The sequence below is a fragment of the Paraburkholderia sp. SECH4 genome (assembly GCF_030511745.1).
Lineage (GTDB): Bacteria > Pseudomonadota > Gammaproteobacteria > Burkholderiales > Burkholderiaceae > Paraburkholderia > Paraburkholderia madseniana.
Genome location: NZ_JALOCP010000001.1, coordinates 346030 through 403700 on the forward strand (window position 1 = coordinate 346030; position 57671 = coordinate 403700).

Below are 57671 nucleotides of genomic sequence, written 5' to 3' on the forward strand. Positions count from 1 at the left end.
CCTAGACGTGCGCTCTTTCCTGCGTAATCGGCGATCGTCACGGGGCCGGAAAGATTCTTGAGCGATGCCTCGCCAACAATCATCCGTCCGAACATGCGCACCGAATAAACAGCCAGATCCCACGTACGGCGTGCGCCCAGTTGCAGGCTTTCGACCGGCCCGTAACGCACGTCGATCGACGGCACCTGGGTGGCGAGCTCCGCACCGATACGGCCGATCTGCTGCCCCGTCGCGTCGTCCCGCTGCGACTGCGGGACGATGCGAACGTCTTCCAGCTTGCCCGCGGCTTGCCCACCACGCTCTACCTGCAGCGTCACGGGCGTGCCGGCGTGCGATTTTACATAAGCGATGAAGGCCGTGGCATTGTCGGTAGGGATACCGTTGATCGCGCGCAGACGGTCGCCCACCGCAAGGCCTGCCTTTTGCGCCGCGCTACCCGGCTGCACCCCGGCGACCGTCAGCTTGCCACCACCCGGCTCGAAACCGAGACGCGACATGAAGTCGTCGTCGACGTCTTTCTCGGTGATACCACGCAGATCCAGCTGGAAATCCGAGGTGCCGTGCGCGTCTTTCGCGCTCAGCACGACGCGCTTGTGATCGAATGCCGCGCCCAGCAGTTTCCAGCGCAGGTCGGACCACGAACGCACTCGCTCGGATTCGCCGGCGTTCTCCGCACGAACCGCCACAATCGTTTCGCCACCGTCGAAACCGGCCAGTGCTGCCGGCGTATTCGGCGCAGGCGCCGCCACCACAGCCGCCGGTTCCGTCACGCCCGTGGCGAACACAAGGGCGAACAGCACGATGGCAAGCAGGAAATTCGCGACCGGCCCGGCGACGACAATCGCGAAGCGGCGCCACACTGACTGCCGGTTGAACGCATGCGGCAAGGCTTCAACGGGAATCGGCGCCCCGCCGGTTTCGCGCTCGTCGAGCATCTTCACGTAGCCGCCGAGCGGCAGTGCGGCAATCGTCCATTCGGTGCCCGTCTTCGGGCTCACCCATTGGAACAGCGGCTTGCCGAAGCCGATCGAGAAACGCAGCACCTTGACGCCGCACAAACGCGCCACGCTGTAATGCCCGTACTCGTGGACGACCACGAGTACGCCAATCGCGACCGCGAAGGCAAGCAGTTCGATCAGCAGGTTCATAGGCGTCTCACTGGACGGCGCGTTCCGTGCGACGGGCGCTGACCGGCAGGCGCGCGATGAAGTCGGCAGCGGCGCGGCGCGCGGCCGCATCCGCTTCGATCACGTCTTCCAGCGCGTGCGCGCTGCGGTTCGGCAACGCGTTGAGTACGGCGTCGACTACCTGAGCGATCGTCATGAAACCGATCTGGCGCGACAGGAACGCTTCAACAGCGACTTCGTTCGCGGCATTGAGCGCCGCGCTCGCGAGGCCTCCCTCGGCCAGCGCTTTCACCGCGAGCGCGAGACACGGGAAGCGCGTGTAATCCGGTTTTTCGAACGACAGCGATGCGACCTGCAGCAGATCCAGTTGCGCCACGCCCGAATCGACGCGGTCCGGAAATGCCAGCGCATGCGCGATCGGCGTGCGCATGTCGGGATTGCCCAGTTGTGCGAGCACCGAGCCGTCGGCGTACGACACCATCGAATGGATCACGCTTTGCGGGTGAATCAGCACCTCGATGCGCTCGCCCGGCAGATCGAAGAGCCAGTGCGCCTCGATCACTTCAAGGCCTTTGTTCATCATCGTGGCCGAGTCGACCGAAATCTTGCGGCCCATGACCCAGTTCGGATGCTTGCATGCTTCGTCCGGCGTGACGTCGACCAGCGTGGCCGGTTCGCGCGTGCGGAACGGGCCGCCTGACGCGGTCAGGATGATCTTCGACACGCCGCCATGCTGTGCGGCTTCGCGCGGCAGACACTGGAAAATCGCGTTGTGTTCGCTGTCGACCGGCAGCAGCACGGCGCCGTTGTCACGCACCGCGTCCATGAAGATCGCGCCGGACATCACCAGCGCTTCCTTGTTGGCGAGCAGGATGCGCTTGCCGGCGCGCGCGGCAGCGAGACTCGGCGCGAGGCCTGCCGCGCCGACAATCGCCGCTACAACCGTATCGCAGCCGTCACTCTTCGACACGTCGACGAGCGCTTGCGGCCCATACGTGACTTCGGTCTTGCAGCCGGCTTCGCGCAACTTCGCCGCGACCTGCGCTGCGGTATCGGCATCGCCGACTACCGCGACTTCGGGCTGAAAGCGCAGGCATTGCTCGACGAGCTTGTCGCCGTTGCGATGCGCCGTGAGCGCGTACACCGAAAAGCGCTCGGGATGACGCGCGACGACGTCGAGCGTGCTGTCTCCAATCGAGCCCGTGGAACCGAGCAATGTCAGACGTTTTTGCATATCTCTTTCTCTAGCCGAGCAGCAGCATGGCAAGCGGCAGCACCGGCAACAATGCGTCGATGCGGTCGAGTACGCCACCGTGCCCAGGCAACAGGCCGCTTGAATCTTTCACTCCGGCCTGGCGTTTCATCATGGATTCGAACAGGTCGCCCACCACGCTGAATACCACCAGCAGGGTCAGGGCGAGCAGCGTACGGACGGCGCCCCATTGCGCCAGCAGCGCAGAATACAGGGTCGGCTCGAACGCGTGCAAAAAGACCGCCGCCGCCGCGACGATCATCACCACCAGCCAGCCGCCGATCGCGCCTTCCCAAGTCTTACCCGGGCTGATGGCAGGCGCCAGCTTGTGCTTTCCGAAAGCTTTTCCAGAGAAGTATGCGCCGATATCGGCCAGCCATACCAATAGGAGCAGCGACAGCACGAAGGCCACGCCCTGCATGCGCGCGGCGACGAGAGCATGCCAGCACGCGACGAATACCACAATGCCGGCAAGAAAGAGAAACGCGCGCCAGGCGCCTTGCGCGAGAGTCGGCTTGCGCAGGAGCACATACGGCCCCGCGATCACCCAGAAAATGGCGGCCGCCTGAAAGAGCGGCCGGGGCTCCTCGACGCCGGTGCCGAACCGCGTGCTCGCGACCAGCGCCACCGCAGCAACCAGCGCGTAAATGACCGGGCCCGCGCCGCCGAGCTTCAGCAGACGCGCCCACTCCCACGCGGCGAACACGACGACGAAGGCGATCAGCGCGCCGAACGCGCCCACCGGCGCGAACAGCGTGACCGGCAGGAAGATCGCCAGCAGGATGATCGCCGTGATGACACGGGTTTTTAGCATGGAAGCGAATCGACGTTCTGCGATTGCGGCTCGAGTTGAGCACTGGTGCGGCCGAAGCGGCGCTCACGCTCCGCGTAGGATGCGATGGCGTGGCCGAGCGCGTCGGCGTCGAAATCCGGCCAGAACGTGTCGGTGAAGTAGAACTCGGTGTAAGCGAGTTGCCACAGCAGGAAGTTGCTGACGCGGCGCTCGCCGCCGGTGCGGATAAAAAGGTCCGGCTCCGGCGCATAGGCCATCGACAGGTGTTCGGCGAACGAGTCCTCGTTCACCTCGACCGCCTTGCCCGCCAGCGCCGATTGTTCGGCGAGCTTGCGGGTGGCCTGCATGATGTCCCAGCGGCCGCCGTAGTTGGCGGCAATGGTGAGCGTGAGGCGGGTATTGCGCGCGGTTTTGGTTTCCGCGCGCCGGATCAGGTCGCGGATGCGCGTATCGAATCGGGACAGATCGCCAACCACGCGCAGACGGATGCCGTTCGCGTGCAGCTTGCCGATCTCGCGCTCCAGCGCGGTGACGAACAGGCGCATCAGGAACGACACTTCGTCGTTCGGGCGGCGCCAGTTTTCCGAGCTGAAGGCAAACAGCGTCAGATATTCGACGCCCTGCCGGGCGCAGGCCTCGACGGCCGCACGCACTGCGTCGACGCCGCGCGTATGGCCGGCCACGCGCGGCAGACGGCGCTGGGTCGCCCAACGGCCGTTGCCGTCCATGATGATCGCGATATGTCGCGGCACCGCGGCGACATCAGGCACGCGCACGGTTGAGCTGGTATAGGTCATGGCCGTCGGGACAGTGACTGCAAAAAAAGAAGTGGAGATCTTAAAGGTGCTGAGCCAACCGGCCTCAGACCGTCATGATCTCGGCTTCTTTGGTCACTACAAGCTTGTCGATTTCCGTGACGAACTTGTCCGTCAGTTTCTGAACGTCGTCACCTGCACGGCGCTCGTCATCTTCAGAAATTTCTTTGTCTTTCACGAGCTTCTTCAGTTGCTCGTTTGCATCACGGCGCAGGTTACGAACAGCGACCTTGGCCGTTTCCGCCTCGCTCTTGACCACTTTGGTCAGTTCGCGGCGGCGTTCTTCGGTCAGCGCGGGCATCGGCACGCGGATCACGTCGCCTTGCGTAGCCGGGTTCAGACCGAGGTCCGACTCGCGAATCGCCTTTTCGACGACCTGGACCATCTTCTTTTCCCACGGCTGCACGCCGATCGTGCGTGCGTCGATCAGCGTCAGATTCGCGACCTGCGAAATCGGCACCGGCGAACCGTAGTAATCGCACTGGATGTGATCGAGCAGGCCCGTGTGTGCACGGCCCGTGCGGATCTTCGACAGGTCGTTCTTGAACGCGTCGATGGAACGCTGCATCTTTTGTTCAGCGCCCTTCCTGATATCAGCCACAGACATTTTTAAACCTCCGAACCTTCAAAACGGTGCGAGCCGGCCAGCGCGCGCACTATGCGGCGGCCTGGGCCCGCGTTAAAGCCCACGTTATGTGAACGAGAGTTTACACGTGGACGAGGGTGCCCTCGTCCTCGCCTAGTACGATGCGCTTGAGCGCACCCGGCTTGACGATCGAAAACACCCGGATCGGCAGCTTCTGATCGCGGCACAGCGCGAATGCCGTGGCGTCCATCACCTGCAGATTGCGGCCGATGGCTTCGTCGAAGCTGATCGTGGTGTAACGAGTCGCGCTCGGGTCTTTCTTGGGGTCGGCTGAATAAACGCCGTCCACCTTGGTGGCTTTCAGCACGACTTCCGCGCCGATTTCCGAACCTCGCAGTGCGGCGGCCGTGTCGGTCGTGAAGAACGGGTTGCCGGTGCCGGCCGCGAAAATGACGACTTTGCCTTCTTCGAGCTGGCGAATCGCACGCGGGCGGATGTAAGGCTCGACCACCTGGTCCATACGCAGCGCGGATTGCACGCGCGCTTCGATACCGGCGTGGCGCATTGCGTCCTGCAGCGCCAGCGCGTTCATCATGGTGGCCAGCATACCCATGTAGTCAGCCGTGGCGCGATCCATACCGGCCGCGCCGCCCGCGACGCCGCGGAAAATATTACCGCCGCCGATCACCACGGCCAGCTGCGTTCCGAGACGGACCACTTCGGCCACGTCCGCTACCATTCGTTCGATGGTCGCGCGATTGATGCCGAAGGCATCGTCGCCCATCAGAGCTTCACCGGAGAGTTTGAGCAGGACGCGTTTATAGGCAGTGGGCATAGAGGTATCCAGATCGCGCAGAACAGGGCAACAACAAGGGACTAATGTAGGGGTGAAATGCTGATTCGGGCAAGCGTCGCCAAATTGACGAACCCTGGGGTCCGCCAGCGGCGTGCGCCACGAGGGTCACCCGCGTGCAGCCTTGCGGCGCTGCCGACCGCGGCAGAGTCTTGCTCCGCCGCGGGTCCAACGGTACTAACTGAAGCTTAAGCGATACTTATTGTTGCTTTGCAGCAGCGACTTGAGCGGCCACTTCGGCTGCGAAGTCGTCCTGCTTCTTCTCGATGCCTTCGCCGACCACGAACAGCGCGAACTTCTGCACGCTCGCGTTGCCAGCCTTCAGCATCTGTTCGATCGTCTGCTTGTCGTTCTTAACGAACGTCTGGTTCAGCAGCGACACTTCCTTCAGGTACTTCTGCACGCTGCCGTCGACCATCTTGGCGACGATTTCAGCCGGCTTGCCCGATTCAGCAGCCTTCTGCTCAGCAATGCTACGTTCCTTCGCGATCAGATCGGCCGGGACGTCGTCCGACGACAGCGAGACCGGCTTCATGGCGGCGATGTGCATTGCCACGTCCTTGCCGACCTGCTCGTCCGCGCCGGTGTACTCGACCAGCACGCCGATACGCGTGCCGTGCAGGTATGCTGCCAGCTTGTTCGAGGTTTCGAAACGCACGAAACGGCGGATCGACAGGTTTTCACCGATCTTGCCAACCAGTGCGAGGCGCACTGCGTCGACCGTCGAGCCGTCCAACGGCAGTGCCGACAGGGCAGCGACGTCAGCCGGGTTTTGCGTAGCGACCAGTTCAGCGACCGTCTTCGAGAATGCCAGGAAGTCGTCGTTCTTCGAAACGAAGTCGGTTTCGCAGTTCAGTTCGACCAGCGAACCAGCGTTGCCGCCGATGAACGATGCGACCACGCCTTCAGCCGTCACGCGCGACGCTGCCTTGCTGGCCTTGTTGCCCAGCTTCACGCGCAGCAGCTCTTCAGCGCGCGCCATGTCGCCTTCGGCTTCCGTCAGCGCCTTCTTGCATTCCATCATCGGCGCGTCGGTCTTTGCGCGCAGTTCTGCAACCATGCTTGCGGTAATTGCCGCCATCATTTGCTCCTTGAGTTCCGTCTGTCACACGCCGCCCGGACTTCGATACCGGCGGCAAGAATTCGTTTCAACGTCGCACGTATTTTTTACGGGCTATGTTTCAGCACTACTCACAGCACACCACTACTTTGTCGCGGCTTAAAAAAAGGGGGCCTGTAGAAAGCCCCCTTTTTTGCCGGACACGGGGCAGCTTTACGCTTCCGGGTTGACCTCGACGAACTCGTCGCCATCACCACCGCGAGCAGCTTGCACCACTTCGTTAACCGCGTTAGCACGGCCTTCGACGATTGCGTCAGCCACGCCAGCCGTGTACAGAGCGACAGCCTTCGAAGCGTCGTCGTTACCCGGGATCACGTAGTCGATGCCTTCCGGCGAGTGGTTCGTATCGACCACGGCGATGACCGGAATACCGAGCTTGTTCGCTTCGGTCACGGCAATCTTGTGGTAGCCGACGTCGACCACGAAGATCGCGTCCGGAATGCCGCCCATGTCTTTCACGCCGCCGATCGACTTTTGCAGCTTGGCCATTTCGCGTTCGAACAGGAGCGCTTCCTTCTTGCTCATGCGTTCGGTTTCGCCAGCTTCCAGCGATGCTTCCATGTCCTTCAGGCGCTTGATCGAGACCTTCAGCGTCTTGAAGTTGGTCAGCATGCCGCCGAGCCAGCGTGCGTTGACGTAAGGCATGCCAGCGCGCTGTGCTTCTTCAGCGATCGTGTCGCGCGATTGACGCTTCGTGCCGACGAACAGGATCGTGCCGCGATTCGCTGCCAGTTGACGCGCGTACTTCAGCGCGTCGTTGTACATCGGCAGCGTCTTTTCGAGGTTGATGATGTGAATCTTGTTGCGATGGCCGAAAATGAAGGGGGCCATCTTCGGGTTCCAGAAGCGCGTTTGGTGACCGAAGTGGACACCGGCTTCCAGCATTTGACGCATGGTAACTGCCATGAAAATCTCCGCGAGGGTTGGGTCTTAAGCCGGCTGCCGTATCTGCCGCGCTGCCTTTTTTGGCTGAACGCGACGGACACCCTGGGTGCGCCGGCTTGCGAGTCTGCTGCCTTGGCACTGCCTGACCTGTAGCGCAGGCAACTATCGCTACGAGGCGCCTTTCCTGCCAGTTTGCGCTTATCAGAGTGACTAATAGAGCAACAAAATAAGACAGAGATCGACTTAGCCAAAGATTATAGCACGTGACTATCGGCCGACTCAACCTGCGCGGTAGCTCCCGTTTGCCGCAGGCGGGTTGCACCTGCGCTCCCACCACCTTATTGCAAAACCGTGGCAAAACCCTGCGGCAGCGGGAATATGGTGCGATAATCTTGCAATAAATCGCATTTCAGGCCCGACTCATGGCTATTACGCTCAAAAACGAACACGATATCGCGCAGATGCGCGTCGCCTGCAAGCTCGCTAGCGAAGTGCTCGACTACATCACGCCGTTCGTCACGGCCGGCATCACGACCGGCGAACTCGACCGGCTGTGTCACGAATACATGCTCCAGGTGCAAGGCACGGTTCCGGCGCCGCTGAATTATCAGCCGCCCGGCTATCCGCCTTACCCGAAAGCCACCTGCATTTCCGTGAACGACGTGATCTGTCACGGTATTCCGGGCGACAAGACGCTGAAAAACGGCGACGCACTGAATATCGACGTCACGGTGATCAAGGAAGGCTATTTCGGCGACACCAGCCGGATGTTCATCGTCGGCGAAGGCTCGATCATGGCCAAGCGCCTCGTGCAGACCACCTTCGAATGCATGTGGCTCGGCATCGATCAGGTGCGCCCGGGCGCCCATCTCGGCGACATCGGCTACGCCATCCAGAAGCATGCTGAAGGGCAAGGCTACAGCGTGGTGCGCGAATATTGCGGCCACGGCATCGGCACGGTGTTTCACGAGGACCCGCAGATTTTGCACTACGGCCGTCCCGGCACCGGGCTCGAGCTGCAGACCGGCATGATCTTTACGATCGAACCGATGATCAACGCCGGTCGGCGCGACATCCGCACCATGCCGGATCAGTGGACCGTCAAAACCAAGGACCGCAGCCTGTCGGCACAGTGGGAACACACCGTGCTCGTCACCGAAACCGGTTACGACGTGCTGACTATCTCGGCCGGCACGCCCGCGCGTCCGCCGGTTGTCGCGGCCACGGCCTGAACGACTTCCGCCCCCAACCCGCCCGCCTGCCAATGAGTAGTGTTCCAGCCGTCGCCCAATCCCATGCCACGTCGCTCAAGGCGGACTACAAAGTGGCCAAAGCCCAGTTGCTGGAACGCTTCAAGACCGCCTCCAACGTCGACTCGCTGATGGCCGCGCTGGCGCGCGCCACGGACGAGTCGCTGCGCGCCGCCTGGAATACCTGTGAGCTGCCGCCCGAGCTGGCGCTGCTCGCGGTCGGCGGCTACGGGCGGGGCGAACTCGCGCCGCACTCCGACATCGACATTCTGGTCCTGCTGCCCGACGCGCCGATCGCGCATCTCGAAGCGCGCATCGAACGTTTTATCAGCCTCGCGTGGGATTTGGGGCTCGAACTCGGCAGCAGCGTGCGCAGCGTGGTGCAGTGTGTCGAAGAAGCCGCCAACGACGTCACCGTGCGCACCTCGCTGCTCGAAGCGCGACGCATTACGGGCAGCACCCTGCTCTTCGACGACTTTGCGAAGCGCTACCGCGAAACGCTCGACCCGCGCGCGTTCTTCCAGGCCAAAGTACTGGAAATGCGCCAGCGGCACGCCAAGTTTCAGGACACGCCGTATGCGCTCGAGCCGAACATCAAGGAAAGCCCGGGCGGCCTGCGCGATCTGCAACTGATTCTGTGGATTACCCAGGCGGCCGGCTTCGGCAGCAGTTGGCGCGAGCTCGAAGCACGCGGCCTGATCACCGAGCGCGAAGCGCGCGAACTGCGCCGCAACGAAGGCTTCCTGAAAACGCTGCGTGCCCGCTTGCATGTGATCGCCGGCCGCCGCCAGGACATTCTGGTGTTCGACCTGCAAACGCCGGTGGCCGAAAGCTTCGGCTATAAACCGACGGCCACGAAGCGCGCCAGCGAACAACTGATGCGCCGCTATTACTGGTCCGCCAAAGCCGTTACGCAGCTCGCCACCATCCTGATCCAGAACATCGAAGCGCAGCTCTTCCCGAACACAAGCGGCATCACGCGCGTGCTGTCGGACCGTTTCGTCGAGAAGCAGGGCATGCTGGAGATCGCCAGCGATGACGTCTTCCAGCGCGAGCCGAACGCGATCCTCGAAGCCTTCCTGCTCTACGAACAGACGCCGGGCGTGAAGGGTTTGTCGGCGCGTACCCTACGCGCGATCTACAACGCCCGCGACGTGATGGACCAGCATTGGCGGCGAGATCCGGAAAACGGGCGCCTGTTCATGGACATCCTGAAGCAGCCGGCCGGCATCACGCACGCGCTGCGGCTGATGAACCAGACCAGCGTGCTCGGGCGCTATCTGCTGAACTTCCGGCGCATCGTCGGGCAGATGCAGCACGACCTGTATCACGTCTATACGGTCGATCAGCACATCCTCATGGTGCTGCGCAATCTGCGCCGCTTCGCGGTCGCCGAGCACGCGCACGAATATCCGTTCTGCAGCCAGTTGATCGCCAATTTCGACCGGCCGTGGGTGCTGTACGTGGCGGCGCTGTTTCACGACATCGCCAAGGGCCGCGGCGGCGACCATTCCACGCTCGGCATGGCCGACGCGCGGCGCTTCTGCCGCAACCATGGCATCGAAGGCGAGGATGGCGAATTGGTCGTCTGGCTGGTTCAGCAGCATCTGACCATGAGCCAGGTCGCGCAGAAGCAGGATACGAGCGACCCCGAAGTCATCAAGCGCTTTGCCGAACTGGTCGGCAACGAGCGCCGGCTCACCGCGCTTTACCTGTTGACCGTGGCCGACATTCGCGGCACCAGCCCGAAAGTCTGGAACACGTGGAAAGGCAAGCTGCTCGAGGACCTCTACCGCGCAACGTTGGCGGTGCTCGGCGGCGCACGGCCTGACGCGCATTCGGAACTGAAATCGCGCCAGGAAGAGGCGCTTGCGCTGCTGCGCCTCGAAACCGTGCCGGAAGGCTCGCAAAAGGCGCTATGGGACAAGCTGGATATCGGCTATTTCCTGCGCCACGACGCCGCGGATATCGCGTGGCAGACCCGTGTGCTGTACCGGCACGTCGAAACCGCGACGCCGATCGTGCGGGCGCGTCCTTCGCCGATCGGCGAGGCGCTTCAGGTGCTGGTGTATGTGAAAGACCAGCCCGATCTGTTCGCCGGCATTTGTGCGTATTTCGACCGCAATGGCTTGTCGGTGCTCGATGCGCGGGTCAGCACGACCCGCCACGGGTACGCGCTCGATAATTTCCTCGTCGCGCATACCGAAGAAGACGTGCATTATCGCGATATTGCCAATCTGGTCGAACAGGAACTGACCGCACGCCTGACCGGTGACGGCACCCTGCTTCCGGGACCGTCGAAAGGCCGTTTGTCACGGCTGTCGCGGACCTTCCCTGTTACGCCGCGCGTCGATCTTCGGGCCGACGAGCGCGGCCAATATTACATCCTGTCCGTGTCTGCGAACGACCGGCCAGGCCTTCTTTATTCAATCGCGCGCGTGCTGGCCGAGCACCGGGTCGGCGTTGCGTCGGCGCGGATCAATACGCTCGGCGAACGTGTCGAAGACGTGTTCCTGCTGGATGGACACGGTCTGTCGGACAACCGCCTGCAAATTCAGGTCGAGACCGAACTGCTGCGCGCGATTGCAGTGTGAGATTTCATGCGAGTCAAATTAACAGCCAAGCACCCGCGGCCGGCTTCGTCCGAACGCGCCCCTGTCCGTACCGGAAGCAATTCGGCGCGTAAGCCGACGCGCCCGACCGGGCCGAGGCCGTCTACGCCGACGGCCGGGTTTAACGGGGCGCGGGGTGAAGGCGCTGGCGCAGCGGGTGGTGGCAAGCGGCCGGCGGGTGCGGGCAAGCCGGCAGGCGCCGGGGCGCGTGCGCCACGGGCTGAAGGATCGTTTTCCCGCGAGCGGGATGCTGGCGCTGCGCGCCGGGCGCCGTCGGATCGGCCGCCGCGGCGTGAAGGGGCCGGTGGTGCGCCACGTCGCTTCGAAGGCAGCAGTGATCGCGCTCCGCATCGGGACGATGGTGAACGTGCGCCACGTCGGTTTGAAGGTGGTGGCGATCGTAGCGAACGTGCTCCGCGCCGCGCTGACGGCGAACGTAGTCAAGGCGCTCCACGCCGATTTGAAGGCGGCGGCGATCGTGCGCCGCGTCGGGACGAGGGCGTTCGTGCGCCCCGTAAGTTTGAAGGTGGTGCTGATCGTAGCGAACGCGCGCCGCGCCGTGCTGACGGCGAACGTAGCCAAGGCGCTCCGCGCCGGTTTGAAGGCGGCGGCGATCGTGCGCCGCGTCGGGACGAGGGCGCTCGTGCACCCCGTAAGTTTGAAGGTGGCGCTGATCGCAGCGAACGCGCTCCGCGCCGTGCTGACGGCGAACGTAGCCAAAGCGCTCCGCGTCGATTTGAGGGCAACGACCGTCCGCCGCGTCGGGACGATAGTGAGCGTGCACCTCGCAAGTTTGAAGGCGGTGGTGATCGCAGTGAACGTGCTCCGCGTCGCGCTGACGGTGAACGCAGCCAAGGCGCCCCGCGCCGGTTTGAAGGTACTGGCGATCGCGGCGAACGCGCACCCCGCCGCTTCGAAGGCAGCACAGATCGCAGCGAACGCGCACCGCGCAGTTTCGAAGGCAACCGCGCCCCGCGCCGCGACGAAGGCGAACGCCGCTCGTTCAGCGGTCCGCGTCCGGGTGCAGGCCGTCCGTCGGAAGGTGGACCGCGTGGCGAGCGTCCGGCACGCGACGCCTTGGATCGGCCCCGCTTCGGCAGCGACCGTGGCGCCCCTCAGGAGCGCCGTACTGGCGAGCGCGGTCCGCGCAGCGACAGTGCAGCACCGCGCCGTTTTGAAGGCGAACGTGGCGCCTCCGAGCGTGGCGAGCGCACTTTCGCGAAGCCCGTCAAAGGCGGCTACGGTGACCGCACGGACCGTCCGGCGCGCGCACCGCGCGACGACCGCGGCGAACGCGCCCCAGCCAAACGTGAATTCGGCGATCGTCCGCCGCGTGCAGGCGAACGTAACGAACGTAGTGACCGGGGCGAACGCCCTGCCCGCAGCTTCGACAAGGCGCTGCCGGCTGCCGGCCGCCGCTTTGGCGACGACAACCGCCCCGCCCGTGCCGACAAACCGCGTGGCCCGGCGCCCGCAGCCCGAGCCGAACGCGACGATGACGCCGATGCCGCTCCGCGCACACCGCGCCGCGATTACGAAGACGCGCCGGGCACCCTGCGCCTGTCCAAGCTGATGTCGGAACTCGGCCTGTGCTCACGCCGCGAAGCCGACGAGTGGATTGAAAAAGGCTGGGTGCTGGTCGACGGCGAGCGGATCGACACGCTCGGCACCAAGGTTCGTCCGGACCAGCGCATCGAGATCGACCCCGCCGCCGAAGCTGCGCAAGCGAGCCAGGTGACCGTCCTGATCCACAAGCCCGTGGGCCTCGTATCGGGCCAGGCGGAAGACGGCTATCAACCGGCGATCACGCTGGTTACGCCGGAAAATCGCTGGGAAGGTGACAGTTCGGACATTCGCTTCTCGGTCTCGCATCTGCGCCAACTCGCGCCCGCCGGGCGCCTCGACATCGATTCGACGGGCTTGCTGGTGCTGACGCAGGACGGCCGCATTGCCAAGCAGCTGATTGGCGGCCATTCGGAGATCGACAAGGAGTATCTGGTGCGCGTGGCGTTCGGCGAGCACACCACCGACGTCGAAAGCCACTTCCCGCCGGAAAGCCTTGCGCTCTTGTGCCACGGCCTCTCGCTGGACGATGTGCCGCTGAAACCCGCACAGGTCAATTGGCAAAACGGCGAGCAACTTCGCTTCGTACTGCGCGAAGGCAAGAAACGCCAGATCCGCCGGATGTGTGAACTGGTCGGCCTCGAAGTGATCGGCCTGAAGCGTGTACGGATGGGTCAAGTGATGCTGGGCGCACTGCCGCCGGGTCAATGGCGCTATCTGTCGGCGGACGAGTCGTTCTGATGCCGGGAGCTTGACGCTTAAATAGCTAGAGACTCAGGGTGCCCGCGCACCGTGACGCTCGCCCAACAAAAAGCCCACGTAAAAACGTGGGCTTTTTTTATGCCGGCGGCGCAGGCGTCAATTCGTCCGCCGCAGGCCAGAATACAGCGACGTCAGTCGTCGCTATTCGGGTCCATATCCGGAAACAGGACTTCCGTAAAGCCGAACTTCGCGAAATCGTTGATCCGCATCGGGTACAGCTTGCCGATCAGATGATCGCACTCATGCTGCACGACACGCGCGTGAAAGCCCTCGGCGACGCGGTCGATCGGCTTGCCGTATTGGTCGAAGCCGTGATACTTGATCATCGAAAACCGGCTCACCGCGCCGCGCAGGCCCGGCACCGACAGGCAGCCTTCCCAGCCCTCTTCCATATCCAGCGACACCGGCGTGATGGTCGGGTTGATCAGCACCGTCTCCGGCACCGACGGCGCATCCGGATAGCGTTCGTTGTGCCCGAAGCCGAAAATCACCACCTGCAGATTGACGCCGACCTGCGGCGCGGCGAGCCCCGCGCCATTCGCATCGTGCATGGTCTCGAACATGTCCTTGATGAGCTCATGCAGTTCGGGGGTGTCGAAGTGATCGACCGGATCGGCAATTTGCAAAAGGCGCGGATCGCCCATCTTGAGAATTTCGCGGATCATAACTGCCCCTCCAGGAGCTTGCGCATACCATCTTCGTCGAGTACGGGGACGCCGAGTTCCTCGGCCTTCGCCAACTTGCTGCCTGCTTCGGCTCCGGCCACCACGAAGTCCGTTTTCTTTGACACCGATCCGGCCACTTTCGCGCCGGCCGCTTCGAGCATTTCTTTCGCCTCTTCGCGGGCGAGCGTCGGCAAGGTGCCGGTCAGGACGACCGTCTTGCCGGCCAGCACGCCTTGCGGCGCCTTCGGCGCGGGCGGTCCTTCCGGCCAGGTGACCTTGCCCGGTGCGCGTAGTTGCTCGATCACCGTGCGGTTGTGCTCTTCGGCGAAAAACTGATGAATCGACTCGGCCACCACAGGACCCACGTCGTTCACCTCCAGCAATTCTTCGACCGAGGCATCCATGATCGGATTCAGCGAGCCGAAATGCTTGGCAAGATCTTTCGCCGTCGATTCGCCCACATGCCGGATACCGAGCGCGTAAATAAAGCGCGCCAGCGTGGTGTGCTTGGCCTTTTCGAGCGAATCGAGCAGATTCTGCGCGGACTTTTCAGCGAAGCGGTCGAGTTCAGCCAGTGTTGCAAAGCCGACGTTGAACAGATCGGCCGGCGTGCGTACCAAGTTCTGCTCGACGAGCTGATCGATGATCTTTTCGCCGAGCCCATCGATATCCAGCGCTCGCCGCTGCGCGAAGTGCCACAGCGCCTGCTTGCGCTGCGCCGGGCAGAACAGGCCACCCGTGCAGCGCGCAATCGCCTCGTCCGGCAGCCGTTCGATGCTCGAGCCGCACACCGGGCACTGCGTGGGCATGACGAACTCGCGGGCGTCGTCCGGACGGCGGTCGAGCAGCGCACTCACCACTTCGGGAATCACGTCGCCGGCGCGCCGCACGATCACCGTGTCGCCGATGCGGATATCCTTGCGGCGCACTTCGTCTTCGTTGTGTAACGTTGCGTTCGTGACCGTCGCACCGCCGACGAACACCGGCTCCAGCCGCGCAACCGGCGTGATCGCGCCGGTGCGGCCGACCTGCACGTCGATCGCGACGAGTCTGGTCAGCGCTTCCTGCGCGGGAAATTTGTGCGCCAGGGCGAAACGCGGCGCGCGCGAGACAAAGCCGAGCGCGTCCTGCTCATCGCGCCGGTTGACCTTGTAGACGACGCCATCGATATCGTAAGGCAGCGTATCGCGCTTTTCGCCTACCGTGTGAAAGAACCCCAGCAAGCCTTCGGCGCCCTGCACCACCGCGCGCTCGCCATTCACCGGCAAGCCGAGTTCCTTGTACCAGTCGAGCAATTCGCTATGGGTGGCCGGCATTTCGATGCCTTCGACCACGCCGATTCCATAAGCGAAGAACGACAGCGGCCGCTGCGCAGTGATCTTCGAATCGAGTTGCCGCAAACTGCCCGCCGCAGCGTTACGGGGATTAGCGAATTCCTTCTGCTCAGCAGCACGCTGGCGCTCGTTCAGGCGTTCAAAATCGCGCTTGAACATGAGCACTTCGCCACGCACGTCGAGCACATGCGGCACGCGTTTGCCCTTGAGCTTGAGCGGAATGGAACGGATCGTGCGCACGTTTTCGGTGACGTTCTCGCCAGTGGCGCCGTCGCCGCGCGTGGACGCCTGGACGAACGTGCCGTCGACGTAGCGCAGCGAGATGGCGAGGCCATCGAACTTCAGTTCAGCGGCGTAATCCACCGGCACCGGCGGTTCGCTCGCGTTCTTGCCAAGCGCGTCGCCGACGCGCTTGTCGAACGCAACAATGTCTTCGTCGGCGAAGCCATTGTTCAGCGAAAGCATGGGCTGATCGTGCACGACCGGCTCGAAGCCGCTCGACGCCTCGCCGCCCACACGCTGCGTGGGCGAATCCGGCACTACCAGGTCCGGGTGCTCCGTCTCGATTCGCTCCAGTTCCTTGAAGAGCTTGTCGTACTCCGCGTCCGGCAAGTCCGGCTGATCGAGTACGTAGTACGCGTAATTGGCGCGTTCGAGTTCCGCGCGCAGCCACGCGGCCCGCTCTGCCGGAGCGCTGGTTGCAGGGTTTGAGACGGAGGTTCGGGCCATGCTGTCGGAAGGTTCTTCAGTGAAATTCAGACATTGGATTATCGCAGGAAGCGTGCCCCTTTACATCGGCCGAATGGCCAGTTTCGTGCGTTCGTTATTCCGCCCCAAACGCCAACGGCCGCACAGTGTGCGGCCGTCGAATACTGCGCAATTGCGAAGCCGTTACTGGCTGAACAGACGCCGCGTGGCCGGCGAACCAGCCGGAATACCCGCCTGCTCGAGCTTCGCGTAAAGCGTCATCAACTGCTTTTCGATCGCCAGCAGCGCGGTTTCCGGCAGCGGACGGCGCCCGTCGTCGACCACCCGGCCGCCAATACGCTCAGCCAACGATTTCGCGTAGTCGCACATCAGGCGGAACGGCAGGATGTCTTCGTCCGCGACCGGCACATCCAGCACCAGCGTGATCATCTGGCCGCCCTTGTAGGTCAGGTCGTCGCGCAGGAAATTGGTGTCGCCGAATTGCAGCATGAAGACCGGGCTCTGCTTCGCGTCGAGCTTGACGAAGCGCGTACCGTCGCGCGAGAGCAGCAAGCCGTCCTGCGACGCGACGGCCTGGACATAATTGGCCGACCACGGCGCCCCGTCGGAAAGCACGTTGATCGACAGTTGCGCATCGCACTGCGCGGCGAAGCCGTCGAGCTCGCGCGCCATCGCGACCGTTTCGAGCATGTCGGGAAATTCCGGCGACGCGTCGAGCGCGTCGGCAAACTGCTGCACGCCGGTCACGAACTCGGAGAACTCCAGTTCGTTGAGCGCGCCACTCCGATTGGCCAGTTGCGCGGCCGCGCGGAGCTCTTCATAGCGCGCGCCGTTTTGCAGCAATTCCCACGCGCCGCCTTCGAGCTTGCCTTCGATATGCACCGGCTTGCTGCCGGCACGGCGCAGGCGCTGCGCGAGCGGAATCACCTTGTCGCCGGCCACGGGGCCATTCAAACGGATCGGCACGATGCAGTCGATGCGGCGATCGACGATAGCCGGCGGCGCCGAAGAAATCGTTGTGGCAGCGGGCAGGATCGGCTCATCGGCCGTCGCGGCATGGCCGGCCTCGGCTTCAGCAATGCCTTCCGCTTCCGGATAGCCGTTCGGCGTAGTCGTCTCGGCCTGAATATCGGCCGGCGTATCGGCCGGCGCGGCTGTCGCGCCGAAAGTCGGTTCGACACGTGCCGCCGAGGTTTCCGCCGCCTGCTCCGAACCCACTACGGGCTCGCGCCGCGTGGTCGGCCGGGCCGGTTCGATGAACGGGCTCTGCTCCTCCTGATCGTCCCGCGCGTAACTTTCGGTGGTATCGGCCGGCATTGGACGCGGCATCTTGCGGCGCACCTTCGCGCCTTGCCATGCGTTGTACACGACCACGCCCCCGACCACCACGGCACCCGCGCCGATCAAACCGAGTGTCAACTCGTCCATGCATGCTCCATCAGCAATTCTTCTGTCTGCGCGGCTTTGCGCCCGCCCCACGTGTCGCGCGGCCGATGGCCGCTGCGCTGAATGCGGGCGCCCGCGATGATCAACCTAAACGAAAACTTAAACGATATTCTGGGCGAAACCCGCCGCCGTTTCCATGTCGACCGCGACGATCCGCGATACGCCCTGCTCCTGCATGGTCACGCCGATCAGTTGCTGCGCCATTTCCATCGCGATCTTGTTGTGCGAAATGAACAGGAACTGCGTCTTGTCCGACATCGCGCGCACGAGGTTCGCGAAACGTTCCGTGTTGGCGTCGTCGAGCGGCGCGTCCACTTCGTCGAGCAGACAGAACGGCGCGGGATTCAACTGGAACATCGCGAACACCAGCGCGGTGGCGGTCAAGGCCTTCTCGCCGCCCGACAGCAGGTGAATCGTCGAATTCTTCTTGCCCGGCGGCTGCGCCATCACCTGCACGCCGGCGTCGAGAATCTCGTCGCCAGTCATGATCAGCTTGGCCTGGCCACCGCCAAAGAGACGCGGGAACAGCTCGCCGAAATGACGGTTCACTTCGTCGAAGGTGCCTTGCAGCAGCGTGCGCGTTTCGCCGTCGATCTTGCGGATCGCGTCTTCCAGCGTTTCGATCGCGTTGTTCAGGTCGGCCGACTGCGAATCGAGGAACGTCTTGCGCTCGGTCGCCGCCTTCAGTTCGTCGAGCGCGGCCATGTTGACCGGACCGAGCGCGGTGATCGCGTTGTTGATCCGCGTGACTTCGCCTTGCAGGTAGGACGGCTTCATGTCCGGCGTGAGCTTGGCCTGCAATTCCGCCTCATCGACGCCGGCTGCCGCCAGTTGCTCGATGAACTGCTCGCCGTTCAGGCGCGCGGCCTGTTCCTTCAACTGCAATTCGTTGATGCGGTCGCGCAGCGGTTGCAGCGCACGCTCGGCGGTCAGACGGGTTTCGTCGGCAGCACGCAGCTTGGCCGTCAGGTCGTCCAGTTCCAGACGCGCGGCGTGCAGCGCTTCTTCCTTGACCGCGCGGATATCGAGTGCGTCCTGCAAGCCGGTATGCGCGGTTTGCTCGTTGATCGTTTCCAGCTCGGCGCGCGCGTCTTCCAGCGACGCGGCGACGCGCTCGCTCTGCTCGTGCGAGACCTGGATGCTGCGCTTCAATTCGTCGATGCGGTTCGCCATGTTGCGCGCGGCGAAGCGCGCGTCAGTGGCGGCCCGATCGAGATCGCGCGATTGGGCGCGCGCGGCGGTAAGCGATTCGTCGAGCGCTTCGAAGGCCATCTGGTGATCTTCGAAACGCGCCTGCAATTCGGCGAGCTCGGAGTCGTGACGCTCGAAGTTCGCTTCCGATTCACCACGCAAAGCGCGCTGCTCTTCGATCTGCGCGGTGATTTCTTCGAGCTCTTCGCGAATTTGCGTGCTGCGCTGCGTGTAACGTTCATGCGCTTGCGCGAGTTTGAGCACGTCCATCTGCAAGGCGTGCACGCGTTGGGTTGCGCGCTCCGACTGTTGACGGACATCGGTCAACGCTTGCGCGGCTTGCGTGTGCGCGGCTTCGGCGCGGATCGCGGCGGCCTTCGCCTCATCTGCGAGCAAGGCTTGCGCGCGCACCTGACGGCCCAGGTTTTCGATTTCCTGCTGACGGGCCAGCATGCCGGCCTGTTCCGAATCGGCCGCATACAGCTGGACGCCGACTCGCGTCACGACGTGGCCGGCCTTGACGACGAACGAGCCGCCTTCCGGCAATTGCGCGCGCATGGCGAGCGCCTGCTGCAGATCGTCAGCGACGAAGGCGAGGCCGAGCCAGTCATTGAGCACGGCGCGAATGCCTGCGTCGTCGATACGAACCAGCGACAGCAACGGACGCAAGCCCGCCGGCGCAGCAACCGGCTGACCGGCTGCGGGCGGCGCGTAGAACGCGAGCTTGGCGGGCGGCGCGTCCGTGGCAAATGCCTTGACCCAGTCCAGGTTCGACACTTCGAGGGCGGCGAGCCGCTCACGCAGCACCGCTTCGAGCGCGGCTTCCCAACCGGCTTCGACATGCAGCTTCTTCCACAGACGCGGCAAGCCGCTCAGCTCGTGCTTTTCGAGCCACGGCTGGATCTTGCCTTCGGTCTGAACGTTTTCCTGCAGTTGCTTGAGCGCGGCAAGGCGTGCGTCGAGCTGATGAATCTGTGCGCTTTCCGACTGCACGCGTTCCTGGGCCACACGCCGTTCGCCGTCGAGACGCGGCAGCGTTTCCTGCGCGTCGGCAAGACGGGCCTGCGCGTCGTGCAGGATTTCTTCGTGCTCGGCGAGCTGCGCGCGCATGTCTTCGAGCTGCGCTTCGTCTGGGGCATCCAGACCGCCCGCTTCCGACTTCAGCCGTTCGTGACGCTGCTGCAACTGCTGCAATTGCTGATCGGCATTGCGCTGATGCGCGGCTTCGAGCTTGAGTGCCTGTTCGGTCTGCGCGATACCGCCGCGCTCGGCGTTCAGTTCGGTCTGCGCATCGCGCCAGCGCGCTTCGAGTGCCGGCATCGCGTCATGCTTGGCGGCGGCCTCGTCTTCAGCCAGCGCGGCCTTTTCGTCGGCGACGGCCAGTTGTTCTTCAGCGTCGGCCAGATCGTCTTGCGCCTTCTGCGCTTGCGACTGCCACTGCTCGCGCTGCGCGGTCAGCGCGGCAATCTGCGCCTGCGTGCGGTTACGCGATTCGACGATGAACTTGATCTCGGCCTCGAGGCGGCTGACCTCGGCATTCGCCTCGTACAACGCGCCTTGCGCGCCCTGCATCGCGTCGCTGGCGGAGTAATGCGCCACGCGCAGCGTTTCGAGTTGCGCTTCGACTTCGCGCAGCTTCGCGGTTTGCGCTTCGAGGTCGATCTGCGCCTGTTCGATCGCGCGTTGCTGGCGTTCCTGCTCGCCGCCGGCTTCGTTCTTGCGCAGCAGCCACAACAGACGCTGCTTCTCTTCGCCGTCGGCCTGCAAATCCTTGTACTTGGTCGCGACGATTGCCTGCGCCTCGAGCTTCTCGAGGTTGGCACTAAGTTCGCGGACGATGTCTTCGACGCGGATCAGATTCTCGCGCGTGTCGTGCAGACGGTTCTCCGTCTCGCGGCGGCGTTCCTTGTACTTCGACACGCCCGCGGCCTCTTCAAGGAACACCCGCAGCTCTTCCGGCTTCGCCTCGATCAGGCGCGCGATCATGCCCTGCCCAATGATCGCGTACGCACGCGGCCCGAGGCCGGTGCCGAGGAAGATGTCCTGAATGTCGCGGCGGCGCGCCGGCAGGTTGTTGATGTAGTAGCTCGAGGTGCCGTCGCGCGTCAGCACGCGCTTGACGGCGATTTCGGCATACTGCCCCCACTGCCCGGCGGCGCGGCCGTCGGCGTTGTCGAACACGAGTTCGACGCTGGCGCGGCTACCCGGCTTGCGCGCGGTCGAGCCATTGAAGATCACGTCCTGCATCGACTCGCCGCGCAACTCGGAAGCGCGCGATTCGCCGAGCACCCAGCGCACGGCGTCGATGATGTTGGACTTGCCGCACCCATTCGGTCCGACCACGCCGACAAGCTGGCCCGGGACCTGGAAATGCGTGGGATCGACGAATGACTTGAAGCCAGCGAGTTTGATCGAGGTCAGACGCACGGCGATTTCGCTGTTTGAAAAGGGAAAATAAAAGGTGGCTCGTGAAGGCCGCGCCAGCCGTTCGCCGATGCAGCGAAACGGCCCGCGAACCCCCGCGACACGGGCGCCGACTGCACGCTATGAAGCATGCACCGGCTAATGAGGGGCAATCATACCATCGCGCGCGAGCGGTTCTTAGCGTCCTTACGGTCCGCACCGAGGTCGGCATCTCGGTCGGCATCAAGACCCGCATCCTGATTGGCCGGATCAGGCGGTAAAGCCTTTGTCCGGTGCACCCAGCTGGATAATGCCGACGCCAGCACGATGCACGCGCCGCCTGCCCATTCGCGCGGGCCCGGCGACTCGCCGGCGAACAGCCATGCGGACAAGGCCGTCACCACGATCTCGAACAGCATGATGATCGAGGCCCGATTGGCCGGCACGCGCGCGAGTCCGTACTGCACGAGCATATTGTTCGACGCCAGCAGAAAACCGAGGCCGAGCACTAGTAACGCGGCTGTGCCGAGATGCGCGCCGGTGGGCGGTGCGGGCATTGCCTCGAACAGCGATGCACAGGCGCTGAAAATCGCCGCGCCGCCGAAGATCGTCGCGGTGCGCATTTCGGGCTTCATCTCGGGCAGCACGCGGCTCGTCTTGAGGATCAGAACGTTGCTCATCGCGAAACCCATGCCGCCCGCGAGCCCTGCCCATTCGGCGAGGTTGCCGGGCACCGGAAGGCCCAGTTGCGGCGACCACAGCATGGTCATCGCGCCGGCCAGCGACAGCGCGGCAAGGCCTGCGCCCGACCAGGTCAGGCGTTCGTGCAGGATGAAGTGCGCAAAGAGCGCGGTCCACGCGGGGGTGAGATAGAACAGCAGCAATACGCGCATCACCTCGCCGTGGATCGAGCCCCACACGAAACCGAGATTGGTAATGCCGGCGGCCAGCGCAAGCGCCGGCAGCAGCCAGTGCCAGCGCACCGTCTTAAGCGCACGATGGCGCACCAGCAGAACGAACAGGCAACCGGCGGCGCTCGTCAGTGCGCTTGCCGCCGTGCCGGTCACGCCGAGCGCATTCAGCATGCGCAGCGGGTACCAGATCATCCCCCACACCGAGGCGCCCAGCATGATCGCGAGCGTCGGCCAGCCATTGCGAAGCCAGTTGGTCATGATGTAAGGCTCCCGCGACGGTTGCTGGTCCTGCGGGCGATGTTGCTGACTTTGCCGACGGCGGCGTTCTTGCGCCCGCTTCGTCCGAATAGTGCGGATGTCTCCGTTGCTGCTACATACATTGCTGCTCCTGCTTCTTTTTTGCGCGAACCGTCTGCGGTTCGCGTCGTTCCCGCTGCGTCGCATTGCCTGCGCCGCCTGGCGGGTTGCGCCGCGCCTTACACGCGAGGCGCCGCCATGAATTTCCCGTGCGCGCCGCCACGCTATAATCATTCGCTCGCCGCCGCTGCCGCCCTTTTCGCGTGTTTCACGCGTTTTACGGTCCGCATGCGTGCCAGCATTCCTCTGCGCCCATCTTCGATCAGGCTCGATCCGCCCAGTGAACCCGCTACTCGACTCCCTCCAGCCCTATCCGTTCGAAAAGCTGCGTGCACTTTTCAAGGACGTCACGCCGCCGGCCGGCCTCGCGCACATCAGCTTCGGCATCGGCGAACCGAAACATCCCACGCCCTCGCTGATTCGCGACGCGGTGATCGCCTCGCTTGGCGGTTTGTCGGCGTATCCGGCCACCATCGGTTCGCCGGCACTGCGCGAGTCGATTGCGAAATGGGCGACGCAGCGCTACAACCTGCCCCCGGTCGATCCGGCCACCCAGGTGCTGCCTGTGGCGGGCTCGCGCGAGGCGCTGTTTGCGCTCGCACAAACGGTCATCGACCCCAAGCGAAACGCTGACGGCGAGCCTGCGATCGTACTCTGTCCGAACCCGTTCTACCAAATCTATGAAGGCGCCGCGCTTCTCGCCGGCGCGCAACCGTACTTCGTAAATAGCGACCCGGCGCGCAACTTCGCCTGCGACTATTCGGCGGTGCCGGCCGACATCTGGGCGCGCACGCAGCTACTGTACGTGTGCTCGCCCGGCAATCCCACCGGCGCCGTGCTCACGCTCGACGACTGGCGCGAGCTGTTCGCGCTGTCGGACCGTTACGGCTTCGTGATCGCCTCGGACGAGTGCTACTCGGAAATCTACTTCGACGAAGCCAATCCGCCGCTCGGCGGCCTGGAAGCGGCCCACAAGCTCGGCCGCGGCTTCGAGCGCCTCGTGATGCTCTCCAGCCTGTCCAAGCGGTCGAACGTGCCGGGCATGCGCTCGGGCTTTGTGGCCGGCGACGCGGCGATCCTGAAAGACTTCCTGCTATACCGGACATACCACGGCACGGCCTTGTCGACGGTGTTCCAGAGTGCCAGCATCGCGGCCTGGAATGACGAAACGCACGTGCGCGAGAACCGCGCGAAGTACGTGCAGAAGTTTTCCACCGTGACGCCGATGCTCGCCGAGGTGCTCGACGTACGCCTGCCGGACGCCGCGTTCTACCTGTGGGCGGACGTTTCGCGCACGGGCCTGTCGGACACCGAGTTCGCCCAGCGCCTCTACGCCGACTATAATGTGACGGTTCTGCCGGGCTCGTTCCTCGCGCGCACCGCGCACGGCGTGAACCCCGGCCGCAATTTCGTGCGCATGGCGCTCGTCGCCGATGTCGACGAATGCACTCAGGGCGCACAACGAATCGTCGATTTTTGCCGCGCGCTCGCGGGTTGAGTTTTCGCGAATTTTCATATTCGGCAACCCCGCGCACCGCACTCCCTTCTTCAGACTTCAACTCTTCAGAAAAGCACGCATATGTCGCAACAACTTCAGCAGATCATTGATACCGCCTGGGAAAACCGCGCCGAACTGTCGCCGAAGGCCGCGCCGGCCGACGTGCGCGAAGCCGTCGCCCACGCCATCGAGCAACTGGACAAGGGCGCGCTGCGCGTGGCCGAAAAGAAGGACGGCGACTGGGTCGTCAATCAATGGCTGAAGAAAGCCGTGCTGCTGTCGTTCCGCCTGGAAGACAACGTGGTGCAGCCGGCTGGCGGCTACTCGCAGTTCTACGATAAGGTGCCGTCGAAGTTCGCCAACTACACCGCTGAAGACTTCGCCGCCGGCGGCTTCCGCGTGGTGCCGCCCGCCATCGCGCGCCGTGGCTCGTTCATCGCGAAGAACGTCGTGCTGATGCCGTCGTACACCAACATCGGCGCCTATGTCGACGAAGGCACGATGGTCGACACGTGGGCGACCGTCGGCTCGTGCGCGCAGATCGGCAAGAACGTCCACCTGTCGGGTGGCGTGGGTATCGGCGGCGTGCTGGAGCCGCTGCAGGCCAACCCGGTCATCATTGAAGACAACTGCTTCGTCGGCGCGCGTTCGGAAGTGGTGGAAGGCGTGATCGTCGAAGAAAACTCGGTGATTTCGATGGGCGTGTACCTCGGCCAGAGCACCAAGATTTACGACCGCGAAACCGGCGAAGTCACGTACGGCCGCATTCCGGCGGGTTCGGTGGTGGTGGCGGGCAACCTGCCGTCGAAGGACGGCTCGCACAGCCTCTACTGCGCCGTGATCGTCAAGAAGGTCGACGCCAAGACGCGTGCGAAGGTCGGCCTGAACGAGCTGCTGCGAGGCGATTGATGGCACGCGGCACCAAGACCGTCGTCTACGGCATCCCGAACTGCGACACCGTGAAGAAGGCCCGTGTGTGGCTCGAAGAGCACGGCGTCGAGTTCGAGTTCCACGACTTCAAGAAACACGGCGTGACCGAGCCGCTGGTTCAGGACTGGCTGAAAGACGTGAAGCTCGACGCATTGCTGAATCGTCGCGGCACGACCTGGCGCGGCCTGTCCGACGACATGAAGGCGGCGGCGGACACGCAGTCGGGCGCGATCGCGTTGATGATTCACAAGCCGTCGGTGATCAAGCGGCCTGTGCTGGTGGTCAACGGGAAGGTCAAGTCGCTCGGTTTTTCCGTGGACGAATATACGGCGCTGTTTGCCTGACGCTGTTTGCCTGACGCTGTTTGCCTGACGCTGTTTGTCCCGGCGTACGCTGTTTGCCGACGCGCACTCCCGCTCGCGTGGCTCGACGCACGGGACTGAACGCCAGGCTCAGCGCCACGATCGAGCGCAACGGGTAGTAAAACGTGGCCTCGCCGCGTTGCTTAAAAGCTGTTGCCGGCTGCGGTGCCCAACCGCCCGCCGGCATTTTTTCATTTCAAAGTGGCTTGTACTGAATCCATGTCCGGCACCCTCGCCCTTACCGAACAACTGATCGCGCGCGCGTCCGTCACGCCCGACGACCAGCATTGCCAGCGCCTCCTGATCGAGCGCCTGTCCGCGCTCGGCTTCGAGCACGAGACGATCGAATCGAACGGCGTGACCAACCTGTGGGCCGTCAAACGCGGCGTCGAAGGCACGCGCGGCAAGCTGCTCGCGTTCGCCGGCCACACGGACGTCGTGCCGACCGGCCCGCTCGAACAATGGCACTCGGCGCCGTTCGAGCCGACCCATCGTGACGGCAAGCTCTACGGCCGCGGCGCGGCGGACATGAAGTCGTCGATCGCCGGCTTCGTAGTGGCAAGCGAGGAGTTCGTCGCGGCGCACCCCGCGCATCGTGGCTCGATCGCCTTCCTGATTACGAGCGACGAAGAAGGCCCCGCTACCGACGGCACCGTCAAGGTCGTCGAGGCGCTGCAGGCACGCGGCGAGCGCATGGACTACTGCATCGTCGGCGAACCGACCTCGAGCGCGCAGTTCGGCGACATGGTGAAGAATGGCCGGCGCGGTTCCATGTCGGGCAAGCTGATCGTCAAGGGCGTGCAAGGCCATATCGCCTATCCGCATCTGGCGAAAAATCCGGTGCATCTGCTCGCGCCCGCGCTGGCCGAGCTGGTCGCCGAACGCTGGGACGACGGCAACGAGTACTTCCCGCCCACCACCTGGCAGGTGTCGAACATCCATAGCGGCACCGGCGCGACCAACGTGATTCCGGGCCACGCGGACGTGATGTTCAACTTCCGCTTCTCGACGGCGAGCACGGTGGAAGGCTTGCAGGCTCGCGTCCATGCGATCCTCGACAAACACAATCTCGAATACGACCTGCAATGGACCGTGAGCGGCCTGCCGTTCCTCACGCCGCGCGGCGATCTGTCGAACGCGCTGGCTAAAGCCATCAAGGACGAAACCGGCGTGACGACCGAACTGTCGACCACCGGCGGCACCTCGGATGGCCGCTTCATCGCCCGCATCTGCGAGCAGGTGATCGAATTCGGCCCGCTGAACGCCAGCATCCACAAGATCGACGAACATATCGAAGTCGCACACATCGAGCCGCTGAAGAACGTGTATCGCCGCGTGCTCGAACAACTGATCGCCTGACCAAGGAATTTCTGCGATGACGCTCCCGTTTTCCACTGTCCGCGACCTGCTGCGTTTCGCGGTGTCGCGCTTCAACCAGGCCGAGTTGTCGTTCGGCCACGGCTCGGCCAACGCCTACGACGAAGCTGCTTACCTGATACTGCACACGCTGCATCTGCCGCTCGATCTGCTGGAGCCGTTCCTCGACGCGCGTCTCTCCCCGGCCGAGGTCGACGCCGTGCTGAACGTGATCGAGCGCCGCGCCGGCCAACGGGTTCCGGCGGCGTACATCACGCAGGAAGCGTGGATGCACGGCTTTCGCTTCCACGTGGACGAACGCGTGATCGTGCCGCGCTCGTTCATCGGCGAGTTGCTGCAGGACGGTCTGCAGCCTTACGTCGAAGATCCCGAACAGGTCAGCGCCGTGCTGGAACTCTGCACCGGCTCCGGCTGCCTTGCGATCCTCGCGGCGCACGCCTTCCCGAACGCGGATATCGACGCCGTCGATCTCTCCGCCCCCGCTCTCGAAGTCGCCACCCGCAACGTGACGGACTACCGGCTCGACGACCGCGTCGCCCTCTTCCAGGGCGACCTGTACGCGCCGCTCGCCGAGCGCCGCTACGACGTGATCATCAGCAATCCGCCGTATGTGAACGCCGCTTCCATGCAGGAACTGCCCGCCGAGTACAAGCACGAGCCGGACATGGCTTTGGCTGGCGGCACGGACGGCATGGACATCGTGCGCCGGATCATCGCCGAAGCGCGCAACTGGTTGACCGAAGACGGCGTGCTGGTGGTCGAGATCGGCAACGAGCGCGCGAACGTCGAAGCGGCCTTCGGCGGCCTCGATCTGGTCTGGCTGTCGACGAGCGCCGGCGACGACAACGTGTTCCTGATTCAGGCCGCGGATCTGCCGGTATAACGTTCTATCGCCGGATCGCCGGTTGCCAGATCGCTGGTTGCCGGACCACCGGACCGCTTTATTGCGTGACACGCGCGGCAGAAGTTCATGCCTGCCGCGCGTGTGACAGCTCATAGCGCAGACGCCAGCACCGCCCGTCTCTCACCGCCCGCACACGCCAGCCCCCCCCCCGTCTCTCCTCCGCCCGCACACCCCGCATTCGCGGAATCCCCGAAGAAGCTGGACCGCCACACCACCCCAACGCACGCACGTTCGGTAAGATGGGCGCGGTTAGCTGCACGCTGCGCCATCAGGCAGCAGTGGCGGCGCCTTGCCAACCCTTCGCCCGCCTATGGAATTCGACCTGCTTCACGTCGGCCCGCTAGTCGCCCTCGCCCATATTCTCGGCGTGATTGCGGCGTGCCACGCGATTCTGAACACCCGCACGTCGCAAGGCGCGATCGCATGGGCCGTGTCGCTGGTCGCCATGCCATATCTGACGGTGGTGCCGTACCTGTTCCTCGGCCGCAGCAAATTCCAGGGTTACGCGGACGCTCGCCGCATCGAAAACGAATTGCTGCGCACGCGCGCGCATCCTCAGATATGGGATACGCAAGCCTCCTCCGCAGGGCTGCCTACCAAGGAACTTGGCACGAGGCTCGTGCATTCGCTTACGCGCCTGGGTGGCATGCCGTTCCTGCCGGGCAATTCCGTGCGCACGCTGGTAAACGGTGCCGCCACTTTCGAGGCGATCTTCGAAGCGATCGAAGGTGCACACAATTACGTGATCGTGCAGTTCTTCATCGTACGTGACGACGCGCTCGGCGAGCTGCTTAAAGACGCATTGATCGCGAAAGCGCAGCAAGGCGTGCGCGTCTATTTCCTGTACGACAGCATCGGCAGTTTCGATCTGCCCCACCGCTACGTGGCGGCGCTGCGCGCGGCCGGCGTGGAGACGCACCCGTTCGCCACCAATCGCCGCTTCGTGAACCGCTTGCAGTTGAACTTCCGCAATCACCGCAAGATCGTCTCGGTAGACGGTGAGCGCGCGTTTGTCGGCGGACACAACGTCGGTGTCGAATATCTCGGCAGCAAGCCGCCGTTGTCGCCGTGGCGCGATACGCATATCGAAGTGCGCGGCCCGGCTGTCGCCAGCATCCAGTTCGTGTTCACCGAGGACTGGCACTGGGCGACCCAGCAGTTGCCCGAGTTCGCCATGCCGGCTTTCCAGCCAGCCGACGAGGGCATGCACTGCCTCGTCGTGCCGAGCGGTCCCGCCGACAAACAGGAGACCTGCTCGCTCTTCTTCGTCGAGGCGATCAATGCGGCACGCGAGCGGATCTGGATCACCACGCCTTATCTCATCCCCGACGAAGCCGTATTCTCAGCGTTGCGACTGGCCGTGCTACGCGGTGTGGATGTGCGCATTCTGATTCCGTGCCGGCGCGATCACCGCGTGGTGTTCGCCGCCTCGAAACTGTATGCGTACGACTCGCTGCGCGCGGGCATCCGCATCTTCCGCTACCAGCCAGGCTTCCTGCATCAGAAGGTCGTGCTGATCGACAGCGCGGCGGCGGCCATCGGCAGCGCCAATCTCGACAACCGCTCGTTCCGGTTGAACTTCGAGATCATGGTGCTGACCGTGGACCGCGGCTTCGCGAGAGATGTCGAAGCAATGCTGCTCAAAGACTTCGCGGAATCGCTCGAAATCGACCGCACCGAGTACCGCAACGCGAGCGCGCTGCGGCGCGTGTTGATGCACGTGGCGCGGTTGTTCTCGCCGATCCTGTAGAGCCCCTGCTGCTGCGTCACTGAGACTGGCACCGGCATCGACATCAGCTCGGGTTCGAGCGCCGGCTCGTGCCCAATTCGAACTCTCGGCGCGTGCCGAACCTCCGGCTGCGCCGCGCGCTACAACTGCTTTTCGATATCCTCGACAATCGCCTCGGGCTTGGTCAGCGGCGCATAGCGCTTCACCACGTTGCCGTCGCGGCCGATCAGGAACTTGGTGAAGTTCCATTTGATCGCTTCGAGCCCCAGCAAGCCCGGCGCCTCGCCCGTCAGATAGCGGAACAGCGGATGCGCGTTGGCGCCGTTCACATCGATCTTGTCGAACATCGGAAAGGTCACGCCGTAATTCTTTTCGCAGAAACTGCCGATCTGCGTAGCATCACCCGGTTCCTGCTTGCCGAACTGATTGCATGGAAAACCGAGCACCGCGAGGCCGCGCGCCGCGTAAGTGTCATAAACCTTTTGCAGACCCGCGTACTGCGGCGTGAATCCGCATTCGCTCGCCGTATTGACAATCAGCAGGACCTTGCCCTGATAGCGCTCGAGGCTGACTTCCTCGCCGCCAAGCGTACGTGCGGAAAACGAATAAATCGATGTCATGTGCTCTCCCCGTAAAAACCGTCAGTCTATGCCAAAAGCCGCGCCGGTACAGTCGGCCGAATGGCCGATCCTGGCTCTCCGCCCGGTGACAGCCCCGGCAGTCTAAAATAGCGTTTTTCTTCAGTCGGCCTCTTCGTGATCCGCTTTAACCAGTTCAGCCTCGCGCGCGGCACCAAGCCGCTCTTTGAAAACACCACGTTCACCCTCAACCCCGGCGAGAAAGCCGGCCTGGTGGGGGCGAACGGCGCGGGCAAGTCGACGCTGTTTGCCGTTCTGCTCGGCGAACTGCACGCCGACGGCGGCGATTTCTCGATCCCGCCGAACTGGCAGATCGCCCACGTGGCGCAGGAAACGCCCGCCGCGGACAAGACCGCCCTCGCCTACACGCTCGACGGCGACGCTGCCCTGCGTGCGATTGAAGCGTGCATCGCCGAAGCCTCGGCCGCGCATGACGGCGCAGCGGAAGGCGAAGCGCACGCCGCGTTCGCCGACGCCGACGGCTACACCGCGCCCGCCCGCGCCGAGGCATTGCTGCTCGGCCTCGGCTTCACGCTCGAACAAACGCGCGAACCGGTCAGCAGCTTTTCCGGCGGCTGGCGCATGCGGCTGAATCTGGCGCAGGCGCTGATGTGCCGCTCCGACCTGCTGCTGCTCGACGAACCGACCAATCACCTGGATCTCGACGCGATCGTCTGGCTCGAAGACTGGCTGCACCGTTATCCGGGCACGCTGATCGTGATCTCGCACGACCGCGAATTTCTCGATTCAGTCTGCAACGTCACGCTGCATCTGGAGCATCAGCAGATCAAGCGTTACGGCGGCAACTACTCGCAGTTCGAAATCCTGCGCGCGCAACAGATCGCCTTGCAGCAAAGCGCGTATGAGAAGCAGCAGCGCACGGTCGAACATCTGCAGAGCTACATCAACCGTTTCAAGGCGCAGGCCACCAAGGCACGGCAGGCGCAAAGCCGCGTGAAGGCGCTCGAAAAGATGGAGATGATCGCGCCGGCGCATGCGTCCTCGCCATTCACGTTCGAATTCCGCACGCCGGATTCCGCACCGAATCCGATGATGGTGATGGAAGACGTGCGCTGCGGCTACCGCGGTGAAGACGGCGAAATTCCCATCGTCGACCATGTGATGCTGTCGATCCAGAACGGTCAGCGCATCGGCCTGCTCGGCGCGAACGGTCAGGGCAAATCGACGCTGATCAAGACGCTAGCCGGCACGCTCGAAGCGCTCGGCGGCCATGTGCGCGAAGGCAAGGGCCTGCGCATCGGCTACTTTGCGCAGCATCAGCTCGAAACGCTGCGTCCGGACGACACGCCGCTGCAGCATCTGGCGCGTCTCGCACCGGATACGCGTGAACAGGAATTGCGCGACTTCCTCGGCAGTTTCAACTTTTCCGGCGAGATGGCCACCGCGAAGATCGCACCCTTCTCGGGCGGCGAAAAAGCCCGTTTGGCGCTCGCGCTGATCATCTGGCAAAAGCCGAATCTGCTGCTGCTCGACGAGCCGACCAACCACCTGGATCTCGAAACGCGTCACGCGCTGACCATGGCGCTCGCGCAATTCGAGGGCACGCTGATTCTGGTGTCGCACGACCGGCATCTGCTGCGCGCCACCACTGACGTGTTCATGCTGGTCGCGAAGCATCGTCTGCAGGAGTTCGACGGCGATCTCGACGACTACCGCGACTGGCTGCTGCAACATGCCGCCGACCAGCGCGCGGCGCTCAAGGCGGGCACGGCATCGAACGGTGCGGATAGCGCCGACGGCGGCGTCAATCGCAAGGAGCAACGCCGTCTCGAAGCGGAAACGCGTCAGAAGCTCGCGCACCTGAAAAAGCCGCTGCAAAGCCGCATCACGAAGATCGAAAAGGAAATGGACGCGCTCAACGCGGAAAAGGCGAAGCTCGATGCATTCGTCGTCGATCCGGCCAGTTACGAGCCCGAGCAGAAGAGCAAACTGACGGAGGCGATCCGCCGTCAGGCAGATGTGAACGCGCGCCTCGAAACGCTCGAAGCCGAATGGCTAGAGACTCACGAGGAACTCGAACAAATCGGCTAGCGGCAGGCTGTTCGCGGTCCGCGCCGGCATCGATCGGAGGTAGCCCTTGTCACCCGTGAGCTCGTCTGCGTCCTCATCTGCGTCCTCAACTGAGTCGTCATCTGCAGCTTCAACCGCACCATCGGTTGCGCCGTCATCCGCGGCAGCACCTGCTCCGCTGCAAGGGCTGCGCGTGCTGGACCTGACGCGCCTGCTACCGGGTCCGGTCGCCGCCTTGCGGCTTGCGGAACTCGGCGCCGACGTGCTGAAGATCGAAGCGCCCGGCGCAGGCGACCCCACCCGCACGATGATGCAGTCGTCCGGCGACCGCGTGGCAGGCCGCCCCGGCGCGTTTTACCGACTGGTGAATCGCGGCAAGCGCGAGACGCGCCTCGACCTCAAATCGGATGCGGGACGCAATGTCTTGCGCGCGCTGGCGGCCGAAGCGGATGTCCTGATCGAAAGTTTCCGGCCCGGCGTGATGGAGCGCCTCGGCGTCGGCTACGAAACCCTGCACGCGCTCAATCCGAGGCTGGTGTACTGCGCGATCAGCGGTTACGGCGCCAGCGGTCCGTTTGTCGACCATGCCGGTCACGATCTGAACTACATCGGCTACGCGGGCGTGCTCGATCAGTTGGCGAGCCGCGACGGCACGCCGATTCTGCCGAATTTCCAGATTGCCGACCTGCTTGGCGGCGCGTTGAGCGCGGTGACGCAGATTCTCGCCGCGCTATGGCATGTGTCGCGTGGCGGCGAAGGCCGCTTCGTCGACGTATCGATGACGCACGCCACCTATGCGCACAACGTCGTCGCGCAAGTGGCGCTCGCCAATGAGGGCGCTGCGCCCGTGGCCGGCGCCAGTCTGCTGAACGGCGGCGTGCCCTGCTACAACCTGTATCGGACGCTCGACAATCGCTGGCTCGCGGTCGGCGCGCTCGAACTGAAGTTCTGGGAAACGCTGTGCATGGCGCTGGACCGGCCCGAATGGGCGACGCGGCACTGGAGCCTCGGCCAGGCAATCGGCGGCCCGGACGCCGCCGCGCTGACGCAGGAGTTGGCCGAGCTGATCGTCAAGCGGCCGCTGGAGGAATGGGTGTTGCTGCTGGAATCGCTGGACTGCTGCGTCTCGCCGGTGCTGACGCCGGCGGAAGCCGCGCAGCATCCGCTGTTCAACCGCGAGGCGTACGCGGCGATGACCGAAGGCCAGACCGGAAACGATGCTGGCGACGATGATCGCCAGAGCGGTTAAGCGCTACCAAGGCTAAACGACGACCAGGCTAAGACTTGCCCAGACAGTCTGGGTGCGGAATCTGCGGCCCGCACTGATTAACTCTCCATCCAGGCAACCGGGCCACACTCCCGCCGTGCAAAACCTCAGCGCCGCACCGCCGTTTGACGCGGCAAAACCTGGCGCGGCGTTTTTTCGTCGTCGTACAGGACATGCTTGCGGCCTTCCACGTGACGGTTGATCGTTGCGCGCACTTCGGCGGCGGTAACATCTTCGGCCACCACCCGGCGCGAAATCTGCCCGGTCGTGTCGATCCACTCGACAATCCGGCAGGCACCACCCCAAGGCTGGCGAATCGGCTCGGAGACGCGGCAGCCGCGCACCTGCATGGGCCGCTCGGCCGCGGTTTCGTATGACTGTTTCAAGGCGCGATCCTTTTTCGGGCATCAGAAGGGATGCAATACCCTGCCAGCTTAGGAAAAAGGAATGTCGGGTAGGTTACAGCCAATATGGAGATATTTACTGGCCATTACGGACGGACAGGCGCCCGCAGGCGCCGGAACCCCATCTAGTCAAGCGTGCGGACCCGATCGATGGCCTGTTCGATCCGTTCCACCGCAACAACTTGTAAGCCTTCAATCGGCTGTTTCGGTGCATTGGCCTTCGGAATGACCGCGACCGAAAAGCCCAGTTTGGCCGCTTCCTTAAGACGATCCTGACCGCGCGGCGACGGCCGGATTTCGCCGGCGAGGCCCACTTCGCCGAATACGACCAACCCCTTGGGCAGCGGCTTGTTGCGCATCGAAGAATGAATCGCGAGCAGCACGGCGAGGTCGGCCGCGGGCTCGGTGATCTTCACGCCGCCCACCGCGTTCAGGAACACGTCCTGGTCGAAACAGGCGATGCCGGCGTGCCGGTGCAGCACCGCCAGCAGCATCGCGAGGCGATTCTGTTCCAGCCCCACGGCAAGGCGCCGCGGATTCGGCGCGTTGGCCGCATCCACCAGCGCCTGCACTTCGACCAGCAGCGGCCGCGTGCCTTCCTGCGTCACCAGCACGCACGACCCCGGCACGGATTGCTCGTGCTGCGACAGAAACAACGCCGACGGATTGGCGACGCCGCGCAAACCGCGCTCGGTCATCGCGAACACGCCGAGCTCGTTGACCGCGCCGAAGCGGTTCTTGATCGCCCGCACCAACCGGAACGACGAATGCGTGTCGCCCTCGAAGTACAGCACCGTATCGACGATGTGCTCGAGCACGCGCGGCCCGGCGAGCGCACCTTCCTTGGTCACGTGGCCGACCATGATGATCGTGGTGCCCGACTGTTTGGCGATGCGCGTCAATTGCGCCGCGCACTCGCGCACCTGCGCGACCGAACCCGGCGCTGAGGTCAGCGCGTCGGAATAAACGGTTTGAATCGAGTCGATCACCGCGACGTCCGGCCGCTGCTCGGCGATGGTTGCCTGAATTTTCTCGAGCTGGATTTCCGCCAGCAGTTGCAGCTCGCTCGCCTTCGAGCCGGGCTCCAGCAACGAAAGTCGTTGCGCACGCAACGCAATCTGCGCGGCCGATTCTTCGCCGCTGATATAAAGCGCGCGTTTGTCCGCGGCAATTTCCGCGAGCGACTGCAGCAGCAGCGTCGATTTGCCGATACCCGGATCGCCGCCGATCAGCACCACGCCGCCCGGCACGAGACCGCCGCCCAGCACACGGTCGAACTCGCTGACGCCGGTCGAAAAGCGCGGCACGTCGGACGCGTCGATATCGGCGAGACGCCGCACCGGCGCGCTCTTCGCGAGCGACTGGAAGCGATGCGTGGACGGCGCCTCCGCGACCGATTCCACCAGCGTGTTCCACGCATTGCATGACGGGCACTGCCCGGCCCACTTCGGCGACTGGCCGCCACATTCACTGCAGATGTACAACGTCTTCTGTTTAGCCACGCGCCCTTGCCTGTGTTGCTGTTCTTTGGATTGATGCGCTCGCTGGGGTCCTCGCTGAGCAACTCCAGCTCGCCGGGGACCTCACTGCGACCGTCTTTGGGATTGTCTTTGCACCGTCATTGAGACCGCCAGCACGGCGACCAGCATGCCAGCACGGCGCCCCGCACGTCAGTGCCGCGCCTTACTCCGCGCGCACCGGCACGCGCGGCGCAACCGCGCACATCAGCTCGTAGCCGATCGTGCCGCACGCCTGCGCGACGTCGTCGATCGGCAGGGACGTGCCCCACAGCTCGACGCGCGAGCCGACGTTGGCGGTCGGAATCGGCGTCAGGTCGACGGTCAACATGTCCATCGACACCCGTCCGACGATCCGCGTACGCACGCCGTCGACGATCACCGGCGTGCCTTCCGGCGCGACCCGCGGATAACCGTCCGCGTAACCGCAGGCCACCACACCGATGCGCATCGCGCCGCGCGCCTTGAACGCCGAACCATAACCGACCGTATGACCTTCGGCGAGCGTCTGCACGGCGATCAGTTCGGAGGCGAGCGTCATGGCCGGTTGCAGGCCAGTGCCGGCGATCGCGGCCGTCACGCCCGAGGGCGACGCGCCGTACATGATGATGCCCGGGCGGACCCAGTCGAAGTGGGCCTCGGGATGCCACAACGTGGCCGCCGAATTCGACAGGCTGCGCGCGCCGGCTATGCCTTGCGCGCCGCGCTCGAACGCTTCGAGCTGATGGGCGACGCCGCGTTCGCCGTCCGCGTCCGAGAAATGGGTCATCAACGTGATCTGGCCGACGCCCTGGCAGGCCCGCGCGCGCTCCCACGCGGAGCGGAATTTTTCCACCGTGTAACCGAGGCGGTTCATGCCGGTGTTCATCTTCAGCTGGATATTGACGGGCTTGGACAGCCGCGCCATTTCGAGCATGCGTAGCTGTTCGTCCGAGTGCAGCGCCGTGGTCAGGCTGTAGCGGTCGATCACGTCGATATCGGTCGGACGAAAAAAGCCTTCGAGCAGCAGAATCGGGCCGGCCCAGCCCAATTCACGCAACTTCACCGCTTCTTCGAGGTCGAGAAGACCAAAGCCGTCGGTTGCGCGCAAGCCGGGAAAAGCACGCGCGAGGCCGTGCCCATAGGCGTTTGCCTTAACCACGGCCCAGATCTTGGATTTTGGTGCGTAGCGCCGGGCGACGGCGAGGTTATTGGCGAGTGCGGCAGTGTGAATCGTGGCTGAGAGGGGGCGCGGCATGGGTAATTTTCGTAAAGACGCTTGCGAATCAGGAGCTTACAGGGCGTTTTCAGTGCTCGGCAGCCCGCTGGGCGGTGCGATCAAGGATTCTGCTAGTCCGAATCCAGCTATTTTCATGATATAAAGCCGTGCGCACAACCCATTTCGAACGGTATAAGCCCGGACGCTTTGCACACGGCCGGGGCGGACAGACCGCAGCGAGGACAGCATCGCATCAGATGAAAAAAGGTTTTTACACCATCATGGCCGCGCAGTTTTTTTCGTCGCTGGCCGACAATGCGCTTCTGATCGCTGCTATCGCACTGCTGAAAGATCTTCACGCCCCGAACTGGATGACGCCGCTGCTCAAGTTGTTCTTTGTGCTGTCGTACGTCGTTCTGGCCGCCTTCGTGGGTGCCTTCGCCGACTCCCGTCCAAAGGGACAGGTGATGTTCGTCACCAATACCATCAAAGTAGTCGGTTGCATCACGATGCTGGTGGGCGCGCATCCGTTGCTCGCCTATGGCATCGTCGGCTTTGGCGCGGCGGCCTACTCGCCGGCCAAGTACGGCATTCTCACCGAGCTGCTGCCGCCTGAGCGGCTGGTCGCCGCGAACGGCTGGATCGAAGGCACCACGGTCGGTTCGATCATTCTCGGCACCGTGCTTGGCGGCGCGCTCATCAGCCCGCACATTGCCGCACCGATCCTCAGGCACCACATCCCCACGGTCAACACGCCCGCTGAAGCGGCGATGCTGGTGATCATGGCCATCTACGTGATCGCGGCGCTCTTCAATCTGCGCATTCCCGACACCGGCGCGCGCTATCCGAAACAGGAACGCGGGCCGATCAAGCTGGTCACCGATTTCGCCGACTGCTTTCTCGTGCTGTGGCGCGACAAGCTCGGCCAGATCTCGCTCGCCGTCACCACGCTTTTTTGGGGCGCCGGCGCGACGCTGCAATTCATCGTGCTGAAGTGGGCCGAGGTGTCGCTGAACATGTCGCTTTCGGAAGCCGCGATTCTGCAGGCGGTGGTTGCAGTGGGTGTGGCGGTCGGTGCGATTTACGCAGCCTCGCGCGTGCCGTTGAGGAAGTCGCTGTCGGTGCTTCCGGTCGGCATCATGATGGGCATCGCTGTCATGCTGATGGCCTTCTATACACGCGATCTCTTCCCCACGCATTGGGGCCTGTATTTCGGCCGCGTGCATGTGCCGGGCTATCTGATAGTCGCGTATATCTTCCTGATGGTCGTCGGCGGCCTGTCGGGCTTTTTCGTCGTACCGATGAATGCGTTGCTCCAGCATCGTGGCCACGTGCTGCTGTCGGCGGGGCACTCGATCGCCGTGCAGAACTTCAACGAAAATCTCTCGGTGCTCGTGATGCTGTGCCTGTACGCCGTGCTGGTGTGGCTCGACGTGCCGGTCACGGCGGTGATCGTGCTATTCGGCACCTTCGTCTGCGTGATGATGTGGTTCGTGATGCGCCGCCACCAGGCGAATCAGCGCGCGTTCGACTCGGTCGCGCTGATCGGCGAGGTCAAGCACTGACCCGCGGCGGGCACTGTTCTTAGTAGTGCCCGCGCCTTCCCCCTTTTCTCGCTTTGCCATGACTCAACTCATTCCCAATGTGCTGACGATCGCCGGTTCCGATTCCGGCGGCGGCGCCGGCATTCAAGCCGATCTGAAGGCTTTCTCGGCGCTCGGCGCTTACGGCGCAAGCGTGATCACCGCGCTCACCGCGCAGAACACGCGTGGCGTCACGGCGATTCATGCGCCGGAGCCCGCCTTCATTACCGCGCAACTCGATGCGGTGTTCGACGACATCCGTATCGATGCCGTGAAGATCGGCATGCTGGCGAATGCAGGCATCGCGCGTGCGGTCGCCGATGCGTTGCGGCGGCACAAGCCGAAGCACGTCGTGCTCGACACGGTGATGATCTCGAAGAGCAATCACGCGCTGCTGCTGCCGGATGCGGTCGCTGCGGTGCGCGACGAGTTGCTGCCGCTCGCCGATCTGTTGACGCCGAATCTGCCGGAAGCCGCGGCTTTGTTGGGCGTGCAAGCTGCCGCTGACGAAGCCGGTATGGTCGAACAAGGCGAAGCGTTGCGTGCGCTTGGCGCACGGGCGGTGCTGATGAAGGGCGGCCATTTGAGCGCGGCGGACAGTCCCGACTGGCTCGTACAGGAAAGCGGCACGCTGCGTTTGGGCGGCCCGCGCGTGCCGGTGAAGAATACGCACGGGACGGGCTGCACGCTGTCGTCGGCGATTGCGGCACTGATTCCGCAGCGCACCGATCTGGCGAGCGCTGTCGCCGACGCCAAGCTCTATCTGACCGGCGCGTTGCAGGCGAGCGACCGGCTGGACGTCGGCAGCGGCGTCGGGCCGGTGCATCATTTTTATCGGTGGTGGTGAGGGGCTGAGACAGGGGGGCGCATGGCTATGCTACTTCCGCGCGTAGATCTGCGCCTGTTCTGGCCAATCGTCCGGCACGATGAAGCCGCGCGAAAGTTCTGCAACAGTACCCACGCCGTCGCTGGCGAACGCCGCGACCATCGTTGGTCCATGCTGATGTGATGTCTGTTCAGCAAGCATCTGTTGATCGACGAAAGCAAATCCTGCGGCCTGGGCTTCACCCTCTTTATGCCGCCGCGGCGCAAGCCATTCCAACCGTGGCAGCACGCGCCACATTTGCGCATGCGCCGCGGCAAAGTCTGTCCATTCGCTGCGGGTCACCCACCAGCCACGGCCATGCGACGGATCGAGCTCCGCCGGATCGACCGGCGTCTCGCCAGCACGATAGAACAGCCAGCCTTTGATGAACATCTGCGGCGTCCACGGCCCTGCATGACCGACCGATGCGAACTCTTCCCGTGCGCTCAACGGCAGTTGATGATTCAGCACATGCGCGAGCTTCAGATCGAAGCGGTCTTTGAGATTCGGGCCGACGTAGTCGGCCAGGCGCGCCACCGACCGCGTGGTCAACTGCGCACGGCTTTCGCCCGCATGCAGATAGCACTTCACCGCCAGCTCCCAATGCAGACGCGTGCCCTGCTGCGTCTGCACGAGAAAATCGCATTCACCGAGCGTGACGCCCGAGTGTCGCAACGGCACGCCAGCCGCGACCAGCCGCGCCGCTGGTCCATGTTGCAGGAACCATCCGAGCAGCCGTTCGGCGTAGCGGCCAAGACGCGTGATACGCGTCGCGGCGAGATCGCGGTGCAGGTCGGCCGGATCGGCGTCCAGCGCGCGTAACCAGTCGACGGTTGCATCAGCTTCCTGCTGCGTGTCGAAAGGACTGGCGAGCGCGCCTACCGGTGGTTGCGCGCGCAACAAATCGGCGCTCAGCAGCAGCCACGCGAGATCGCGCACGGCCGGTTCGCGCAATGTATCGAGCAGGTTCCCGAGGACCGCCGCGGATGTGCCGGGTGCGGCGGCGAAGCGCGCCGCCGGCCCGCTCGCGTCCGTCACTTGGCCGCGTTGGACGGCACGCCGCCCGCCGCGAGCCACGTGTCGCGCGCGAGGCACAGGTCCGCCCAGGCCTTCGCCTTGTCGGGCAGGCTGCGCAGCAGGTACGCCGGGTGATAGGTGACGATGACCGGCACGCCTTCGTATTCGTGCACGCGGCCGCGCAGCGACGAAATGCTCGCTTCGGTCCTGAGCAGACTTTGAGCGGCGAAGCGGCCGAGCGCGACGATCACTTTCGGCTTGACCAGCGCGACCTGTCGTTGCAGATAAGGCTCGCAACGCGCGACTTCATCCGGCTCGGGATTGCGGTTGCCCGGCGGGCGGCACTTGATCACGTTGGCGATATAGACGTTGCTGTCGCGCGCGAGCGTCAGCGAACGCAGCATATTGTCGAGCAGCTTGCCCGCCTGGCCGACGAACGGCTCGCCCAGGCGATCCTCGTTCTCACCCGGCGCTTCGCCGATCAGCATCCAGTCGGCGTTGCGATCGCCGACGCCGAATACCGTGTTCGTGCGTTTCTCGCACAGACGGCAGCGTTCACACGCGGCGACCTGCTCGCTCAACGCGTCCCAGTCGAGCGTCTGGATCGATGGGGGCTCGGGCGCCTCGCGGCGCGCTTCAACGGGAGCGTGGGCCGGCTGATCGTCGAACCATGCGAAATCGTCGTCGGGTGGAGCGTCGAACGCCGGCGGCTCGGGTGTACGAGCCTGCTGCGATGGCTGCCGCGCTACGGCCGGCGCCTGCATGCGTCGCTGCGGCTCCTCCGCCGGGGGAGCAAGGCGCTCGCCTTGTCGAGCTTCGCCGGTTCGCATCGCGGGCTGCGCAGCGTCCCAGCCATCCTGAGCGAGCGTGGACGACGATGGTTCACCCCCCGCCATCCGCGAATCGTCGCGACGCGCTATCTGATCCGCCGACCCAGCACCGCCCTGCTCGGCACCGGCTTCGACTGCGGGTTCCTGCGCCGCCGACATCCCGCGACGCACCCACAGCGGCGCGAGCCCGAACTCTTCCAGTACCGATTCATGCAGCGCCATCTGCGCCCTCCGTGGCAAACGAGAAACGCATCACGATGGCGTCCTCCCGGCTGCGATGCCGCGCCGGATAATAGTTTTTGCGCCGGCCGATCGACGCAAAGCCGAAGCGCTCGTAAAGCCGGATAGCCCGGTGATTCGAGGGCCGCACTTCGAGCAACAGCCCGTCGAGTTTTTCGGCGCGCGTAACGCGCACCGCCTCACGCAGCAGCGCGAGCCCGGCGCCGGCGCCTTGCGCGGCGGGCGTCACGCACAAATTGAGCAGATGCATTTCATCGACCACCGGCATCAGCACGCAATAACCGATCAGCGAGCCGGTTACGTGACGCATGCAGATGCCGAAATAGCCGTTGCGCAGCGAGTCGCCGAAATTGCCGCGACTCCAGGGGAATTCGTAGGCAATCTTTTCGATGGCCGCGACCTCGTCCAGATCGGCTTCGGTCATCGGCGACATATAACGGTCCGCCAGCAACACCCCGCTCATTGCCGGCCCTCACCTTGATCCGCTTCATGCGCCACCCTCGCAGCTTGCTCGGCCTTGGCGGCTTTTTCAGCGACGCGTTCCGCCGTAGTCTGGGCAACCTTGTCGCGAATGTATTCCGGCGCGGCCTGATCCGCGGGCACGGTGCGGCCGGCGCGAAACGCGCGCAACGCCGCGTGCGCGAGCGGCACAGCATGCGGCAGTGCTTCGCCGTCGACGGTTCGCGCAGCCGCGACAGCGGGCAGCCGCGCGCCGAAGGCCGCAGCAGCATTGCCCGCCAGGGTGAAGGGGACGTCGGGCAACACGAGCCGCTCCGGCGCGTCGAGCGAAGCCGCCTGTAGCGTGCGCCATTCGCCAAGGGCGGCGTCCCAGGCGTAGTCGGCCCAATAGATTTCGTCCATCCGGGCGTCGAGCGCGGCGAGCACGCGGGTCGCCGACGGATCGCGCAGCCGTGCGCTTTCCGCGCAGGCCAGCAGCGTGCTGACCGGCACGACCGGCAGGTTCAGGCCGAATGCGAGGCCCTGAGCAACGCCGGTCGCGGTGCGAAGACCTGTGAATGAGCCGGGGCCGGAGCCGAAGGCAATGGCGTGGCAGTCCGCCAGTTTCAGGCCGGCTTCGTCGAAAAGTTCGCGAATGGCGGGCAAGAGGCGCGTGCTGGAGACTGCGCCGGTTTGCTCGTGGCGCATCCAGATCCGGGGTTCGGCTTTGCCTTGGTCCGCTGTCTGGCTCGCCGCGCCGCCGACGGCGGACAGGAGCGCTACCGAGCAGAATTCGGTCGAGGTATCGAGAGCAAGAAGCACAGTTTGAGTCATGGACCGTATTGTAATCGGCACGGCGCGTGCAGATGCGGTTTTGGGTGTGCCTGCCGGGCGGGCAAGAATGTTTGGAATAAGCCCTCGGCCCCGCCGCCGCATGCAGTTGCTATGATCATCGGCCCAGCCAGAACCAACCCCGCCAGCCGGGCAAAAAACCACCATGACAGACATCAACGCGCAATTCGTGCAGGCCCAGGAAGATGCCAAGCAACTGCCCGAGCGTCCGGGCAACCTTACCCTTCTGCGCCTTTATGCCCTCTACAAACAGGCCATCGACGGCGACGTCCACGGCGACAAACCCGGTTTCACCGATATCGTCGGCAAATACAAGTACGATGCGTGGGCCGCGCTCAAAGGCACCGCGCCGGACGCCGCAAAGCAGCAATACGTCGAACTGATCGAAGCCCTCAAGAGCGGCACCGCCGCCTGAATCTGACCCTGCGGCTAAATCCGTCGCCGGAACGGCAGGCCGCGGCAGCCCCGCGGCCAAGTCCTTAGGTGTAGGCCCAGCGGGCCGACTCCTTAAGCCTATTCGGGCAGCCAAACGAAAGTTTTCCGCCAGGAAACTTCCTAACAGTGGCGCAGTGCAACAAAACCCTATACAATGCTGCCTGCGCTTCACTGCTTTGCCCGGCTTTCCTCTAGCGGCCTTTGCGGCGCAGCGCCTCGTAGCGTTTAGCTCCAATCCAGTTTAGAACCTGTCCCCTCCTGCCTAGCCCCCTACGGGCGATCATGTCCCAGGCTGGCGGCACGCCGTGTTGGCATGTCGCATCCGATACAGCTTCTAACGAAAAGCTCGCCTTCATTGTCGCGAGCTGCCCCCGTTTTTCGATTTGCTCGCTGCTTCTTTGCTCGCTGAATCCGACGACTTGGGTATGCCGATTGGCGCCGACGTTTTAATTCCCTGTGTACCAAGGATTCTCATGACTTCGAGCAATACCCCCAGCAGCCCGTTGAACGCCATCGCCGATCAAGCTCTCGGTTTCGCCGACGCTCCCGCACAAGCCGCAGTTGTTGCCGCTCCGGAAGCTGTCGCCGCAGAAGCCGCAGCGCCGACCGGCCCGTCGTTCGCGTCGCTCGGTCTCTCCGCGGATGTCGTCTCCGCCCTGACCGCCGCTGGTTATCAAAACCCGACTCCGGTTCAGCAACGCGCGATCCCCGCTGGCATCGCCGGCCGCGATCTGATGGTCTCGAGCCCGACCGGTTCGGGCAAGACCGCCGCGTTCATGCTGCCCGCCATCGAACGTTTTTCGCAACTGCAAAAAGCACAAGCCAGCCAGCCGCGTGAACCGCGTCCGGCTGACGGTGCCCGCACGCGCCGTCCGCAACCGGTTGCCCGTCCGACCATGCTGGTTCTGACGCCGACCCGCGAACTCGCGATGCAGGTCACCACCGCCGCTGCCACGTACGGCAAGCACCTCAAGCGTCTGCGCACCGTCAGCATTCTGGGCGGCGTCGCTTACGGTCAACAATTGATGCTGCTGGCAAAGAACCCGGAAATCCTGGTTGCTACGCCGGGCCGTTTGATCGACCACCTGGAACGCGGCCGTATCGATCTGTCGCAACTGCAGATCCTCGTCCTCGACGAAGCCGACCGCATGCTGGACATGGGCTTCATCGAAGACATCGAAACGATCGTCGCCGCTACGCCGGCTTCGCGTCAAACCATGCTGTTCTCGGCTACGCTCGACGGCAAGATCAGCTCGCTGACCGGCCGCCTGCTGAAGGATCCGGAGCGGATCGAGATCGTTCAACGCCTCGAACAACGCACCAACATCGCGCAAACCGTCCACTATGTTGACGACCGCGATCACAAGGATCGTCTGCTCGACCATCTGCTGCGCGACGAGGGCCTCGACCAGGCTATCGTCTTCACGGCAACCAAGATGGACGCTGACCAACTGGCTGGCCGTCTGGCAGACGCCGGTTTCGAATCGGCTGCCCTGCACGGCGATCTGCCGCAAGGCGCACGTAACCGCACGATCAAGGCTCTGCGCGAGCGCCGTGTGCGCGTGCTGGTGGCAACGGACGTCGCCGCTCGCGGTATCGACATCCCGGGCATCACGCACGTGTTTAACTACGACCTGCCGAAGTTCGCTGAAGACTACGTGCACCGTATCGGCCGTACCGGCCGTGCTGGCCGCTCGGGTATCGCAGTGAGCCTCGTGCACCATGCGGAACAAGGCGCGCTGAAGCGCATCGAGCGTTTCGTGCGCACCCCGCTGCCGGTCAACGTCGTCGAAGGCTTCGAGCCGCGTAAATCGGCTCCGTCGGGCGGTGGCCGTCCTGGCTTTGGCGGCCGTGGCCGTCCGGGCGGTGGCAACGGCGGTGGCCGTCGCTTCGGTAGCGGCAGCGGCGCAGGCAAGCCGGCTGGTAACGGCGGCGGTTCGCGCAGCGGTAGCGGCAATGGCGGCGGCTGGGCTGGCAAGTCGGCTGGCGGCGGTTCGCGTGAAGGCGGCTTCGGCGGCGGTTCGCGTGACGGTGGCTACGGCGCACGCCGCAGCGACGGCCCGCGTACGGCGCGTCGCGGCAGCTAAGCAGCGACTGCTTGGCAGTCATCAGGCAAGCCTACTTACGTGGCTCGTTTAGCGCGTAAGGCAGCCTGAAAAGACCCGGACGGCCCCGCGCCATCCGTCAGTCGAAAGAAACCGGTGCTCAGGCACCGGTTTTTTTTCGTCCACACTTTGGGCACCGGCGAAATTTCACGATGTGGAAAATTTTTTTGCGTCGTAAAAAATCGTGCTGCAAGGCACAACAGGGCCTATTGCAAGATGGAAAAAGACGTTTCTTAATGCGAAACGCGTGATGCAAGCATTTGATTTTTAACAAAAATAAATATTCGAAAAACGCTCCTTGGCGGCTATTGCGCGGCGATCGATTTGCCTAGACTCTTATATAAGACTTCACGAAACGAAACGCCTCAAACGGCCAGCCGCTTCGACGAAGACCGCAAGTTTCTTGCATGGGACCAGAGTAAGCGCTAAAGCGCCAACTCTGGTCGACAGAGTCACCTATCCATTACAGGCAACCAAGGAGCACACCATGTCGCGCGAACAACAAGCCAAGCAACTCCAACAGCAATGGGAAACCGATCCGCGCTGGAAAGGCGTGAAGCGTACGTACACGGCCGAAGACGTGATCCGTCTGCGCGGCTCGCTGCAAGTGGAGCACACGCTTGCCAAGCGCGGCGCGGAAAAGCTGTGGGAGAGCGTCAACAACGAGCCGTTCGTGAACTCGCTCGGCGCGCTGACCGGCAACCAGGCGATGCAACAGGTCAAGGCCGGCCTGAAGGCGATCTACCTGTCGGGCTGGCAAGTGGCGGGCGATGCGAACGTGGCCGGTGAAATGTACCCGGACCAGTCGCTGTACCCGGCGAACTCGGTGCCGCTCGTCGTGAAGCGCATCAACAACACGCTGACGCGCGCTGACCAGATCCAGTGGTCGGAAGGCAAGAACCCGGGCGACGAAGGCTATATCGACTACTTCGCCCCGATCGTGGCCGACGCGGAAGCCGGTTTCGGCGGCGTGCTGAACGCATTCGAACTGATGAAGGCCATGATCGAAGCAGGCGCCGCAGGCGTGCACTTCGAAGACCAGCTCGCTTCGGTGAAGAAGTGCGGCCACATGGGCGGCAAGGTGCTCGTGCCGACCCGCGAAAACATCGCCAAGCTGACCGCCGCGCGTCTGGCCGCCGACGTCTCGGGCACGTCGACCGTGCTGCTGGCTCGCACCGACGCGGAAGCCGCCGACCTGATCACGTCCGACGTGGATGACAACGACAAGCCGTTCCTGACGGGCGAACGCACAGTGGAAGGTTTCTATCGCACGAAGCCGGGTCTGGAACAGGCAATCTCGCGTGGCCTCGCCTACGCGCCGTACGCCGACATGATCTGGTGCGAAACCGGCAAGCCGGACCTCGAGTTCGCGAAGAAATTCGCCGACGCGATCCACAAGGAATTCCCGGATCAACTGCTGTCGTACAACTGCTCGCCGTCGTTCAACTGGAAGAAGAACCTGGACGACGCAACCATCGCCAAGTTCCAGCGCGAACTCGGCGCAATGGGCTACAAGTTCCAGTTCATCACGCTGGCCGGCTTCCACGCGCTGAACTACTCGATGTTCAACCTGGCGCACGGCTATGCCCGCAACCAGATGACCGCCTTCGTCGAAATGCAGCAGGCTGAATTCGCTGCGGCCGAAAAGGGTTTCACCGCGGTCAAGCACCAGCGCGAAGTCGGCACCGGCTACTTCGACGCCGTGACGCAAACGGTCGAGCGCGATGCATCGACGACCGCGCTGCACGGTTCGACGGAAGACGAACAGTTCTTCGACAAGAAGGTCGCTTAAGTACCCTGTGGTCTGATCGCGGGAACGGCAAGGCAGAAAAAAAAGCGGCTCCGTTAGAGAGCCGCTGTCAGGGAGGAGCAGCCATCAGGGCCGAAGCACGCCGGTCTGCCCTGATGGCTGGAATCTGGGAGAGATGGCGGTAGTGCAAACAAAGCCAGCACAACGCATTGTGCGGCGAGCATAGGACGCGCCGGCCTCATCGTCGGCGCGTTTTTTTTGCTATGCCGTTTTTTCCCGCGACGGGAATCGCGAGTGCGCACCTCAGCGGTACACGATGACTGGGATCTTCGTATGCGTCAGGACCCGCTGCGTCTCGCTGCCGATCAGCAAACTGCCGAGACCGCGTCGCCCATGCGATGCCATGAAAATCACGTCGCAGCCGCCCTGCTCGGCCGCTTCGATGATGCCGAGGTACGGCGCCGGATGCACGCTGGTACGACTGTCGAACGCGACGCCGACGCGGCGCGCGGCCAGTTCCACTTCTCTCAGGTGCACCTGCGCTTCACGCTCGCTGCGCTGCAGAAACTCGACCGGCGGCTCGATCACCACGTCGGAGAACGGCGAGTACGGATATTGCGGCAGACACGCGTAGGCGGTAACGCGAGCGCCGACGGCCTGCGCGAGATCGATGGCGCCGTCTATCGCTTTGCGTGACAGGTCTGAACCATCGGTCGGAACCAGGATGTGCCTGAACATGATGCCCTCCGTCGCCGGCTGCGTGCAGCGCGGCGTCAGCGTCCCACGAGGCGCGGCTTGAAAGCCGCTTCAATCGATTGTAGGTCGCAGAAACGCGGTCAAGGCCGTCGTGCGGGTCTGTCCGCATATCGGAAACCCGCTGCGCCGGTCCGCGTGGGAGTCGTGTGTGGCGGTTGTGCAGGACGGCATAAGGATCGTTGCGCCGGTCGCCGGTCACCGGGCCGCAGCCGCAACTCAGCCGCCCTCGCCCCAGTAATCAGGATGGCCGTACGTATGCTTGAGAAAGTCCAGAAACAGCCGGACCCGCAGCGGCAAATGCCGGCGCTGCGGAAAAACCGCATGGATGCCGATCGGCGGCGCGGCGAACTCGTCGAGCACGCTCACCAGCCGGCCGGCCGCGATGTCCGTGCCGACCTCCCACCACGAACGCCATGCGAGCCCGTAACCCTCGAGGCACCACTCGTGCAGCACGGCGCCGTCCGAGCATTCCATCGTGCCGGACACCTTGATCGACACGACCTTGTCGCCCTGCTGAAACATCCAGCCGCGCTGCTGGTTGGCGCTCGCGCCGAGCGCGAGGCAGTTGTGATGCGCGAGATCGGCCAGCGTATGCGGCGAACCGCGCCGGCTCAGATACGACGGCGAAGCCACGCACACGCGCCGGTTCTCACCGAGCTTGAGCGACACCAGCGACGAATCCGGCAATTCGCCGAGGCGCACAGCGCAGTCGAAGCCCTCGTTGACGAGATCGACCAACCGGTCAGACAGGTCGAGCGTAATGGATACATCCGGATGCGCAACGGTGAAGGCCGGCACCAACGGCGCAACATGCCGGCGGCCAAACCCGGCCGGCGCCGACAGCCGCAAATGGCCGCTCGCCTTCACGCCGCCTGCCGACACACTGGCCTCGGCGTTCTGCATGTCGTGGATGACGCGCTGGCAATCTTCGAGAAACGCCGAGCCTTCGAAGGTCAGCGTGATCTTGCGCGTCGTGCGCAGCAGCAGTTTGACGCCAAGGCGCTCTTCGAGCGCATCGATGCGGCGGCCGATGATGGCGGGCGCGACGCCCTCGGCGAGCGCCGCGGCGGACAGGCTGCCCTTGGCTGCGACGGTAACGAAAGTCTCGATCTGCTTGAAACGATCCATGGGGAGCGGAGCTGCGACGCCTCGAAGGATGTCCCCTTGGGGGCGTTGTGCAGGAAAGTGGTCGGTGCGCGTCAGATTAGGTGTATGAAAGTAAAAGATCAAGTGATGTTTAGCCTCTTTTTTAGCGTGGAGCATCACTAATACAATCCATCCTGACCTCTGATAGGAGTGCACGGCAATGTCGGCCACAACGACACCCTTCCCCAAAGCAGTGATTTTCGACGCGTACGGCACGCTTTTCGACGTGCATTCGGTGATCGCTGCCGCGGAGCAGATGTTCCCGGGCCACGGCGACGCGCTCTCGCAGTTGTGGCGCCAGAAACAGATCGAATATACGCAGTTGCGCACGCTCGCCGATCCTGCGGATGCGCTCGGCGCACATTACCGGCCGTTCTGGGACATCACGCTCGACGCCTTGCGCTTCGCCGCCAAGAAACTGCATCTGACGCTGGGACGCGCGGCAGAGAAGCGTCTGATGGACGAATATGCGTGCCTGTCCGCCTTTCCCGATGCCGTGCCCGCGCTGCGCCAGTTGCGCGACGCGCCTTCGGCGTCGTCCGGGTCCGCATCCGCGCCTGCGGGCGGCAAAGCCGGGGCAAGCGCAAGTTCAACAAGGCCCGGTCTCGCGATCCTCTCGAACGGCAATCCGCAAATGCTCGACATCGCCGTGAAGAGCGCCGGCATGACGGGCCTGTTCGACCATGTTCTGTCCGTCGACACAGTACGCGCCTACAAACCCTCGCCCGCAGCCTACACGCTCGGCACACAAGCCTTCAACGCAGAGCCGCGCGAGATCGTCTTCGTGTCGTCGAACGGCTGGGACGTGGCAGGCGCGGGCTGGTTCGGCTTCACAACTTTCTGGCTTAACCGGCAAAACGCACCAGCCGAAGAACTGGGCGTCATGCCGCATGGCGTGGGCGGAGGCATGAACGATCTGCTCGCGTTTCTGAAGTCCCTCGCGTCGCCCGGCCGCAATAGCGGCACGGGCAACACCGGCAATCCCGGTGGCAGCCGCACACGCCACAGCCCTGGCGCATGACGGCTACCACCAGGATCGCGCGACGCAATTCAACCGCATCTCAACATTTGCACCTTTGCAATCTGACCGACCAAGGAGAAACCATGGCGAATCCGCTGTCATCGCAATCATCGCTGTCGCTGCCGCTGCCGCAGGGCATGGAAATCACGGCTGAGATCAAGCCGGGCTATGAAGCGATCCTCACCCGCGAAGCGCTCGAACTCGTCGCCGCGCTGCATCGCACGTTTGAACCGCGCCGCCAGCAATTGCTGCAAGCGCGTGTGGAACGCACCAAACGTCTCGATGCCGGCGAGCGCCCCGATTTCCTCGCCGAAACGAAAAGCGTGCGCGAAGGCGACTGGAAGATCGCGCCGCTGCCGCAAGATCTGCAATGCCGCCGCGTGGAAATCACCGGACCGGTCGAGCGCAAGATGATCATCAACGCGCTGAATTCGGGCGCGGATTCGTACATGACCGACTTCGAAGATTCGAATGCGCCGAGCTGGGATAACCAGATTACCGGCCACATCAATCTGAAGGACGCAGTGCGCCGCACGATTTCGCTCGAACAGAACGGCAAGTCGTACACGCTGAACGACAAGATCGCCACGCTGATCGTGCGTCCGCGCGGCTGGCATCTGGACGAAAAGCACGTGACGGTGGACGGCAAGCGCGTCTCGGGCGGCATTTTCGATTTCGCGCTCTTCATGGTTCACAACGCGAAGGACCAGGTTGCACGCGGAACGGCGCCCTACTTCTATCTGCCGAAGATGGAGAGCCATCTGGAAGCGCGCCTGTGGAACGACATCTTCCTCGCCGCCCAGGAAGCCGTCGGCGTGCCGCGCGGCACGATTCGCGCGACCGTGCTGATCGAGACGATCGTCGCTGCATTCGAAATGGACGAGATCCTGTACGAGCTGCGCGAGCACAGCTCGGGTCTTAACGCCGGCCGTTGGGACTACATCTTCTCGGCGATCAAGAAGTTCAAGAACGACCGCGATTTCTGTCTCGCCGACCGCTCGCAGATCACGATGACCTCGCCGTTCATGCGTGCCTACGCGCTGCTGTTGCTGAAGACCTGCCATCGCCGCAACGCGCCGGCAATCGGCGGCATGAGCGCGCTGATCCCGATCAAGAACGATCCGGCCGCGAACGACAAGGCAATGGGCGGTGTGCGCTCGGACAAGGCACGCGATGCCGGCGACGGTTACGACGGCGGCTGGGTCGCGCATCCGGGTCTCGTGCCGATCGCGATGGAAGAATTCGTCAAGGTGCTCGGCGACAAGCCGAATCAGATCGGCAAGCAACGCGACGACGTGCTCGTCACGGCGGCCGACCTGACGGACTTCCGCCCGGAAGCGCCGATTACCGAGGGCGGTTTGCGCAACAACATCAACGTCGGCATTCACTACCTGGGTTCGTGGCTCGCGGGCAATGGCTGCGTGCCGATTCACAATCTGATGGAAGACGCCGCCACCGCGGAGATCTCGCGCTCGCAAGTGTGGCAATGGATTCGCTCGCCGAAGGGCAAGCTCGAAGATGGCAGCAAGGTCACGGCCGAGTTGGTGCGCGAGTTGTCGGCAGAAGAACTCCACAAGGTGAAGCAGGCAGTCGGCGGGGATACAAAGCCGTACGATCGCGCTGCACAAATCTTCGAAGAGATGTCGACGTCGGAGAAGTTCACCGACTTCCTGACGCTGCCGCTGTACGAGGAAATCTGAGTTATCTGAACGGCCTCAGGCACGAGCCTCATTTACGAGCAATAACGACGTCGTACCAGGCCCGCTTTCACCAGCCACGCAAGATGAAAGAGCGGCCTGGGTCGCAAGGCTGACCGACCGCGCGGCCCGACAGGCGTATGCCTGCCGGGCCGTTTTTTTATGTGCTCGCGAGGTGCTCGTTATGCGGTCGTTATGCTTGCGCCGTGTACTCGTGGTGCGCTCGCCGTGGGCTAGCTATGCCGCGCCTCAGCGCGTGCTGCGATACTCGACCCAATCGCCTGACCTGATTTCCGGGTGACCCTTCACCACATTGGGCGCGACCGGATAGAAGCGGCAGTTCACGACGTTACCGTCTACTTTCACTATCACTTCTCGCGCGAGGAAGCGATCTTCGACGCCGGGATACACCGCTTCGATCTCGTCGAGCACCGCCACCAGTTCATCGTCGATTTCGTAGACGTCGCCCGTGACGTCCACGCCCGCTTCGTCGACCACCAGGCCCGGATACAAGCCGAAGTCGAATAGATGGCCGCGCACCGTGGCCGTGCCGAGAAAATTCGGCGCGGCGATTTCGTTGCGCGCCGCAGCATCTCTGAGGTCGTTCACTTCACCGGCACGCAATGTGCCGTATACAAAAACGGTCTGCATCGTCGTTTGCTCTCCTTGATGATGGGTTCGGCTTGCCTCGGCTGTTGCCGGGGTTCAGTTCAACGACGTGCTCGCCACCAGCACGCCGTCGATATCCGCATAGATCCACTCGCCAGGACGTACCAGTGCGCCCGGCAATTGCACCGGCACGTCGCGCTCGCCGGTGCCGAGCTTCTTGCCGCGCCTTGGGCAGGTCGTCAGCGCCGCCACGCCGACATTGACTTCATTGAGCTCCAGCGCGTCGCGCACGCAGCCGTTCAACACGATGCCCGCCCAGCCATTCTGCTCGGCGATTTGCGCGAGGTTGCCGCCCACCAGTGCGCAACGAAGACTGCCACCGCCGTCGACGACCAGCACCCGGCCGGCGCCCTTCTCCTCGAGCGTGGCGCGTACGAGCGCGTTGTCTTCGAACACCTTTAGCGTTACCGCCTCGCCGCTGAAACACTCGGCACGGCTGAAGAGATGAAAGACCGGTTCGAGCACACGCAGTGTGCCCAAGGCCAGTTGGTCCTCGTGTGCGTCGCACAAGTCGGCGGTTGCAAAACTCATGACCTTCTCCTCGGGATCCGTGTACTCGGGACATTATGCAACGTTGACTCCGACGTAACACCTACAATGAGAGGCTCGCGGTGGTTTTGGGTCTGTGCCTTCGGGTCTGTGCTCTCGGGGTCCGCGCTTGATGGCTCTGTGCGTGAGCGCTGCCTGCTTGCGCGTTGTGCGTTTACACCCACTGCAGTTTTTGCGTTCCATCCATTGGATCGATCTTCAAGATGAATTCGTCCACTGACTCAGCCCTGTCGAGCCAGGTCCACTTCGCCGACATCCCACCCGAATTCCAGCCCACGCAAACGCACCCGATCCGCGTGCGCTCGCGGCTGATGCCGTCGGGCTGGCGCATCGCGCGACACACGCATGCATGGGCGCAGGTGGCCTACGCATCACGCGGCGTGCTGCGGGTCGCGACGACCGGCACGACGTGGATGGTGCCGCCATCCCGGGCGATCTGGGTGCCGCCGCACGTGACGCACGAAGTGGTCGCAGTCGAAGAAGCCTTTCTGCGCACGCTCTACATCACCGAAAGCACCGTCCCGGCCGGACTGGATACGCCGCGCGTGGTCGAAGTATCGGATCTGCTGCGCGAAGTCATCGCAGCGCTCGATACGCCAGGCATTTCGGCGACGCGCGAACAGTTGCTAGGCGCGCTCGCGTTAGACGAACTGACGCGTTCGGAGCCACTGCCGCTGTCCGTGCCGATGCCCAACGAGAAGCGTTTGCGCGCGTTGTGCGAGGCTGTGATCGCGGACCCGACGCACGGCGAGTCGCTCGAACAATGGGCGTTAAGCGCGGGGGCGAGTACGCGCACGATTGCGCGGCTGTTTCGTCAGGAGTTGGGCGTGAGCTTTTCGCAATGGCGTCAGCAGGCCATTCTCGCGCGCGCGATTCCGCTGTTAAGCCAGGGACGGCCGCTTTCACATGTGGCGCAAGAGCTGGGCTATCAGAGTCAGAGTGCGTTCTCGGCGATGTTCCGGCGAGCCTTCGGCGAAAGTCCGCGGGCGTTCATCGAGCGTGGCGCTGAACATCGTGTAGAGAGCGGGGATCGGGGCGGCAATGAGGCGGACGAAGAGACCGCGCAAAAGTGACGGCGTAAAGCGTAACCGGCAGCCACTCGCCGCAGTGCGTCAAACGCGCCGCGCCAGATGACGGATCGCCCCGAGTTGCGCCAGACGCGGCCCGGCCAGCTTGTACCCCTTGCGTTGGTACAGCCGCGCGGCAGGATTGTCGACAAACACGCGCAACTGCAACTCGCGCAGCCCGCGCTCGCGCGCCCATTGATGCGACATATCGAGCAGATACGTGCCGGCGCCGAGACGCCGATGCCCTTCGGCAATCTGCACGTCGCGGATATGCAGCGAATCGCCTTCCTGGGTGATGCGCAGCACACCGATCGGCGTGCCGTCCACTTCGAGAATGAAATTCTCCGACTCGCGCCAACTGCCGAGAAACAGATCGCCACGCCAGACCAGATGGTGCCGGCGATAGTAGCCACCCATGTTATTGCGAGTCAGCGCCTCGGCGAACTCGAAATCGTCCATGCTGGCCGGGCGCAGATGAAACGGTGACGGAGCTTCGGTTGGATCGAACATGGTGGAACGACGAAGATGAGTCGGGTCAACGGTAAAACAGGCCGCGCGCGCTGGCAATGGCTGTTTGTCCCGAGCATACCCGGACGATACCCAGGCGGACCGGCTGCGGAAATAAAAAAAGCCCACTTCTTTCGAAGTGGGCTTCTTAAAATCTGGCGGAGCGGACGGGACTCGAACCCGCGACCCCCGGCGTGACAGGCCGGTATTCTAACCAACTGAACTACCGCTCCAGATTTTTGCACCGTGGCTTATGAGCTTGGCTCATTCACCACCTGCACCGCTCATACTACTGACCGAGCGACGCCGATGTCCTGGCGTCCCCTAGGGGATTCGAACCCCTGTACTCACCGTGAAAGGGTGATGTCCTAGGCCTCTAGACGAAGGGGACAACGTACTGCTTACACCTTTAATGAAAAAGCCCGTTCAGGTTTGTATGAACGGGCTTTGTCTGGCGGAGTGGACGGGACTCGAACCCGCGACCCCCGGCGTGACAGGCCGGTATTCTAACCAACTGAACTACCACTCCAGTTTGCCTATCATGACTTGCGAGCGTTGGTTTTTTCTCTGCAAGCTGCGCTGCTTTACTACTACCAAGCGACGCTGATGTTTGGCGTCCCCTAGGGGATTCGAACCCCTGTACTCACCGTGAAAGGGTGATGTCCTAGGCCTCTAGACGAAGGGGACATAATCTTTTCAGATCTGTCTTTATCTTGCTGCTAATTGACGTTAATTTCGTTTCGTCAGCAGCAAAGACCGATATTCTAACTACGTTACAGCGGTTTGTGAAGTCTTTTTTGCTACAAGCTCCAGACTTCGGAACGACTTCACTCTGCTCTGATGGTGGAGGTAAGCGGGATCGAACCGCTGACCTCTTGCATGCCATGCAAGCGCTCTCCCAGCTGAGCTATACCCCCCTTGCAGAACAGAAACGAGATTTTAGAGGCCAATTTGCGCTTTGTAAATACCCTTTGCGCAATTGCATGCGACTTTTTTCGCAAGTCGCATGCAAACCCTCTCAATGCAAATGCGAACGCGCTTAAGCCAACGCTTTTTCGATACGGCTCACGACAACATCGCGGCCAAACAGCATCAGCACGCTGTCGATCGACGGCGTATGCGTGGTACCTGCCACCAGCAGACGAACCGGCATGGCCAGTTGCGGCATCTTCAGCTTGTGCGCGCCAAGCGTTGCCTTCAACGCCGCAGCGATCGCTTCCTTGGTCCACTCCACCGTTTTGAGCGAAGCGGCCAGATCGGCAAGCGCCGGACGCACGACATCCGTGACGTGCTGCGCGAGCGCCTCGGCTTCAGGCGCCGGCGTGCGATAGAACATCGCCGCGTTCTCGGCGATTTCCTTCACCGTCGACGCACGGTCCTTCAGCAAGCCCACCACCGACGTCAGATCGGCGCCCTGCGCAATGGCGGCTTCGTCGATATCCAACCCGGCGAAGAAAGGCTTTGCGAGCTCTGCAAGGCGCGCGTTGTCCGCTTCCTTGATGTAGTGCGCGTTGAGCCAGTTCAGCTTGTCGTGGTCGTATTGAGCCGGCGACTTGCCCAGATGTTCCAGATCGAACCATTCGACGAACTGCTCACGCGTAAAGATTTCCGCGTCGCCATGCGACCAGCCCAGACGCGCCAGATAGTTGACCACCGCTTCCGGCAGAAAGCCCGCGTCGCGATAACCCATCACGCTCATTGCGCCGTGACGCTTGCTCATCTTCTCGCCCTGCTCGTTCAGCACGGTCGGCAAGTGCGCGTAAACCGGCGGCTCAGCGCCGAGCGCACGCAGAATGTTGATCTGACGCGGCGTGTTGTTCACGTGATCGTCGCCGCGAATCACGTGCGTGATGCGCATGTCCAGATCGTCCACCACCACACAGAAGTTGTAAGTCGGCGTGCCGTCCGGGCGCGCGATCACGAGGTCGTCGAGTTCTTCATTCGAGATCTCGATGCGGCCTTTCACTGCGTCGTCCCATGCGACTACACCAGAGAGCGGATTGCGGAAGCGCAGCACGGGCTGCACGCCGGCCGGCGGCTCCGGCAAGACCTTGCCGGGTTCCGGGCGCCACGTGCCGTCATAGCGCGGCTTTTCGCCGGCCTCGCGTTGGCGTTCGCGCAGTGCGTCCAGCTCTTCCGTCGACATGTAGCACGGGTACACGAGCCCCTCGCCCTGCATCTGCTTGAGCACTTCGCGATAACGGTCCATGCGCTGCATCTGGTAGAACGGGCCTTCGTCGATATCGAGGCCGAGCCATTCCATACCTTCGAGAATGGCGTCGACCGCTTCGGTACTGGAACGCTCCACGTCAGTGTCCTCGATCCGCAGCACGAAGGTCCCTTTCATCTTGCGCGCGAACGCCCACGGATAAAGCGCGGAGCGAATGTTGCCGAGGTGGATGAAGCCGGTGGGACTCGGTGCGAAACGGGTACGGACGGAGGTGGTCATTAGCGGTTACTCGGAAGACAGGCGCCGGCGCCGTGGCGAACATTGCCAGTGAAGCGCGGCAGCGGACCGCGTCCATGCAGCAGAAAGCTGCCTTGCACAGACACGAAGGAAATAAATGCGAGAGCCGAATTATACCTTCCGAACACGCGATGCCTGCCCTCGTCCGAATGGCCATTGGCAGCGCACAAGACGCGCGGGAAGCGCGCCTCGGCAGGCCTGAGCGTTTCCTCTGCAACGTTTCATTACCGGACCGACGCGTGCCCGGAGCTTTGATTTATGATGTGCGCGCGCTGCGGGTGGGGATAGAACCACAGCGCATGGAATCACCAGCGGCAATTCCGTCCGTTTGACTATCCGCCTGATCGCGGCACCGGTTGCGCCGATCGTGCCGACTCTGCCGTTGCTGGAGAACCCGTTGAAACCGTCATCCCCTCGCCTCGCCCGTCGCAACTTCTCGTTGGCATGCGCCTCCGCGGTGCTCGCTGCCTGCACTACGACTGGCGGCAGCAAGACCGATAGCACGCCGGTCACCACCACGCCCACCGCCAACCCGCCACCACTCGACAAACCGCAGCGACCGATCCGCGTCGGCCTTGCACTAGGCGGCGGTGCCGCGCGCGGCTTCGCGCACATCGGCGTGATCAAGGCACTCGAGGCGCGCAATATCCAGGTCGATCTCGTGGCCGGCACCAGCGCGGGCTCGGTGGTGGGTGCGCTATACGCCTCGGGGATGAACGGCTTTGCACTGAACAAGCTCGCGCTGACCATGGACGAAGCGTCGATCAGCGACTGGGCGATGCCGTTTCGCACGCGCGGCTTCCTGCAAGGCGTCGCGCTGCAGAACTACCTGAATACGACGCTCAACAACCGTCCGATCGAGAAGATGGTCAAGCCGCTCGGCGTGGTCGCCACCGATCTGAAGACCGGCCAGCCGATCCTGTTCCAGCGCGGCAACACCGGCATTGCGGTGCGCGCGTCATGCAGCGTGCCGTCGATTTTCGAGCCGGTGAAGATCGGTGGGCACGAGTATGTGGACGGCGGCCTGGTGAGTCCGGTGCCCGCCTCATTCGCGCGCAAGATGGGCGCGGATTTTGTGATCGCCGTGGACATCTCGCAGCGCCCGGAAAGCGGCCTCACAGCCAGCTCGTTCGACGTGCTGATGCAGACTTTCACGATCATGGGCCAGACGATCAAGGCTTATGAG

At 63.6% G+C, this 57671-nt stretch carries 47 protein-coding genes and 5 tRNA genes (2 of these 52 only partly in view); 20 read left to right on the forward strand and 32 right to left on the reverse strand.

What is annotated here, in order from left to right; all coding sequences use genetic code 11:
* The 8 genes from rseP to rpsB all read right to left on the reverse strand — a co-directional run.
* Positions 1–1148 carry the 5' portion of an RIP metalloprotease RseP gene (rseP, locus tag M0D67_RS01470; protein ID WP_154566001.1) on the reverse strand. It extends 238 nt beyond the left edge of the window, so the window shows 1148 of its 1386 coding nt (coding positions 1–1148); it begins with the start codon at positions 1146–1148; the stop codon falls past the left edge of the window.
* Between the two features lie 7 nt (positions 1149–1155).
* Complete coding sequence (locus M0D67_RS01475) at positions 1156–2361, reverse strand: 1-deoxy-D-xylulose-5-phosphate reductoisomerase (RefSeq protein ID WP_266236943.1); 1206 nt, start codon at positions 2359–2361, stop codon at positions 1156–1158.
* Positions 2362–2371: 10 nt separating this feature from the next.
* Positions 2372–3193 carry a phosphatidate cytidylyltransferase gene (locus M0D67_RS01480; protein ID WP_154566003.1) on the reverse strand — a complete coding sequence of 274 codons (822 nt, stop codon included), beginning with the start codon at positions 3191–3193 and terminating at the stop codon, positions 2372–2374.
* Entirely contained in the window at positions 3187–3969 is a 783-nt protein-coding gene (gene uppS, locus M0D67_RS01485) for a polyprenyl diphosphate synthase (RefSeq protein ID WP_154566004.1), read from the reverse strand. The genes M0D67_RS01480 and uppS overlap by 7 nt, the downstream gene beginning before the upstream one ends.
* Before the next feature lie 64 nt (positions 3970–4033).
* Positions 4034–4594, reverse strand: a complete 561-nt coding sequence (gene frr, locus M0D67_RS01490; protein WP_054035184.1) for a ribosome recycling factor — start codon at positions 4592–4594, stop codon at positions 4034–4036.
* Positions 4595–4694: 100 nt separating this feature from the next.
* Positions 4695–5408 carry a UMP kinase gene (gene pyrH, locus M0D67_RS01495; RefSeq protein ID WP_006048674.1) on the reverse strand — a complete coding sequence of 238 codons (714 nt, stop codon included), beginning with the start codon at positions 5406–5408 and terminating at the stop codon, positions 4695–4697.
* A 217-nt stretch (positions 5409–5625) separates the two neighbouring features.
* Complete coding sequence (gene tsf / locus M0D67_RS01500; RefSeq protein ID WP_097389605.1) at positions 5626–6507, reverse strand: translation elongation factor Ts; 882 nt, start codon at positions 6505–6507, stop codon at positions 5626–5628.
* 192 nt (positions 6508–6699) lie between these two features.
* Entirely contained in the window at positions 6700–7452 is a 753-nt protein-coding gene (gene rpsB, locus M0D67_RS01505) for a 30S ribosomal protein S2 (protein WP_154566005.1), read from the reverse strand.
* A gap of 401 nt (positions 7453–7853) precedes the next feature.
* Between rpsB and map the strand changes: the two genes are divergently transcribed.
* Genes map through M0D67_RS01520 form a run of 3 tightly spaced genes read left to right on the forward strand, consistent with a single transcriptional unit; the run spans position 7854 to position 13597 of the window.
* Positions 7854–8663 carry a type I methionyl aminopeptidase gene (gene map / locus M0D67_RS01510; protein WP_154566006.1) on the forward strand — a complete coding sequence of 270 codons (810 nt, stop codon included), beginning with the start codon at positions 7854–7856 and terminating at the stop codon, positions 8661–8663.
* A gap of 32 nt (positions 8664–8695) precedes the next feature.
* Positions 8696–11275 carry a [protein-PII] uridylyltransferase gene (locus tag M0D67_RS01515; RefSeq protein ID WP_171925997.1) on the forward strand — a complete coding sequence of 860 codons (2580 nt, stop codon included), beginning with the start codon at positions 8696–8698 and terminating at the stop codon, positions 11273–11275.
* Positions 11276–11281: 6 nt separating this feature from the next.
* Positions 11282–13597 carry a pseudouridine synthase gene (locus M0D67_RS01520; protein WP_266236962.1) on the forward strand — a complete coding sequence of 772 codons (2316 nt, stop codon included), beginning with the start codon at positions 11282–11284 and terminating at the stop codon, positions 13595–13597.
* A 152-nt stretch (positions 13598–13749) separates the two neighbouring features.
* Here M0D67_RS01520 and def read toward each other — a convergent pair whose 3' ends face one another.
* The 5 genes from def to M0D67_RS01545 form a co-directional block, all read right to left on the reverse strand.
* Entirely contained in the window at positions 13750–14283 is a 534-nt protein-coding gene (def, locus tag M0D67_RS01525; protein WP_154567956.1) for a peptide deformylase, read from the reverse strand.
* On the reverse strand, positions 14280–16346 hold the full coding sequence (gene ligA, locus M0D67_RS01530; protein WP_266236966.1) for an NAD-dependent DNA ligase LigA: 2067 nt from the start codon (positions 16344–16346) through the stop codon (positions 14280–14282). Before ligA ends, def begins: the two co-directional genes overlap by 4 nt.
* 162 nt (positions 16347–16508) lie before the next feature.
* Complete coding sequence (locus M0D67_RS01535; RefSeq protein WP_154567457.1) at positions 16509–17753, reverse strand: cell division protein ZipA C-terminal FtsZ-binding domain-containing protein; 1245 nt, start codon at positions 17751–17753, stop codon at positions 16509–16511.
* A gap of 117 nt (positions 17754–17870) precedes the next feature.
* Positions 17871–21389 carry a chromosome segregation protein SMC gene (gene smc / locus M0D67_RS01540; RefSeq protein ID WP_168436021.1) on the reverse strand — a complete coding sequence of 1173 codons (3519 nt, stop codon included), beginning with the start codon at positions 21387–21389 and terminating at the stop codon, positions 17871–17873.
* A gap of 149 nt (positions 21390–21538) precedes the next feature.
* On the reverse strand, positions 21539–22537 hold the full coding sequence (locus M0D67_RS01545) for a DMT family transporter (RefSeq protein WP_266236971.1): 999 nt from the start codon (positions 22535–22537) through the stop codon (positions 21539–21541).
* Positions 22538–22916: 379 nt separating this feature from the next.
* Between M0D67_RS01545 and dapC the strand changes: the two genes are divergently transcribed.
* From dapC to cls, 6 genes are all read left to right on the forward strand, one after another.
* The gene (gene dapC, locus M0D67_RS01550) at positions 22917–24134 is read left to right on the forward strand and encodes a succinyldiaminopimelate transaminase (protein WP_266236974.1); all 1218 of its coding nucleotides are present in this window, start codon (positions 22917–22919) and stop codon (positions 24132–24134) included.
* Positions 24135–24215: 81 nt separating this feature from the next.
* Positions 24216–25043, forward strand: a complete 828-nt coding sequence (gene dapD / locus M0D67_RS01555) for a 2,3,4,5-tetrahydropyridine-2,6-dicarboxylate N-succinyltransferase (protein WP_266236976.1) — start codon at positions 24216–24218, stop codon at positions 25041–25043.
* Positions 25043–25408, forward strand: coding sequence for an ArsC family reductase (locus M0D67_RS01560; RefSeq protein WP_154567453.1), 366 nt, complete (start codon positions 25043–25045; stop codon positions 25406–25408). The genes dapD and M0D67_RS01560 overlap by 1 nt, the downstream gene beginning before the upstream one ends.
* Positions 25409–25645: 237 nt before the next feature.
* Entirely contained in the window at positions 25646–26785 is a 1140-nt protein-coding gene (gene dapE / locus M0D67_RS01565; RefSeq protein WP_266236979.1) for a succinyl-diaminopimelate desuccinylase, read from the forward strand.
* Between the two features lie 16 nt (positions 26786–26801).
* Positions 26802–27686, forward strand: a complete 885-nt coding sequence (prmB, locus tag M0D67_RS01570; protein ID WP_154567451.1) for a 50S ribosomal protein L3 N(5)-glutamine methyltransferase — start codon at positions 26802–26804, stop codon at positions 27684–27686.
* A gap of 331 nt (positions 27687–28017) precedes the next feature.
* Positions 28018–29457: a cardiolipin synthase gene (gene cls / locus M0D67_RS01575; RefSeq protein WP_266237196.1), complete on the forward strand. Its 1440-nt coding sequence runs from the start codon at positions 28018–28020 to the stop codon at positions 29455–29457.
* A gap of 119 nt (positions 29458–29576) precedes the next feature.
* Here cls and M0D67_RS01580 read toward each other — a convergent pair whose 3' ends face one another.
* The gene (locus M0D67_RS01580) at positions 29577–30056 is read right to left on the reverse strand and encodes a glutathione peroxidase (RefSeq protein ID WP_054041016.1); all 480 of its coding nucleotides are present in this window, start codon (positions 30054–30056) and stop codon (positions 29577–29579) included.
* Between the two features lie 135 nt (positions 30057–30191).
* On the opposite strand from M0D67_RS01580, the gene M0D67_RS01585 reads away from it, so the two are divergent.
* Both M0D67_RS01585 and M0D67_RS01590 read left to right on the forward strand, forming a co-directional pair.
* The gene (locus tag M0D67_RS01585; RefSeq protein ID WP_171925510.1) at positions 30192–32126 is read left to right on the forward strand and encodes an ATP-binding cassette domain-containing protein; all 1935 of its coding nucleotides are present in this window, start codon (positions 30192–30194) and stop codon (positions 32124–32126) included.
* Between the two features lie 157 nt (positions 32127–32283).
* Positions 32284–33354: a CaiB/BaiF CoA-transferase family protein gene (locus tag M0D67_RS01590; RefSeq protein ID WP_171925517.1), complete on the forward strand. Its 1071-nt coding sequence runs from the start codon at positions 32284–32286 to the stop codon at positions 33352–33354.
* A 125-nt stretch (positions 33355–33479) separates the two neighbouring features.
* Here M0D67_RS01590 and M0D67_RS01595 read toward each other — a convergent pair whose 3' ends face one another.
* The 3 genes from M0D67_RS01595 to alr form a co-directional block, all read right to left on the reverse strand.
* Positions 33480–33758: a DUF2866 domain-containing protein gene (locus tag M0D67_RS01595; protein WP_154567293.1), complete on the reverse strand. Its 279-nt coding sequence runs from the start codon at positions 33756–33758 to the stop codon at positions 33480–33482.
* A 143-nt stretch (positions 33759–33901) separates the two neighbouring features.
* Positions 33902–35278, reverse strand: coding sequence for a DNA repair protein RadA (radA, locus tag M0D67_RS01600; protein WP_168436013.1), 1377 nt, complete (start codon positions 35276–35278; stop codon positions 33902–33904).
* Positions 35279–35459: 181 nt separating this feature from the next.
* On the reverse strand, positions 35460–36530 hold the full coding sequence (gene alr, locus M0D67_RS01605) for an alanine racemase (RefSeq protein ID WP_154567294.1): 1071 nt from the start codon (positions 36528–36530) through the stop codon (positions 35460–35462).
* A 218-nt stretch (positions 36531–36748) separates the two neighbouring features.
* On the opposite strand from alr, the gene lplT reads away from it, so the two are divergent.
* Positions 36749–38056 carry a lysophospholipid transporter LplT gene (gene lplT, locus M0D67_RS01610; protein ID WP_154567295.1) on the forward strand — a complete coding sequence of 436 codons (1308 nt, stop codon included), beginning with the start codon at positions 36749–36751 and terminating at the stop codon, positions 38054–38056.
* 58 nt (positions 38057–38114) lie between these two features.
* Positions 38115–38921, forward strand: coding sequence for a bifunctional hydroxymethylpyrimidine kinase/phosphomethylpyrimidine kinase (gene thiD / locus M0D67_RS01615; protein WP_171925509.1), 807 nt, complete (start codon positions 38115–38117; stop codon positions 38919–38921).
* A 30-nt stretch (positions 38922–38951) separates the two neighbouring features.
* Here the strand turns inward: thiD and M0D67_RS01620 are convergent, their stop codons facing one another.
* From M0D67_RS01620 to tsaB, 4 genes are read right to left on the reverse strand one after another with little or no spacing between them, the layout of a single operon-like run.
* Positions 38952–39977 (reverse strand): DUF1853 family protein, encoded by a 1026-nt coding sequence (locus tag M0D67_RS01620; protein ID WP_171925508.1) that lies wholly within the window; start codon positions 39975–39977, stop codon positions 38952–38954.
* Positions 39974–41008, reverse strand: a complete 1035-nt coding sequence (locus tag M0D67_RS01625; RefSeq protein ID WP_171925507.1) for a uracil-DNA glycosylase — start codon at positions 41006–41008, stop codon at positions 39974–39976. The genes M0D67_RS01620 and M0D67_RS01625 overlap by 4 nt, the downstream gene beginning before the upstream one ends.
* On the reverse strand, positions 40995–41489 hold the full coding sequence (gene rimI / locus M0D67_RS01630; protein WP_154567298.1) for a ribosomal protein S18-alanine N-acetyltransferase: 495 nt from the start codon (positions 41487–41489) through the stop codon (positions 40995–40997). The genes M0D67_RS01625 and rimI overlap by 14 nt, the downstream gene beginning before the upstream one ends.
* Positions 41486–42298 (reverse strand): tRNA (adenosine(37)-N6)-threonylcarbamoyltransferase complex dimerization subunit type 1 TsaB, encoded by an 813-nt coding sequence (gene tsaB, locus M0D67_RS01635; RefSeq protein WP_171925506.1) that lies wholly within the window; start codon positions 42296–42298, stop codon positions 41486–41488. The genes rimI and tsaB overlap by 4 nt, the downstream gene beginning before the upstream one ends.
* A 163-nt stretch (positions 42299–42461) precedes the next feature.
* Here tsaB and M0D67_RS01640 point away from each other — a divergent pair, with 163 nt between their 5' ends.
* The 3 genes from M0D67_RS01640 (at position 42462) to aceA (ending at position 46648) form a co-directional block, all read left to right on the forward strand.
* Entirely contained in the window at positions 42462–42731 is a 270-nt protein-coding gene (locus M0D67_RS01640) for an acyl-CoA-binding protein (protein ID WP_054041059.1), read from the forward strand.
* A 493-nt stretch (positions 42732–43224) separates the two neighbouring features.
* Positions 43225–44838 (forward strand): DEAD/DEAH box helicase, encoded by a 1614-nt coding sequence (locus M0D67_RS01645; RefSeq protein ID WP_171925505.1) that lies wholly within the window; start codon positions 43225–43227, stop codon positions 44836–44838.
* A 505-nt stretch (positions 44839–45343) separates the two neighbouring features.
* A complete protein-coding gene (gene aceA, locus M0D67_RS01650) occupies positions 45344–46648 on the forward strand; it encodes an isocitrate lyase (protein WP_054041024.1) in 1305 nt (434 codons plus the stop codon).
* 261 nt (positions 46649–46909) lie between these two features.
* Here aceA and M0D67_RS01655 read toward each other — a convergent pair whose 3' ends face one another.
* Together M0D67_RS01655 and M0D67_RS01660 are read right to left on the reverse strand one after the other, a co-directional pair.
* Positions 46910–47344 carry a universal stress protein gene (locus M0D67_RS01655; protein WP_097389632.1) on the reverse strand — a complete coding sequence of 145 codons (435 nt, stop codon included), beginning with the start codon at positions 47342–47344 and terminating at the stop codon, positions 46910–46912.
* 234 nt (positions 47345–47578) lie between these two features.
* The gene (locus tag M0D67_RS01660; protein WP_266236994.1) at positions 47579–48490 is read right to left on the reverse strand and encodes a LysR family transcriptional regulator; all 912 of its coding nucleotides are present in this window, start codon (positions 48488–48490) and stop codon (positions 47579–47581) included.
* A 178-nt stretch (positions 48491–48668) separates the two neighbouring features.
* On the opposite strand from M0D67_RS01660, the gene M0D67_RS01665 reads away from it, so the two are divergent.
* Positions 48669–49529, forward strand: a complete 861-nt coding sequence (locus M0D67_RS01665; RefSeq protein WP_266236996.1) for a (S)-2-haloacid dehalogenase — start codon at positions 48669–48671, stop codon at positions 49527–49529.
* An 83-nt stretch (positions 49530–49612) separates the two neighbouring features.
* Positions 49613–51229: a malate synthase A gene (gene aceB, locus M0D67_RS01670; protein WP_154565826.1), complete on the forward strand. Its 1617-nt coding sequence runs from the start codon at positions 49613–49615 to the stop codon at positions 51227–51229.
* 246 nt (positions 51230–51475) lie between these two features.
* Here the strand turns inward: aceB and M0D67_RS01675 are convergent, their stop codons facing one another.
* Complete coding sequence (locus tag M0D67_RS01675) at positions 51476–51877, reverse strand: gamma-glutamylcyclotransferase (RefSeq protein ID WP_154565825.1); 402 nt, start codon at positions 51875–51877, stop codon at positions 51476–51478.
* 54 nt (positions 51878–51931) lie between these two features.
* On the reverse strand, positions 51932–52426 hold the full coding sequence (gene rraA, locus M0D67_RS01680; RefSeq protein ID WP_154565824.1) for a ribonuclease E activity regulator RraA: 495 nt from the start codon (positions 52424–52426) through the stop codon (positions 51932–51934).
* 221 nt (positions 52427–52647) lie between these two features.
* On the opposite strand from rraA, the gene M0D67_RS01685 reads away from it, so the two are divergent.
* Entirely contained in the window at positions 52648–53517 is an 870-nt protein-coding gene (locus tag M0D67_RS01685) for a helix-turn-helix domain-containing protein (protein WP_154565823.1), read from the forward strand.
* Between the two features lie 39 nt (positions 53518–53556).
* Here M0D67_RS01685 and M0D67_RS01690 read toward each other — a convergent pair whose 3' ends face one another.
* The 7 genes from M0D67_RS01690 to gltX all read right to left on the reverse strand — a co-directional run bounded on the left by M0D67_RS01690 (position 53557) and on the right by gltX (position 56467).
* Complete coding sequence (locus tag M0D67_RS01690; protein WP_054041032.1) at positions 53557–54021, reverse strand: GNAT family N-acetyltransferase; 465 nt, start codon at positions 54019–54021, stop codon at positions 53557–53559.
* A 153-nt stretch (positions 54022–54174) separates the two neighbouring features.
* Positions 54175–54251, reverse strand: a tRNA-Asp gene (locus M0D67_RS01695).
* 82 nt (positions 54252–54333) lie between these two features.
* Positions 54334–54409: transfer RNA gene (locus M0D67_RS01700), tRNA-Glu, on the reverse strand.
* A gap of 61 nt (positions 54410–54470) precedes the next feature.
* Positions 54471–54547 (reverse strand) — tRNA-Asp (locus tag M0D67_RS01705).
* Between the two features lie 82 nt (positions 54548–54629).
* Positions 54630–54705: transfer RNA gene (locus M0D67_RS01710), tRNA-Glu, on the reverse strand.
* A gap of 154 nt (positions 54706–54859) precedes the next feature.
* A tRNA-Ala gene (locus tag M0D67_RS01715) sits at positions 54860–54935 on the reverse strand.
* A 122-nt stretch (positions 54936–55057) separates the two neighbouring features.
* Positions 55058–56467, reverse strand: coding sequence for a glutamate--tRNA ligase (gene gltX, locus M0D67_RS01720; protein WP_154566956.1), 1410 nt, complete (start codon positions 56465–56467; stop codon positions 55058–55060).
* Positions 56468–56882: 415 nt separating this feature from the next.
* On the opposite strand from gltX, the gene M0D67_RS01725 reads away from it, so the two are divergent.
* Positions 56883–57671: the 5' portion of a patatin-like phospholipase family protein gene (locus M0D67_RS01725; RefSeq protein WP_154566967.1), read on the forward strand. It continues 162 nt past the right edge of the window; only the first 789 of its 951 coding nucleotides appear in the window; its start codon is at positions 56883–56885; its stop codon lies beyond the right edge, outside the window.

Bases quoted from the DNA above. Each gene is read 5' to 3' on its own strand.
- M0D67_RS01475 (WP_266236943.1), bottom strand. From the start codon at position 2,361: ATGCAAAAACGTCTGACATTGCTCGGTTCCACGGGCTCGATTGGAGAC.
- M0D67_RS01480 (WP_154566003.1), bottom strand. From the start codon at position 3,193: ATGCTAAAAACCCGTGTCATCACGGCGATCATCCTGCTGGCGATCTTC.
- uppS (WP_154566004.1), bottom strand. From the start codon at position 3,969: ATGACCTATACCAGCTCAACCGTGCGCGTGCCTGATGTCGCCGCGGTG.
- frr (WP_054035184.1), bottom strand. From the start codon at position 4,594: ATGTCTGTGGCTGATATCAGGAAGGGCGCTGAACAAAAGATGCAGCGT.
- pyrH (WP_006048674.1), bottom strand. From the start codon at position 5,408: ATGCCCACTGCCTATAAACGCGTCCTGCTCAAACTCTCCGGTGAAGCT.
- tsf (WP_097389605.1), bottom strand. From the start codon at position 6,507: ATGGCGGCAATTACCGCAAGCATGGTTGCAGAACTGCGCGCAAAGACC.
- rpsB (WP_154566005.1), bottom strand. From the start codon at position 7,452: ATGGCAGTTACCATGCGTCAAATGCTGGAAGCCGGTGTCCACTTCGGT.
- map (WP_154566006.1), top strand. From the start codon at position 7,854: ATGGCTATTACGCTCAAAAACGAACACGATATCGCGCAGATGCGCGTC.
- M0D67_RS01515 (WP_171925997.1), top strand. From the start codon at position 8,696: ATGAGTAGTGTTCCAGCCGTCGCCCAATCCCATGCCACGTCGCTCAAG.
- M0D67_RS01520 (WP_266236962.1), top strand. From the start codon at position 11,282: ATGCGAGTCAAATTAACAGCCAAGCACCCGCGGCCGGCTTCGTCCGAA.
- def (WP_154567956.1), bottom strand. From the start codon at position 14,283: ATGATCCGCGAAATTCTCAAGATGGGCGATCCGCGCCTTTTGCAAATT.
- ligA (WP_266236966.1), bottom strand. From the start codon at position 16,346: ATGGCCCGAACCTCCGTCTCAAACCCTGCAACCAGCGCTCCGGCAGAG.
- M0D67_RS01535 (WP_154567457.1), bottom strand. From the start codon at position 17,753: ATGGACGAGTTGACACTCGGTTTGATCGGCGCGGGTGCCGTGGTGGTC.
- M0D67_RS01545 (WP_266236971.1), bottom strand. From the start codon at position 22,537: ATGACCAACTGGCTTCGCAATGGCTGGCCGACGCTCGCGATCATGCTG.
- dapD (WP_266236976.1), top strand. From the start codon at position 24,216: ATGTCGCAACAACTTCAGCAGATCATTGATACCGCCTGGGAAAACCGC.
- M0D67_RS01560 (WP_154567453.1), top strand. From the start codon at position 25,043: ATGGCACGCGGCACCAAGACCGTCGTCTACGGCATCCCGAACTGCGAC.
- dapE (WP_266236979.1), top strand. From the start codon at position 25,646: ATGTCCGGCACCCTCGCCCTTACCGAACAACTGATCGCGCGCGCGTCC.
- prmB (WP_154567451.1), top strand. From the start codon at position 26,802: ATGACGCTCCCGTTTTCCACTGTCCGCGACCTGCTGCGTTTCGCGGTG.
- cls (WP_266237196.1), top strand. From the start codon at position 28,018: ATGGAATTCGACCTGCTTCACGTCGGCCCGCTAGTCGCCCTCGCCCAT.
- M0D67_RS01580 (WP_054041016.1), bottom strand. From the start codon at position 30,056: ATGACATCGATTTATTCGTTTTCCGCACGTACGCTTGGCGGCGAGGAA.
- alr (WP_154567294.1), bottom strand. From the start codon at position 36,530: ATGCCGCGCCCCCTCTCAGCCACGATTCACACTGCCGCACTCGCCAAT.
- lplT (WP_154567295.1), top strand. From the start codon at position 36,749: ATGAAAAAAGGTTTTTACACCATCATGGCCGCGCAGTTTTTTTCGTCG.
- thiD (WP_171925509.1), top strand. From the start codon at position 38,115: ATGACTCAACTCATTCCCAATGTGCTGACGATCGCCGGTTCCGATTCC.
- M0D67_RS01625 (WP_171925507.1), bottom strand. From the start codon at position 41,008: ATGGCGCTGCATGAATCGGTACTGGAAGAGTTCGGGCTCGCGCCGCTG.
- rimI (WP_154567298.1), bottom strand. From the start codon at position 41,489: ATGAGCGGGGTGTTGCTGGCGGACCGTTATATGTCGCCGATGACCGAA.
- tsaB (WP_171925506.1), bottom strand. From the start codon at position 42,298: ATGACTCAAACTGTGCTTCTTGCTCTCGATACCTCGACCGAATTCTGC.
- M0D67_RS01640 (WP_054041059.1), top strand. From the start codon at position 42,462: ATGACAGACATCAACGCGCAATTCGTGCAGGCCCAGGAAGATGCCAAG.
- M0D67_RS01645 (WP_171925505.1), top strand. From the start codon at position 43,225: ATGACTTCGAGCAATACCCCCAGCAGCCCGTTGAACGCCATCGCCGAT.
- aceA (WP_054041024.1), top strand. From the start codon at position 45,344: ATGTCGCGCGAACAACAAGCCAAGCAACTCCAACAGCAATGGGAAACC.
- M0D67_RS01655 (WP_097389632.1), bottom strand. From the start codon at position 47,344: ATGTTCAGGCACATCCTGGTTCCGACCGATGGTTCAGACCTGTCACGC.
- M0D67_RS01660 (WP_266236994.1), bottom strand. From the start codon at position 48,490: ATGGATCGTTTCAAGCAGATCGAGACTTTCGTTACCGTCGCAGCCAAG.
- M0D67_RS01665 (WP_266236996.1), top strand. From the start codon at position 48,669: ATGTCGGCCACAACGACACCCTTCCCCAAAGCAGTGATTTTCGACGCG.
- aceB (WP_154565826.1), top strand. From the start codon at position 49,613: ATGGCGAATCCGCTGTCATCGCAATCATCGCTGTCGCTGCCGCTGCCG.
- M0D67_RS01675 (WP_154565825.1), bottom strand. From the start codon at position 51,877: ATGCAGACCGTTTTTGTATACGGCACATTGCGTGCCGGTGAAGTGAAC.
- rraA (WP_154565824.1), bottom strand. From the start codon at position 52,426: ATGAGTTTTGCAACCGCCGACTTGTGCGACGCACACGAGGACCAACTG.
- M0D67_RS01685 (WP_154565823.1), top strand. From the start codon at position 52,648: ATGAATTCGTCCACTGACTCAGCCCTGTCGAGCCAGGTCCACTTCGCC.
- M0D67_RS01690 (WP_054041032.1), bottom strand. From the start codon at position 54,021: ATGTTCGATCCAACCGAAGCTCCGTCACCGTTTCATCTGCGCCCGGCC.
- gltX (WP_154566956.1), bottom strand. From the start codon at position 56,467: ATGACCACCTCCGTCCGTACCCGTTTCGCACCGAGTCCCACCGGCTTC.